We start from the raw sequence: 57,671 nt of genomic DNA, 5'->3' as shown, positions 1-57,671 counted from the left end.
GTCGAGCAGCACGGCATCGTGTTCATCGACGAAATCGACAAGGTGGCCAAGCGCGGCAATTCCGGCGGTGTCGATGTGTCCCGCGAAGGCGTACAGCGCGATTTGCTGCCGCTGATCGAAGGCTGCACCGTCAATACCAAGCTGGGCATGGTCAAGACCGACCACATCCTGTTCATTGCCTCCGGTGCGTTCCACCTGAGCAAGCCGAGCGACCTGGTGCCAGAGCTGCAAGGCCGCCTGCCGATTCGTGTCGAGCTCAAGGCGCTGACGCCTGAAGACTTCGAGCGCATTCTCAGCGAGCCGCATGCCTCGCTCACCGAGCAATATTGTGCGCTGCTGAAGACTGAAGGCCTGGGCATCGAGTTCCAGCCGAGCGGCATCAAGCGCATTGCCGAGATCGCCTGGCAGGTTAACGAGAAGACCGAGAACATCGGTGCCCGTCGCCTGCACACCTTGCTTGAGCGACTGCTTGAAGAGGTGTCGTTCAGCGCCGGTGATCTGGCCAGTGCCCATGACGACAAGGTGATCCTGATCGACGCCGACTACGTCAACAGCCACCTGGGTGAATTGGCGCAGAACGAAGACCTGTCCCGTTATATCCTGTAAGCCATGTGACCTCCTGTAGGAGCACAGCTTGCTGGCGATGGCGCACTTGAAATCGCCATCGCCGGCAAGCCGTGCTCCTACAGGGGGCTGACCACACGCCTACAGACGGATACCCGGTCATGATCCCCACCGACATCAAACTGCACAAAGCCTCGAAAACCCTGTCGCTGAAATACGCGTCGGGCGAGGAATACACCCTGCCCGCCGAATTTCTTCGCGTGCACTCTCCCTCCGCCGAGGTCCAGGGCCACGGCAAACCTGTCCTGCAATTTGGCAAGATCAACGTAGGCCTGAGCAAGGTAGAACCGGCCGGTCAGTACGCACTGAAATTGACCTTCGATGACGGCCACGACAGCGGCCTGTTCACCTGGGAATACCTCTATGAATTGGCGCGACGTTATGACGCACTTTGGGAGGATTATCTTGCCGAGCTCAAAGCGGCCGGAAAAACCCGCGACCCGAATGAATCCGTCGTCAAGCTGATGCTCTAAGTCAGGCCTCTTGCTCTTTAGAGGGCATTTTCTAATTTCATCTGTTTGAATGCTCCGCTTCTGGGTCAATGATTGGCCTGCTTGCGAAAAAAATTAAACTCGGGTAACCAATGGAGCTGGCAAGTTCCCTGCAGTGCTCTCTGAACTAAAAAGCAGCGATGCAGTATTAACGGTCACCCGAGCAGTAGTACCTGGCATTGGCTGTGTGACTACACCGCTGGTATCAGGTACTCGTCTCAGGACAATGGAGCGTCGTAGATGAGTAACAAAAATAACGATGACTTGAAGACTCAAGCCTCGGAAAACACCTTGGGGCTGAATCCTGTCGTTGGGCTGCGTGGAAAAGATCTATTGGCTTCTGCTCGCATGGTGCTCAGGCAGGCCATCAAACAACCGATTCACAGTGCCAGGCATGTCGCCCATTTCGGCCTTGAACTGAAGAACGTGTTGTTCGGCAAATCCGAACTTCAACCGTCCACCGATGACCGTCGTTTTGCCGATCCGGCCTGGAGCCAAAACCCGCTCTACAAACGTTATTTGCAAACTTACCTGGCGTGGCGCAGGGAGCTCCACGACTGGATCGACGACAGTAACCTTTCACCCAAAGATGTCGCTCGCGGGCATTTCGTGATCAACCTCATGACCGAAGCCATGGCCCCGACCAACACGGCGGCCAACCCGGCGGCGGTCAAACGTTTCTTCGAAACCGGTGGCAAGAGCCTGCTCGACGGCCTCTCGCACCTGGCCAAGGACATGGTGAACAACGGCGGCATGCCGAGCCAGGTCAACATGGGCGCATTCGAAGTCGGCAAGACCCTGGGAGTGACCGAAGGCGCGGTGGTGTTCCGCAATGACGTGCTGGAACTGATCCAGTACAAGCCCACCACCGAGCAAGTGTACGAACGCCCGTTGCTGGTGGTGCCACCCCAGATCAACAAGTTCTACGTGTTCGACTTGAGCCCGGAGAAGAGCCTGGCGCGCTACTGCCTGCGCAGCAATGTGCAGACCTTTATCGTCAGTTGGCGCAACCCGACCAAGGAACAGCGCGAGTGGGGTCTGTCGACCTACATCGAGGCGCTCAAGGAAGCGGTCGACGTAGTCAGCGCTATCACCGGCAGTAAAGACATCAACATGCTCGGCGCCTGCTCCGGTGGCATTACCTGCACCGCGCTGCTGGGCCATTACGCGGCAATCGGCGAGAAAAAGGTCAACGCCCTGACGCTGCTGGTCAGCGTGCTGGACACCACCCTGGACAGCGACGTCGCCCTGTTCGTCGACGAGCAAACCCTGGAATCCGCCAAGCGCCAGTCCTATCAGGCCGGGGTTCTGGAAGGCCGCGACATGGCGAAAGTCTTCGCCTGGATGCGCCCCAACGATTTGATCTGGAACTACTGGGTCAACAACTACCTGCTGGGCAACGAGCCGCCGGTGTTCGACATCCTGTTCTGGAACAACGACACCACACGATTGCCGGCCGCGTTCCACGGCGACCTGATCGAGATGTTCAAAAGTAATCCACTGATCCGCTCCAATGCACTGGAAGTGTGCGGTACGCCGATTGACCTCAAGCAAGTCACCGCCGACATCTATTGCCTGGCTGGCACCAGCGACCACATCACCCCGTGGAAGTCCTGCTACAAGTCAGCGCAACTGTTCGGTGGCAAGGTCGAGTTCGTGCTGTCGAGCAGCGGGCATATCCAGAGCATTCTGAACCCGCCAGGCAACCCGAAATCGCGCTACATGACCAGCACCGAAATGCCGGTCAAGGCCGAAGACTGGCAAGAAAACTCCACCAAGCACACCGATTCCTGGTGGCTGCACTGGCAGGCATGGCAAGCCGAACGATCGGGCAAGCTGAAAAAATCCCCGACGGTTCTGGGCAACAAAACCTATGTCGCGGCCGAGGCGGCACCGGGCACTTATGTGCATGAGCGGTAACTGACACACCTCGCGCCCCTGTAGGAGCCGAGCTTGCTCGCGAAGGCGGCAGCACAGTCAATATTGCTGAGCCTGCCCCACCGCTATCGTGAGCAAGCTCAACGCCTACAGAGGATCGGGGATGAATTAACCCACAGGGCTTGAAGCATGCCGCAACCGTTCATCTTTCGTACTGTCGACCTGGATGGCCAGACCCTCCGCACGGCAGTACGCCCCGGCAAGCCTCACTTGACGCCCTTGCTGATTTTCAACGGCATCGGCGCCAACCTGGAGCTGGTGTTTCCGTTCGTCGCGGCACTGGACCCAGACCTGGAAGTCATTGCTTTTGACGTACCCGGTGTCGGTGGTTCATCCACGCCGAACCGGCCTTATCGTTTCCCGGGCCTGGCGAAACTCACGGCACGCATGCTCGACTATCTTGACTACGGACAAGTCAACGTCATCGGTGTGTCCTGGGGTGGCGCCCTCGCCCAGCAGTTCGCGTATGACTACCCCGAGCGCTGCAAGAAACTCGTGTTGGCGGCCACGGCGGCCGGCGCGGTGATGGTGCCGGGCAAACCGAAAGTACTGTGGATGATGGCCAGCCCACGGCGCTACATCCAGCCGTCTCATGTCATCCGCATTGCTCCGATGATCTATGGCGGCTCGTTCCGTCGCGATCCCACCCTGGCGGCCAGCCACGCGGCGAAAGTCCGTTCGGCAGGCAAGCTCGGGTATTACTGGCAGCTGTTTGCCGGTCTTGGCTGGACCAGCATTCACTGGCTGCACAAGATCAACCAGCCGACCCTGGTATTGGCCGGCGACGACGACCCACTGATCCCGTTGATCAACATGCGCATGCTCGCCTGGCGTATTCCCAACGCCCAGTTGCACATCATCGATGACGGGCATTTGTTCCTGATTACCCGCGCCGAGGCGGTGGCACCGATCATCATGAAATTCCTCGAAGAGGAACGTCAGCGCGCCGTCATGCACCCACATCCGTCGCCATTGAGCGGTTAATTCGGGAATTTGTTTACCCAAACAGGCAGGCAGGACGCCACGCCGCGCAACAACCCACAACAGCGACTATGGTGATCTGGTTCTGTTTGTTTGTTTTTGGCTTGAAGACGAAGGAGTGTTGAGACATGCGCGAAAAACCAGCGAGAGACGCTTTGCCCACTCCCGCCGCGTTCATCAACGCACAGAGTGCGATTACCGGCCTGCGCGGCCGGGATCTGATTTCGACCCTGCGCAGTGTCGCGGCCCATGGCTTGCGCAACCCGGTGCACAGCGCCCGCCACGCCTTGAAGCTGGGCGGCCAGCTAGGTCGCGTATTGCTGGGTGAAACCTTGCACCCGACCAACCCGAAGGACAGTCGTTTCAACGACCCTGCGTGGAGCCTCAACCCTTTTTACCGACGCAGCCTGCAGGCCTACCTGAGCTGGCAGAAACAGGTGAAAAGCTGGATCGACGACAGCGCGATGTCGGCCGACGATCGTGCCCGCGCGCACTTTGCGTTTGCCTTGCTCAATGACGCGGTGTCGCCAACCAACACGTTGCTCAATCCATTGGCGATCAAGGAGATCTTCAATTCCGGCGGCAACAGCCTGGTGCGCGGTATCAGCCATCTGGTCGACGACCTCTTGCACAATGACGGCCTGCCTCGGCAAGTCACCAAGCAAGCGTTCGAAGTGGGTAAAACCGTGGCCACCACGACTGGCGCCGTGGTGTTTCGCAACGAGCTGCTGGAACTGATCCAGTACAAGCCGATGAGTGAAAAACAGTATTCCAAACCACTGCTGGTGGTGCCGCCGCAGATCAACAAGTACTACATTTTCGACCTCAGCCCGCATAACAGTTTCGTCCAGTACGCCCTGAAGAATGGCTTGCAAACCTTCATGATCAGTTGGCGCAATCCGGATGTGCGTCATCGCGAATGGGGGCTGTCGACGTACGTTGAAGCCGTGGAAGAAGCGATGAATGTCTGCCGGGCGATCACCGGCGCCCGCGAGGTGAACCTGATGGGTGCCTGCGCCGGCGGGCTGACCATCGCCGCGCTGCAAGGCCACTTGCAGGCCAAGCGACAGCTGCGGCGAGTGTCCAGCGCGACCTATCTGGTGAGCTTGCTCGACAGTCAAATGGACTCCCCGGCAACGCTTTTTGCCGACGAACAGACCCTTGAGGCGGCCAAGCGCAAGTCGTATCAAAAAGGCGTGCTGGAAGGTCGCGACATGGCGAAGGTGTTCGCCTGGATGCGTCCCAACGATTTGATCTGGAGCTACTTCGTCAATAACTACCTGCTCGGCAAAGAACCGCCAGCGTTCGACATCCTCTACTGGAACAACGACAACACTCGGCTGCCGGCAGCCTTTCATGGTGATCTGCTGGACTTCTTCAAGCACAACCCGCTGAGTCATCCGGGCGGCCTTGAAGTGTGCGGCACCCCATCGACTTGCAGAAAGTCACCGTCGACAGCTTCAGCGTCGCGGGCATCAACGACCACATCACGCCGTGGGATGCGGTGTATCGCTCGACCCTGCTGCTGGGTGGCGAACGACGCTTCGTCTTGTCCAACAGCGGTCACGTACAAAGCATTCTCAACCCGCCAAGCAATCCGAAAGCCAACTACGTCGAGAGCGCAAAACTGAGCAGCGATCCGCGGGCCTGGTACTACGACGCCAAGCAAGTCGACGGCAGTTGGTGGTCGCAGTGGCTGGAGTGGATTCAGCAACGTTCCGGGGCACAAAAAGAAACTCACATGACCCTCGGCAATCAGAACTACCCCCCGCAGGAGGCAGCACCCGGTACCTACGTGCGTGTGCGCTGACGTTCAACCCACCACGGCCGACGCCGGCCGTGGCCTGACTCGACCATTAAGAAGACTGGATGAAAACCCGCGACCGGATTCTCGAATGTGCCTTGCAGTTGTTCAATCACAAAGGCGAACCGAACGTCTCCACCATGGAAGTTGCCAACGAGATGGGCATCAGCCCCGGCAATCTCTACTACCACTTTCACGGCAAGGAACCGCTGATTCTCGGGTTGTTCGAGCGTTTCCAGACCGAGCTGGCGCCGCTGCTCGACCCACCCGCCGATGTGGAACTGGGACCAGACGATTACTGGCTGTTCCTGCACTTGATTGTCGAACGGCTGGCGCACTACCGGTTTCTGTTCCAGGACCTGTCGAACCTCGCCGGGCGCCTGCCGAAACTGGCCAAGGGCATACGCAATTTGCTCAATGCGCTGAAGCGCACACTGGCTTCATTGCTGGCGCGGTTGAAGGCTCAAGGGCAGTTGGTCAGTGACACCCAGGCGTTAGGGCAGTTGGTGGAACAGATCACCATGACGCTGCTGTTCTCGCTGGATTACCAACGGATTCTGGAGGGTGAAGGTGAAGTGCGGCTGGTGGTGTACCAGATCATGATGCTGGTGGCGCCGCACTTGCTGCCGCCGATCAAGGTCGCGACGGAGCAGATGGCCCTGCAATATCTCGAAGTCCACGACTAACCTTGTAGGAGCCGAGCGTGCTCGCGATGGCGTCGTGTCAGTCGATATTAAATTGGGCTGACACACCGCCATCGCGAGCAAGCTCGGCTCCTACCAAGGGCTGCGTCGCTCATTGAACCGTGCACAAACAAAAACGCCCGACCTTGGCAGGTCGGGCGTTTTTTTGAGCCCCGGGTTATCAGGACTGACTGGTTGGCGTCGATGGAGCTGGCGCGACAGTCGGGGTAACAGCAGGGGTTGGCGCAGTCGCGGAGTTCGATGCGCTGACCGGTGCTGTCGGGGTTGCCGGTTTGGCAGCCGCAACGGCTGGTTTTGCAACGGCTTTCGGTGCGGCCGGTTTTTTCACTGCCGGCTTCTTCGCTGCAGCAGGTTTTGCTGCCGGTTTGGCGGCTGCGGTTTTGACAGCCGGTTTAGCCGCTGGCTTAGCGGCCGCTTTGGCGGCGACCGGCTTGGCCGCTGGCTTGGCTGCTGCAGGTTTGGCGGCGGCAGTCTTGGCAGCTGGCTTGGCCGCTGCTTTCGCGGCTGGTTTGGCAGCCGGTTTAGCGGCAGCTTTGGCCAGTGGCTTGGCAGCCGATTTAGCAGCCGGTTTGGCCGCCGCGGTTTTCGCCGCAACAGGCGCAACCTTGGCACCGGTGAGTTTTTCGATTTGCTTGGTCAGGGTGTCGACCTTGCTGTGCAGTGCTTTGACTTCGTTGCGGCTCGGGACACCGAGGCGCGAAATGGCGCTGTTCAGACGCTTGTCGAAAGCCCCTTCCAGTTCATCCCACTTGCCCAGCGCACGATCTTTCACGCCGCTGATGCGCGACTTGGCCGACGAAGCAGAATCCTTGGCGGCGTCGACTTTCTTGCCAACAGCGCTCTTGGTGAGCTTCTCGGCTTTCTCGCCGTCTTTGACCAATGTATCGAAGAGCTTGCTGCCGTCAGTGTCGATCTTCGAGTACACGCCTAAACCAGCCAGCCAGATTTTGCGGGAGTAGTCTTCGACTTTCCCGATCCACGAGCTGCCTTCTTTTTCGGTGTTCTTTTTAACAGCCATCCCGTTCTCCTTAAGATTTACGCGCGACGTTTTCGAGCAATGCCGTCAGCTCATCGAGCTTAGCAGAGAGTGTCTCAACGTCATGTTTAGACGGAATGCCGATACGATTCAAGGCACTTGCGACACGCGAGTCAAAAGCCTTCTCGACCTTGTCGAGTTGAACTTCGACCTTGCCTTTGAAAGTGCTCACTTCACTCTTGGCTTCATCGATCTCGGCATTAGCGGCTTCAAGTTTCTCAGCCACTACTTTTTTGCCTTTCTTTTCAACAGTTTGACCAGCCTTGATCAACTCTTGAAAGTAATCGCTGCCCTCTTGGCCGACCTTGGCGTAGGCACCCAGGCCTGCCAGCCAGATCTTGCGGGCATAGGATTTGACGTCGCCCAGAGCAGTGGTCGATGCGTCGATTTTTTTCTTCAGAATAACTTTGGCCATGGTGCACCTCACGCGCAGAAGGTTTGAGGAACTGCCCGGATAAGTGTCGGGCTCAGGCACAAAGTAGGGAGAAAAATTAGAAACGGCACCCTAACAACTGACATAAACCAGTGGTGCCACACACCTCGACCTGTAGGAGCCGAGCTTGCTCGCGATAGCCCCTCATCATTCAAAATGGATGTGGACTGACACACCGCCATCGCGAGCAAGCTCGGCTCCTACAGGGACTGCCTTCAAAAATCGATGCAGGTCACACCAACGCTTTATCCAGCGCCTTCTCGATTTCCGATTTAATCATGCCGCTCATGGCCGACATCATCAGGCCCAGCTCGACATCGACGCGGATCGAATCTTCGCTGACATGCACCGCGCCTTTCACGCCGGAGCGCTTGAGGTTCAAGGTGTCACCCGACCACTGCGGCTCCAGGCCATATTGATCGGACAATTTCTGCGCCAGCTTGTCGGCCTTCTCGCGAGCCGCTTCCTTACCCAGGCCGTGGGCGCGTTCAACACTAATACGGGCCATCAAATGACTCCTGCTTTATGAATGCTTGGTCGGTAAATCCTGACCGCGGGTGCGGCAAAACGTCCCGAGGGTGATCCATCTTACCTTCAGCCTTGCCAAGACAAAGCATCCCTTGGGGATTAGAATGTCCCGCATTCTCTTCTGGTGACAGCGATATGACTGATCAGCGCAAAGGCAGCGATGCCGAACCCACCACGCACTTCGGTTTCAAAAACGTTCCGGAAAGCCAAAAAGCGGAAAAAGTCGCTGAGGTTTTCCATTCGGTAGCCGCCAAGTACGACTTGATGAACGACCTCCTGTCGGGCGGCATGCACCGCTTGTGGAAGCGTTTCGCAATCGAGCTTTCGGGCGTGCGCACCGGTAATCGCGTGTTGGACATCGCCGGCGGCACAGGCGACCTGACCAAAAAATTCTCGCACCTCGTTGGCCCGACGGGCCAGGTCGTGCTGGCCGACATCAACGAATCGATGCTCAAGGTCGGACGTGATCGCCTGCTGGACCTCGGTGTCGCCGGCAACGTCGAATTCGTTCAGGCCGACGCTGAAAAACTGCCGTTCCCGGACAATCACTTCGACTGCGTGACCATCGCCTTCGGCCTGCGCAACGTGACGCACAAAGAAGACGCCCTGCGTTCGATGCTGCGCGTACTCAAGCCTGGCGGTCGCCTGTTGGTGCTGGAGTTCTCCAAACCGACCAACGCGCTGATGTCCAAAGCCTACGATGCTTACTCGTTCGCCTTCATGCCGTTGATGGGCAAGCTGATCACCAACGACTCGGAAAGCTATCGCTACCTGGCCGAATCGATCCGCATGCACCCGAATCAGGAAACCCTGAAATCGATGATGGTCGAGGCCGGTTTCGACCGCGTGACCTACCACAACATGACCGCAGGCATCGTCGCCCTGCACCGCGGCATCAAACCCTGATGTTGCTGGCCGGCCTGCTCGCCAGCGTTGAACTCGGCCTGAACCGGGTGCTGCGTCTCGACAGCACGGCGCTGCCACGGCTGGCGCATTTGAGCGGCCGGGTGATAGCCATCGATTGCCGCAGCCCGGCATTGCAGCTGTTCATCCTGCCCAGCGACGAAGGCCTGATGCTCGCTTCCCACTGGGAAACCGGCGTTGATTGCACCTTGCGTGCACCGGCCTCAAGCCTGCTGAAACTGGCGATGAGCAAGGACAAGACCTCGGTCCTGCATGGCCCTGAAGTCGAACTCGACGGAGACAGCGGCGTGCTGCTGGAACTGGCGGCGATCCTTCAGGACCTCGAGCTGGATTGGGAGTATGAACTCTCGCGCTGGCTCGGCCCGGTGGCGACGCAACTGATCGGTGGTCACCTGCGCAGTCGCGCTCGCTGGTATCAGCAAGGGTTCATCAGCCTGGGGCAAAACCTGGGCGAATACCTGGCTGAAGAATCGCGAACCCTCGTCGGTCAGCGCGAAGCCGAAGCCCGTTTCAGTGAACTGGACCAGATCAAACTCGATCTGGAACGTCTCGAGGCGCGCTTCGAGCGCCTTTCCCGATCCCTCGACCCAAGCGATAACGCATGAAGCTGCTTGCCGTCCGCCGTTTGTTGCGCATCCAGCGCGTTGTGATTCGTTACCGTCTCGATGACCTGCTGTTCGCCCTGCCGCTGCCCTGGTTCCTGCTGGCGCTGCGTTACGCGTTGCCATGGCGCTGGTTCCCGCGCAAGACGCTGGACTTGAGCCGCGGCGCGCGATTGCGCCTGGCGCTGCAGGACCTCGGGCCGATTTTCATCAAGTTCGGGCAGATTCTGTCCACCCGCCGTGACCTGCTGCCGGAAGACATCGCCGATGAGCTGATGAAGCTGCAGGACCGCGTGCCGCCGTTCGACTCGCAAGTGTCGGTCAAACTGATCGAAGAACAGCTCGGCAAAAAGATCAGTGAAGTGTTCAGCCGCTTCGATGTCGAGCCACTGGCTTCCGCCTCGGTGGCGCAGGTGCATGCCGCGCAGTTGAAAACCGGCGAAGAAGTGGTGGTCAAGGTAATTCGCCCGGGCCTCAAACCGGTCATCGCCCAGGATCTGGCGTGGCTGTTCATTCTCGCCCGCGCCGCTGAAAAGCTCTCGGCCGACGCGCGTTTGCTGCACCCGGTGGACGTGGTCCAGGACTACGAAAAAACCATCTACGACGAACTCGATCTGCTGCGCGAGGCGGCGAACGCCAGCCAGTTGAAGCGCAACTTCGAAGGCTCGCCGCTGCTGTACGTGCCGCAAGTCTATTGGGACTGGTGCCGGCCGAAAGTGTTGGTGATGGAGCGCATCTACGGCATCCAGGTCACCGACCTGACGACCCTGGCCGACCAGCGTACCGACATGAAAATGCTCGCCGAACGCGGTGTGGAGATCTTCTTCACGCAAGTGTTCCGCGACAGTTTCTTCCATGCCGACATGCACCCCGGCAACATCTTCGTCAGCACCGTGAACCCGTGGAGCCCGCAATACATCGCGATCGACTGCGGCATCGTCGGCAGCCTGACCCCGGAAGACCAGGATTACCTGGCGCGCAACCTGTTCGCCTTCTTCAAGCGTGATTACCGGCGCGTGGCGCAGTTGCACATCGATTCGGGCTGGGTGCCGGCGGAAACCAAACTCAACGAATTCGAAGCGGCGATCCGTACGGTGTGCGAGCCGATTTTCGAAAAACCGTTAAAGGATATTTCCTTCGGTCAGGTGTTGATGCGCCTGTTCCAGACCGCCCGACGCTTCAACATGGAAGTGCAGCCGCAACTCGTTCTGCTGCAAAAGACCCTGTTGAACATCGAAGGCCTGGGCCGCCAGTTGTACCCGGACCTCGATCTGTGGAACACCGCGCAGCCGTTCCTCGAGCGCTGGATGCGCGAGCGCGTCAGCCCCAAAGCCTTGCTCGGCAACGTGCAGAGCCAGTTTGAACAGCTGCCGCACCTGGCCAATATGGCCCGCGACCTGCTGGAGCGCATGTCTCAACCCCACGCGTACGACCCGCCGCCACCGTGGCATCGACGCCGCGACGACTGGTTCCTGCGGTTGCTCGGTACGGCCCATCTGGCCGGTGGCGCGATACTCGCCGCTGGCGGGCCACTGAACCAGTTGGCCTACTGGCCGGCGGGAATCATGATGGCCGTCGGTTTGTATCTGGTCGTTCGCCGATAGCCAGTTGTGTTACGCACTGGCACACTGTTTCAACGCCTGGGCTTGACTATTGAAGTGTGGAGCCCGCTGTCGGAGTCGAAGATGAAAAACTGGCTGGACGAGATCAAGTGGGACGCCGACGGCCTGGTGCCCGCGATTGCCCAGGATCACAAGACCGGGCGCGTCCTGATGATGGCCTGGATGAACCGCGAAGCGCTGGAACTGACCGCTGCCGAGAACCGCGCCATCTACTGGTCGCGCTCGCGTGGCAAGCTGTGGCGCAAGGGCGAAGAGTCCGGCCACGTACAAACCCTGCACGAGATGCGTCTGGACTGTGACGCCGACGTGATCATCCTGATGGTCGAGCAGATCGGCGACATCGCGTGCCACACCGGTCGCCAGAGCTGCTTCTACCGCGTATACGAAAACGGCGACTGGACAACCGTCGACCCGGTTCTGAAAGATCCGCACGCCATCTATTCCGCAGGACACGCACATGAGTGACACTCTGACCCGTCTGGCCCAAGTGCTGGAAGAGCGCAAAGGCGCCGCCGCCGACAGCTCGTATGTCGCCAGCCTGTACCACAAGGGCTTGAACAAGATTCTGGAAAAAGTCGGCGAAGAGTCGGTCGAGACCATCATTGCCGCCAAGGATGCCGCCATCAGCGGTGACTGCAGCGATGTGATCTACGAGACCGCCGATTTGTGGTTCCACAGCATGGTCATGCTCGCCCAACTGGGGCAGCATCCACAGGCTGTACTCGATGAACTGGACCGTCGTTTCGGTCTCTCCGGACACGTCGAGAAAGCCTCGCGTCCGTCCGCCTGAATAACTATTAGAGAGGAGCTGCAACATGGGCATTTTTGACTGGAAACACTGGATCGTCATCCTGGTTGTTGTCGTGTTGGTATTCGGCACCAAGAAACTGAAGAACCTCGGCACGGACGTTGGCGAGTCGATCAAGGGCTTCAAGAAAGCCATGAACGACGACGAAAAACCGGCCGATCCGACCGCCACGCCGTCTCAACCAGTACCGCCGGTGCAGCCACAGGCCTCGGTAAACCAGCCGCACACCATCGATGTGCAGGCGCAAAAAGTCGAAGAGCCGATCCGCAAAGACGTGTGAGCACAGACTAATGTTTGGTATCAGCTTCTCTGAACTGCTGCTCGTCGGCCTCGTTGCCCTGCTCGTGCTGGGTCCTGAGCGCCTGCCGGGTGCTGCGCGCACCGCCGGCCTGTGGGTTGGGCGCTTGAAGCGCAGTTTCAATGCAATCAAACAGGAAGTTGAACGTGAAATCGGTGCCGACGAAATTCGTCGGCAACTGCACAACGAGCACATTCTGTCGCTGGAACAGGAGGCGCGGAAGATCTTCACGCCGACCCAGCAGGAGCCGACGCCGGTGGAGCACGTGGGAGAGCAGACGATTCATGCACCTGCCGCCGCCACTGAACCAACACCAGCACCTGCGCCTGCATCGGTAATAGCGACAGCTGAACCTGCGCCCGTTGTTCCAGCGACGCCGGTTGAGCCGGTTGCTCTTGCCGCCGCACCGACAGCGCCGGCCCCTCATGACCCCACACTGCCGCCGCGAGCCCCATGACAAGGGCCTGTCATCGGTCATTTCCTGTGTCGCGTTGTCGCCTGAAAGCGGGCCAGGCAAGGCGTAGGCCGCAGGGAATGGTTGTTCCCTTTCCAAGGCCTACAACGCAGCCTGGCCCGCTTTCAGGCACAACCCGGAGGGCCGGCCTGTATTTGCGCAGGGCTGCGTTACTCGTCGCTTATTTGAAACGCCAAACTACGCTTCTCGCGCCTTGCCCTGCGCAAATACAGGCTCGGCGCGACACAGGAAATGACCGATGACAGGCCCTACTCTCCCCGAAAACGACCAGCACATGCCGCTGGTTTCGCACCTCACCGAGTTGCGTACCCGCCTGCTGCGTTGCGTAGCGGCGATTTTCATCATCTTCGCCGGGTTGTTTGCCTTCACCCAGCAGATCTACACCTTCGTCTCCACGCCGCTGCGCGCGTACCTGCCTGCTGGCGCGACGATGATTGCCACCGACGTGTCGTCGCCGTTCCTGACGCCGCTGAAGCTGACCATGATGGTCTCGCTGTTCCTGGCGATCCCGGTGATCCTGCATCAGATCTGGGGCTTCATCGCACCGGGCCTGTACAAGCATGAAAAGCGCATTGCCGTGCCATTGCTGGTGTCCAGCATCCTGCTGTTCTACACCGGCATGGCGTTCGCCTATTACCTGGTCTTCCCGCTGATCTTCAAGTTCTTCGCTGCCGCCACCCCGGCCGGCGTGGAAATGATGACCGACATCACCAGTTACCTCGATTTCGTCATGACGCTGTTCTTCGCCTTTGGCGTGGCATTCGAAATCCCGGTGGCCGTGGTGCTGTTGGTGTGGATCGGCGTGGTCGACGTCAAATACCTGAAGAAAATCCGCCCATACGTGGTCATTGGCTGCTTCGTGGTCGGCATGATCCTGACGCCGCCGGACATCTTCTCGCAGACGCTGTTGGCAGTTCCGATGTGGCTGCTGTTCGAGATCGGCATCCTGTTTGGCAGCCTGGTCAGCAAGCGCGGCGAGCACCCGGACGATCAACCGGCTGACGACAACAACGACCAGCCGCCAGCAACCCAACCGTGAACCTGCTGCTGCTCGAAGAAGCCGATTTCATTGCGGCCGACCGGGTGATCCTGCGTGATCGCCGGTTGACGCACATGCAGGAAGTCCACCGCTGTGAAGTCGGTGACAACATGCGCGTCGGACGGATCGGCGGTTTGATGGGGGCAGCCGAAGTGCTGCGCCTGGACGCCAATGAAGCCGAGTTGCGTGTCACGCTGGACCAATCGCCCCCGACCAAGCTGCCGTTGACCCTGGTATTGGCCCTGCCACGCCCGAAAATGCTGCGCAGGGTGTTTCAGACCGTGGCCGCCATGGGTGTGCCGCGCATCGTCCTGGTGAACAGCTATCGCGTCGAGAAGAGCTTCTGGCAAACCCCGTTTCTGGAGCCCGAAGCGATTCGTGAGCAACTGATCCTCGGCCTCGAACAGGCCCGGGACAGTGTGCTGCCGGAAATCGTCATCGAAAAGCGCTTCAAGCCGTTCGTTGAGGACCGTTTGCCGGCAATCACCGAGGGCACCCTTGGCCTCGTTGGCCACCCCGGCAATTACCCGCCCTGCCCCCGTGGGCTAGACGAACCGGTGACGCTGGCCATCGGCCCCGAAGGTGGCTGGATCCCCTACGAGATCGACCTGCTGGGCAAGGCCGGCCTGCAACCGGTGCAACTCGGCGAGCGCATCCTGCGTGTCGAAACCGCCGTCACCGCGCTGCTCGCCCGCCTCTTCTAACCCCGACTACCTTGTAGCAGCTGGCGAAGCCTGCGTTCGGCTGCGAAGCAGTCGTCAATCCGGACAACTCGGACTACCTGAAACACCGCGGTGTCTGATTTCACGACTGCTTCGCAGCCGAACGCAGGCTTCGCCAGCTGCTACAGGGACTGTGATCGTCGCAAGTCCTTTTCCGCCCTACAGATTCTCTTTCGCCTGCCGATACAGTTCCCACAAAACCAAAATCAGTGGTCCAGGGAGTTGCAGCATGTACCAATGGCTAGCCGAGAATCTGGGAAACGTCAGCGTCAATCGCAAACTGGGAATCGGTTTCGGCCTGGTGCTGCTGCTTACCCTATCGATCACCGTCACCGGCTGGACCGGCCTGAGTGATGTGACGAGCCGCGGCGACAAGCTTGGGTTCATTGCCAGCCTCAATGACCTGACCAAAGACCTGCGCATCGCCCGCCTGGACTATGAGATGCGCCGCGGAGAACAAGGCCCGGGGGCGGTTAACGACAAGCTTGCGCAACTCGATACCGGCCTGCAAAGCGCCCGCAAAATGATCGAACAACCGGCTGATGCAGCGATGGTCGACCAGCAACTGGCCGCCGTCAGCCAGTACAAACAAGCGTTCGCCGCCATGACTCAGGCAGGCGCCAACCGCGAAGACGCCCGCAGCAAACTCGGCGCCACGGCCGATAATGCCGTGGCCCGCGTCGCTGAAGTCGAGAAGTCCCTGTTACAGGGCGATAGTGTTGCCGACTTCAATAGCGTGATTGATCTGAGCAAACTGATCCAGCAAGCGCGCTTCCAGGTCCGCGGCTACACCTATAGCGGCAAGGCCGAAGCTGAACAGCCAGCGCTGGATGCCATCGACAACGCCCTGAAAAACCTCGAAAGCCTGCCGTCCAAATTGCCGGAGCAGCACATCGCCAACCTGCAACAGGCCACCGACTCGCTCAAGGCCTACCGCGCCGCCGTCAGCCAGTACCGCGACTCACAGGTCGCCAGCGCTGCCGCGCTCAAAACCATGGCTGCGCAAGGTGACATCCTGCTCGACGTCAGCAAAAAACTCACCGTGTCGCAAACCATTGTTCGCGATACCGATGCCGCACACGCCAAGAACATGCTGCTGCTGGCCACGGCTCTGGCCCTGGTCTTTGGCATGATTGCCGCTTGGGCGATCACCCGTCAGATCGTTATCCCGCTGAGCCAGACCCTGAAAGTCGCTGAGCGCGTCGCAGCAGGCGACCTGACTCACAACCTGACCTCCAAACGTCGCGACGAACTCGGCCAGCTCCAGCGCGCCATGCAGAGCATGATTCTGGGCCTGCGCGAACTGATCGGCGGCATCAGCGACGGCGTCACGCAAATCGCCAGCGCCGCCGAAGAGTTGTCGGCCGTCACCGAGCAGACCAGTGCCGGGGTCAACAGCCAGAAGGTCGAAACCGACCAGGTGGCCACCGCCATGAACGAAATGACCGCGACCGTGCAAGAAGTGGCGCGCAACGCCGAGGAAGCCAGCGAAGCCGCTGTCGCCGCCGATCAGCAAGCCCGCGAAGGTGACAAAGTGGTCGGCGAAGCCATCGCCCAGATCGAACGCCTGGCCCTCGAAGTCGGCAACTCCACTGCCGCGATGGGCGACCTCAAGCGCGAAAGTGACAAGATCGGCAGCGTGCTCGACGTGATCAAATCCGTGGCCCAGCAAACCAACCTGCTGGCCCTCAACGCCGCCATCGAAGCTGCCCGTGCCGGTGAGGCCGGACGGGGTTTTGCGGTGGTGGCCGATGAAGTTCGCAGCCTGGCGCAACGCACCCAGAAGTCCACCGAAGAAATCGAAGAGCTGATCGTCGGCCTGCAAGCCGGCACCCAGCAAGTCGCGACCATCATGGACAACAGCCGCACCCTGACCGACAGCAGCGTCGAACTGACCCGCCGCGCCGGCGGCTCACTGGAAAGCATCACCCGCACCGTGTCGGCCATTCAGACGATGAACCAGCAGATTGCCGCCGCTGCCGAGCAGCAAACCGCCGTGGCCGAGGAGATCAACCGCAGCGTGCTTAACGTGCGCGACGTGTCCGAACAAACCTCGGCCGCCAGCGAAGAGACCGCGGCCTCCAGCATTGAGCTGGCACGGCTGGGGACGCATCTGCAGATGCTGGTGGGCAAGTTCAAGGTTTGAGGGGGTGTTTTGACCTCGGTTCACTCAGGACCGAGGTGATGCAATCGCGGGCAAGCCCGCTCCCACAGGGATAAGCGGTGTTACGCAAATAGCATGAACAGCGCAATCCATTGTGGGAGCGGGCTTGCCCGCGATGGCGATCGCAAGGTCGCCGCCGTCAGAGGACCTGACGCAAAAACGCCTGCGCCCGTGGATCCTTCGGCGCATCGAAGAATTCGGCCGGCGAAGCATCTTCCAGCAATTTGCCGTGATCGAAGAACAACACCCGATCCGCCACTTCCCGCGCAAAACCCATTTCATGGGTGACACAAACCATGGTCATGCCCTCCAAGGCCAGGGTCTTCATCACATCCAGCACTTCGCCGACCATTTCCGGGTCCAGGGCCGACGTCGGTTCATCGAACAGCATGACCTTGGGTTCCATGGCCAATGCGCGGGCAATCGCCACACGCTGCTGCTGGCCACCGGACAAGCGCGATGGAAACTCGTGGGCCTTCTGCGCGATCCCGACTTTTTCCAGCAGCGCCAAGGCCTTGGCCTCGCGCTCCTTCTTGCCGCGCTTGCGCACGACTTTTTGCGCCAGGCAGAGGTTTTCCAGCACGGTCATGTGCGGGAACAGGTTGAAATGCTGGAACACCATGCCGACTTCGCGGCGGTAGGCATTCACGTCGGTTTTCGGGTCGGCCAGTTGCAGGCCATCGATGCTCACCGAACCCGAATCGAATTCTTCCAGGCCGTTGAGGCAGCGCAAGAAGGTCGACTTGCCGGAACCGGACGGACCGATCACCACCAGCACTTCGCCCTTGGCCACTTGCGTGGTGACGTTATCCACCGCGCGAACCACTTGGCCACGGGTGTCGAAGACTTTTACCAGATCGCGGACTTCAATCACTTTGCGCGAGCCTCCGTTCAAGCCGACTGGCGATTTTCGACAGTGGCAGGTTGATCAACAGGTACAACCCGGCCACGCAGAACAGGATTTCGAACGGCGAAAACGAGGTGGTAATAACTTCACGACCACTTTTGAGCAGTTCGGTAATCGCAATCACCGAGACCAGCGACGTGTCCTTGACCAGGCTGATGAACTGCCCGGCCAAGGGCGGCAGTACGCGCTTCAAGGCTTGCGGCATCACCACGTGGCGCATCGACTGGCCAGCACTCAGCCCCAACGAGCGCGCCGCTTCGTTTTGCCCCCGGGCGATGGACTGCACGCCGGAACGGATGATTTCCGCGACGTAGGCCCCGGTAAACAACGACAGTGCAGCGATCCCGGCGAATTCACGGGACAGGTTCATCACGGTGCCGATGAAGAAGTAGAAAATGAAGATCTGCACCAGCAGCGGCGTACCACGGACCAGCTCGACATAGATCGTCGAGAGATCGCGCAGCGTCGGGTTGTTCGAGAGCCGGCACAGGCCCGTGGCGAGACCAATCAACAGCCCGAGCACACCGGACACTACCGACAACCACAAAGTTGTCCACAGCCCCCAAAGCAGCGGCCCGGCGGCCCAATGACGGGTCACGCCAATCACATCGCCTTCGGCCACATCATCGCCTTGGGCGACTTGCAGGCTGTTGTCGTCGACGGTCACGCGTTGCTCATCGCCTGCGTCGTTGCGCAGCGTGACTTCAGCTTTATCGCCTTTGCGCACCAGTTCGCTGACAGTGGAGATATCAGTGGCGCGCTGGGATTCTTCGGCGTGGTAGGCGAAGTATTGCGGCACGCGATTCCAGCGCCATTCGTAGGACATCAGCGAGGTGGCGTAGTACAACGCACCAGCCAGGCCGATCAGCACCAGCACGGTTAATACGTGCCAGGGCCATTGGGATTTTTTTGTTTCATTACGGGTTCCGGAATTTGATCGTTCCCACGCTCTGCGTGGGAATGCCGCCCGGGACGCTCCGCGTCCCTTCTCAAGCGTGACGCAGAGCGTCACAGGATGCGTTCCCACGCAGAGCGAGGGAACGATCAGCGGTAAGCCTTATTCCATGTCTTTCTGCCAAGCGGTGTCTTTGAACCACTTGTCATGGATGCGATCGTAGGTGCCGTCTTCGTGGATCTGGTGCAGGAAGTTGTTGATGAAGTTGATACTGTCGTAGTCACCCTTCTTCAGACCGAAGGCAAGCGGTTCGTAGGTGAACGGCTTATCGAGGAACACCAGCTTGCCGGCGCCGACCTTGTTCACCGCCACCACGTTGTAAGGCGCGTCGTAGATGAAGGCATCCGCCTTGCCGTTGACCACGTCGAGCACCGCTTCCTGCTCGTTGTCGTAGCCGTGGTATTTGGCTTTGGAGATCAGTTTTTTCGCGACCATTTCGCCGGTGGTGCCGAGCTTGGAGGTGATGCGGTACTCGTCGGTGTTCAAGTCTTTATAGGACTTGATAGTGCCTTCCAGCTCTTTGCGGATCAGCAGCGTCTGACCGACCACAATGAACGGTTCGCTGAAGTTCAGGCGCAGGTTGCGCTCTTGGGTCAGCGTCATGCCGCTGCCGATCAGGTCGAACTTGTCGGTCATCAGGGCCGGGATGATGCCGTCGTAGCCGGTGGACACCAGCTCCAGTTTCACGCCCATGGCCTTGGTCATGGCTTTGAGGATGTCGACTTCGAAACCGATGATCTCGCCGCGCTTGTTGGTCATCTCGAACGGCATGTAGGTCGGGTCCATGCCGACTTTCAGCGTGCCGCGCTTGACCGCGTCATCAATGGCGCCGGCCTGCGCCGTGCTGACTGCAACCAATGCCGTGACGCCGACCAGCAGCATCGAGAGATACTTCTTCATCATCATGTCCCCAAAACCATTGCGGTGTGAGGCGCGCAAACGGCCGTCTCCCTCAGGAAACGTAGCCATGTGGACAAAAATTATCCGGGCGCACCAATTCGGGGACGGATCCTAACGTACTCGTCCGTTTGCACAAGGGCTTGCAAACGATCAGGCAAAAAAAACCCCGCTTGATGAGCGGGGTTTTTTGTTATGCCAACTGAGGCTGTGCGCTCAGCGGCTTGAGCGGCAGCAGCGGCGCATGGGGATCGGATTTCACCGATGTACGCCAGGCTTGCAACCACTCTGCGTGACCTTCACTCCAGATCTGCTCATGCAGACGAGCCAATGCCACCGGGTCGCTCAGCAGTTGCACGCGCTCATTGTTGTTCAGGCCGTCAGGCCCGACTTTCAATGCATGACGCACCCGCTCGATCCGCAGCCACTCGATCGGCTCGGCCTGGCCGTGACGCGACGTCGCCAGCGAGCACGCCAGGGCGTTCTGCTGCGGGTCGACCACTGACCGGATGAAGCCGTCTTTGAGTGCGTGATAACGGTTTTCGTGGGTGTACTGGTCTGTGGCCAGCAGCGCCTGTGGCGGATTGTATTCCTCAGGGATCAGGAACAGGCTCTCGTCACGGGACTTCAGGCCCAGGCCAACACGGCTGGAGATCACGGACACCGGGATCGACAGCATCAACGAACCCACGATTGGCACCAGCCACCACAGGAAGCTCGGGTTCAGCCAGATCACCAGCAAGGCCCAGAAGAAGCCCAGCAAGGTTTGCGGACCATGGCGCTTGACCGCTTCGCTCCACGGCGTGGAGTCGTCGTCACGTTGTGGCGAGTTCCAGGTCGCCGCCCAGCCGAGGAACGCGGCGAGGACGAAACGGGTGTGGAAAATCATCCGCACCGGCGCCAGCAACATGGAGAACAACATCTCCAGCAACATCGACAGGGTCACCTTGAACTTGCCGCCGAACTCTTTCGCGCCTTTGGCCCAGATCAGGATGATGCTCAGCAGCTTCGGCAGGAACAGCAGCACGACGGTCGTGGAGAACAGCGCCACGGCCTTGTCCGGATGCCATTGCGGCCACAGCGGATACAGCTGTCGCGGCTCCATGAAGTACTGCGGTTCCATCAGCGTGTTGACCGCCAGCAATGCTGTCGACAGCACGAGGAAGAAGAACCACAACGGCGCCGACAGATAAGACATCACACCGGTCAGGAATACCGCCCGGTGAACCGGGTGCATGCCTTTGACCAGGAACAGACGGAAGTTCATCAGGTTACCGTGGCACCAGCGACGGTCACGCTTGAGTTCGTCCAGCAGGTTCGGCGGCAACTCTTCGTAGCTGCCCGGCAAATCGTAGGCAATCCACACGCCCCAGCCGGCACGGCGCATCAGCGCGGCTTCAACGAAGTCGTGGGACAGAATTGCACCGGCGAAAGCCCCTTTACCAGGCAACGGCGCCAAGGCGCAGTGCTCGATGAACGGCTTCATGCGGATGATCGCGTTGTGACCCCAGTAGTGGGATTCGCCCAACTGCCAGAAGTGCAGGCCAGCCGTGAACAACGGGCCATACACGCGAGTCGCAAACTGCTGCATGCGCGCATACAGGGTGTCCATGCCCGACGCACGCGGCGCGGTCTGGATGATCCCGGCATCCGGCGTGGCTTCCATCAAGCGCACCAGACTGGTCAGGCACTCGCCGCTCATGACGGAGTCAGCGTCGAGCACGACCATGTACTTGTAGTCACCGCCCCAGCGACGGCAGAAGTCGTCAAGGTTGCCGCTCTTGCGTTTGACGCGACGGCGACGGCGACGATAGAAGATCTTGCCGAAGCCTTTGGCTTCGCGACAAACGTCCAGCCAGGCTTGCTGCTCGGCGACGCAAATGTCGGCGTCGTTACTGTCGCTGAGGACGAAGAAGTCGAAGCGATCCAGGTCACCCGTGGCCGCAACCGACTCGAACGTCGCGCGCAAACCGGCAAACACCCGTGGCACGTCTTCGTTGCAGATCGGCATCACCAGTGCGGTGCGCGCATCCTTCGGAATCGGTTCATTGCCGGCGCTGGCGCCGGAAATGCGGTATTTGTCGTGACCGGTGAGCAGCTCGAGGAAACCCATCAGCGCGGTCCAGAAACCGGCCGATACCCAGCAGAACAGAATCCCGAACAGAATCAGGATGCTGGTTTGCAATGCATACGGCAGCACTTGCGTGGCCGTTTGCAGCAGCGGTTGATGCAACACTTCGTTGAGGTCGACGAACGACCAGCCCTGGTACGGCATGATGCCTTTCATGTACCAGCCGGCAACGATGGTCTGGCCGAGCATCAGCACCAGCAGAATGTAGCGACGGATCGAACCAACGGTCCGCCAGCGGGCAGCCGGCAACACGCGTTCATCTTTCGGCGGAGCCGGCGGATTGGTACGACCGGTCAGACGCCGCCAGCCACGCACCAGAATGTTGGTGCGCCAAGGCTCCGGCACAACTTTGGTCCTACGGATCGGCGGGGTGGCCTTGAGGCATACCCGGCCACTGGCGTCGACCGCCAGCATTTCCGCTTCTTCCAGCTCTTCAGCGGTGTTCAGAGTCAAGCGGCGGCCTACCGAAGCTTGAGCTGCTTCGGTCGGTGCGTCGAACGTGGAGGACGACAGACGCTGGTGCAACTCGCTGAAGGACTGGCAGCCCGCAAGTTCCGCGCGCTGCTCGTCGGTCATCGGTAAATGCGCCAGATACTCGGAAAGCGACTCTGGCTGTACTTGAGAATTACTCATCGGCAGGCAACTGGTAGCTCCAGGTCTCGGTCAGGACTTCTTCAGTCGGCGCCGATTCCGGTGTGGCTGGGGCCGCGTCGGCAGCAACAGGCTGCTTGGCGTCTTTGTTGGCCTTGTCCTTGGCATCTGCAACTGGCTTGGCATCAGCCTGCTTGGCTTCTGCTTGCTTGGCTTCCTTGTCCGCTTTCTCTTGTTGCTTGGCGGCAACCTTGTCGGCCTTGGCGACAGACGAATTCGACGCTGGAAGCGACGTTTTGGCCAGGTCAGCCGGCACGATGTTCTGGACCAGGGCCGCACGCATTTCGGTGGCCTTGCCCGGGTCCTTGATCTTCATGCGCAGCGTCAGGCGCCAGCCCTTGGTTTCAGGGTTGTAACGCACGCTGTTTTCGACCAGTTCGGCATTGTCGCCAACGCTGACCTGGCTGCGAACGTCCGCTTCCGGAGGCAATGCCGCCAGGGACGGGCCTTCGAAGTCCACCAGATAAGCCACGCTACCGTCCGGCTGACGAATCAGGTTGGACTGTTTAACGTCACCGGTGGAGCGCAGGGTCTGGCTGACCCAGGCGCTGTCGGGGGCGTGGATTGCGGATTCATCCATGGTCCAGTGCAGGCGATAGGCAACATCGAGCGGCTGGCCAGGTTCTGGCAGTTTTTCCGGGTTCCAGAAAGCAACGATATTGTCGTTGGTTTCGTCGGCGGTCGGAATCTCAACCAGATCCACGGTACCTTTGCCCCAGTCACCCTTCGGCTCGATCCAGGCGCTTGGGCGCTTGTCGTAGCGGTCGTCGAGGTCTTCGTAGTGACTGAAGTCGCGGCCACGCTGCAGCAGACCGAAGCCACGCGGGTTCTCGACCGAGAAGTTGCTCACCGACAGGTGCTTGGGGTTGTTCAATGGACGCCAGATCCATTCGCCGTTGCCGGCATGAATCGCCAGGCCGCTGGAATCGTGCAATTCGCGACGATAGTTCAGCACTTTCGATGGCTGGTTGGCGCCGAACAGATACATGCTGGTCAATGGAGCGATACCCAGCTTGCCGACCTTGTCACGCAGGAACATCTGCGCCTTGACGTCGACAATGGTGTCGCTGCCCGGACGCAGGGTCAGGCGATAGGCGCCGGTGGCACGCGGCGAATCCAGCAGGGCGAAAATCACCAGGTGCTTGTCGCCCGGCTTCGGCTGTTGAATCCAGAATTCGGTGAAACGCGGGAACTCTTCGCCCGATGGCAATGCGGTATCAATCGCCATGCCGCGCGCGGACAAGCCATAGACGTGACCCTTGCCGACGACGCGGAAGTAGCTCGCGCCGAGCATGGTCATGATTTCGTCTTGCTTGTCAGCCTTGTTGATCGGGTACAGCACCCGGAAACCGGCATAACCCAGTTGTTCGGTGGCTTTAGGATCGAATTTCACATCGCCAAAATCGAAACGAGTCGGGTCGTACTTGATCTCTTCGACGGAGTTAGCTGTGATTTCGTTGATTTTCACCGGCGTATCGAAATGCATACCCTGGTGATAGAACGACAGCTTGAACGGGGTTTTCTGATCCGCCCATTCGGCTTTTTCGGTCAGGAAACGAATTTTCTGATAGTCCGCGAATTTCATATCGCGGAACTCGTTCGGCAGGTTACTGCGCGGAGCTTCGTATTTTTGCGCGGCCAACTCTTTTGCCTTGACCGACACGTCATCCAGATTGAATGCCCAAAGCTGGCCGGCGCTGAACAGGCAGAGCAGTGCAGAGCCCGCTACCAGAGCGCTTCGGAACCGTTTGGCAGTCAATTTTGGTGCATTACAGGGACTAACAATCACGAGCAACCCTCGCCGAAAACAGATCAAAAAACCAACGGCCAGTTAAAGGATTTGCACGATCAACGGCCTGAAAAAACCGATCTTGCAAACCACTCTTGCCAAGTTGGCGAGCATTGTTCCGACTCCGATGGGGCTAAATGATTCCCCAAACGGTCCAGGACAAGTCTCTACCTAAGTCAAAATGGACCAACGAACGCCGATCCCCGTAGCGCGCGATTATCTAGTAGGCCGCGTTACAACGCATCAGGCGCAACAAAGTATTTCTCGCGTAAAACGCCTGTTTTCAGTCGAAAAGCCCTTAAAAAGTTGTTTCAAGCGCTTTCAGGTCTGTAACAGGAAGGTGACCGGGCCATCGTTGACCAGGTGCACCTGCATATCCGCGCCGAATCTACCTGATGCCACTGTGCCATGCACCTGTTTCGCTTTGCCTAATAGATAGTCGAAAAGCTCCTCGCCCAAGGCCGGAGGCGCCGCGGTCGAAAAACTCGGGCGCAACCCGCTTTTGGTGTCGGCAGCCAAGGTGAACTGTGAGACCAGCAGCAACCCGCCGCCGACATCCGCCAGGGAGAGATTCATCTTGCCCTCGGCGTCGCTGAACACCCGATAGTTAAGCAGCTTATTAAGAAGTTTGTCGGCGCTGGCCCGAGTGTCCTCGGGCTCAACCGCGACCAGCACCAGCAACCCCTGGTCGACCGCTCCCACCACCTCGCCCGCGACCTCGACTCGCGCACCCCGTACGCGCTGGAGCAAACCCTTCATGCTTCTTCAGGCGGCAGGTCGAGCAAGCGGCGCGCCATCTGGTTGGCGGCTCGCACCAGCGCATCAGTGATACCCGGTTCGGAGGCAGCATGGCCGGCGTCCCGGATGACCTGCAATTCACTGTTCGGCCAATTCTGGTGCAATTCCCAAGCGTTATCCAACGGACAGATCACATCGTAGCGACCGTGAACGATCACACCGGGCAAATGGGCAATCTTGCCCATGTCACGAATCAACTGGTTAGGCTCAAGGAACGCATTGTTGGTGAAGTAATGACATTCGATGCGAGCAATCGACAATGCACGCTGCGGCTCCGAGAAGCGATCGACCACCAGCGGGTTCGGACGCAGGGTGGCGGTCCGGCCTTCCCAGAGGGACCAGGCCTTGGCCGCGTGCATCTGGGCAATCTGGTCATTGCCAGTCAGGCGCTTGTGGAAAGCGCTGAGCAAATCATCGCGCTCGTCCATCGGGATCGGCGCAACGTAGTCCTGCCAGTAGTCCGGGAACAGACGGCTGGCGCCCGCCTGGTAGAACCACTCGATTTCCTGTGGGCGGCAGAGAAAAATCCCGCGCAGGATCAGACCGTGTACACGCTCTGGGTGGGTTTGCGCGTAGGCCAACGCCAGGGTCGACCCCCAGGAGCCGCCAAACAGCACCCACTTGTCGATGCCCAGATGCTGGCGAATTCGCTCAAGGTCGGCGACCAGATCCCAGGTGGTGTTGTTTTCGAGGCTGGCGTGGGGGGTGGAGCGACCGCAGCCGCGCTGGTCAAAGGTAACGATGCGATACAGGTTTGGATCGAAATACCGACGGCTTTGGGCATCACACCCGGCACCGGGGCCGCCGTGGATAAACACCACCGGCAAACCTTCCGGTGAACCGCTTTCGTCGACGTAGAGGGTGTGGGTGTCATCGACGGCCAGATCGTGCCGGGCGTGGGGTTTGATCTGCGGGTACAAAGTCTGCATTGCGCGCTCCGTAAGGGGTCGAGGTCATCCCTGGGGGGACTTCTATTATTCTGCCGTCCGGCATCATAAACCCGAATTACGTCAATGAGCATGCCCCGTGCAGCGTCACAACTTGTCAGCCAAAAACCCGAGCAGTGTTTCATAGAGCGCATCGACCTCGGCGACTTGAGCGCGCGCGCGCAAACAACCATGAACCAGCCCCTCGCCGTAGTACAGCGTGGTGTCCACACCGGCGGCTTCCAGTTGCTCGGCGTAGAGCACGCCGTCATCGCGCAGCGGATCGAACTGCGCAACGGCGATCAATGCCGGTGGTAGACCACTGAAGTGTCCGGCGAGCAGTGGCATGGCATAGGCCCCCGGATGTCGGGTGCCATGCAGGTACAGCGCGTGATAACAATCCACATCGCTGCTGCTGAGCAACGGCGCGTCGATGCATTCGCCGCGCGATGGCAACTGATCACCGCCACCCAGTCCCGGATAGACCAGAATCTGCGCAGCAGGCAATGGCTCGCGAGCATCCCGCAGCGCCAGACATAATGCAGCGGCCAGGTTGCCGCCCGCGCTGTCCCCCATCACCAGCGTCCGCGCAGGATCAAGCCGGAATGGCCCCGTACGCAACGCCCGCCAGACCTTGATGCAATCATCGAACGCCGCCGGAAACGGATGCTCCGGCGCCAGGCGGTAATCAACCGCGATGACCAATACACCGAGGGTTGATGCGAGCTCGGCGCAGATGAAGTCGTGGGAATCCAGATCCCCCACCACCCACCCACCACCGTGCAGATACACAATGCACGGGCAAGCCTCGGACGACGATGAGGCGTGCGGCTGGTAGGACCTGATCGCCACGCCCGCCAGCTCGACATCAAGCACATAAAGCCCTTCAGGACGTGGCGGAGTAAACGCCCGGCACATCTCGCTGTAGGCCCGACGCAAACCCTCGAGGCTGCTGTCGGTGCTGTTGAAGCTGACGGTTGTCTCGACGAATGCCGTCATCTGTTCGGAAAGCGGGTAAGGAGCCATGAGCCTGGTGCCAGTCCGTTCAGCGGTTTAAGGAGAGCAACATTTGAATTCAGTTTTTCAAACTGGCCTGAACGGTGGCAACGCCATCCTTACCATCAAAACTGCTGACACCCGCCAACCAACGCTGCATATCTTCCGGGTGATCGCGCAACCACTGCCTGGCGACATCCTGCGGCGTCTTGCGCTCCATGATCGGCACCATCAACTGACTTTCCTGCGAGGCGCTGAAAGTCAGGTTCTCCAGCAGGCGATTTACATTCGGGCAACGTTCAGCGTAATCCGGCGAAGTGACCGTAGAGACCGTCGCCGAACCTTCGTTCGGTCCGTAGACGTCTTCACTGCCGGTCAGGTAGTCGATCTTCATGTTGATGTTCATCGGGTGCGGGGTCCAGCCGACGAACACCACGAACTCCTTGCGATTCACTGCACGCTGTACGGCGGCGAGCATGCCGGCCTCGCCGGATTCAATCAGTTTGAAATCCTTCAAGCCAAAGTGATTGGTCTCGATCATGGTTTTGATCGTGGTGTTGGCGCCGCTGCCGGGCTCGATGCCGTAGATCTTGCCGCCGAGCTGGTCTTTGAATCGGGCGATGTCGGCAAAGGTTTTCAAACCGGCGGCGGCCACGTAGTCCGGAACCGCGAGGGTGGCCTGAGCATCGGCCAGGCTCGGTTTCTCCATGACTTTCACTTGGTTGGCCGCCACGAACGGCGCGATGTTTTTGTCCATCGCCGGTTTCCAGTAACCCAGGAAAATGTCCAGGCGCTTGTCGCGGATGCCGGCGAAGATGATTTGCTGCACAGCGCTGGTTTGCTTGCTTTCGTAGCCCAGGCCATTGAGTAACACATCGGCCATGCCACTGGTGGCGATCACATCGGTCCAGTTGACCACGCCCATGCGCACGGCTTTGCAGGAAGCATCGTCGCTGGCCAGGACGCTGGTGCTCAGAAGAGCCGTGCCGCAGAGGATTGAGAGACAGCGGGTGAACAGACCTTTGGGGCTTGTCATAGAGAGCATTCTCGTGCGGCAGCGGATTATTGTGAAGGCCGGTGTCTTTATGCACCGTGCCCGAAACATTACGCAGCGTCGAGAAGGTAAAAGTGAACTGTGGCGACTGTGTTTTGCACGGTGGCGACTTCCCACGCTCTGCGTGGGAATGCAGCAAGGCTTATCGGATGGCCGTAGCCAAGGCGGTGACATTCAGATAACGCACCCTAAGGCGCATATAGACAGTTCAATATAATCAATCAATATAAAAAACTGTCAAAAGTACCAGCAGACAAAAAACCCAGAAAAATATTAAATCAACAAGCAAACAGGAGCCGCCACCCGCAACGATAATATTTCAAACTGGAGAATTAATTATGAGCACACCTTCTGCATCACAAATCCCTATTGAAGAGTTCAAGGCGACCTTAAAACTTCAATCTGGAGACTTCGAATTCAAGGCAAACAAAATAAATATAGTAAAAAGCGTCGATTTATCAGGGAACAAATGCTGGACGATAAAAGCCTTCCAAGAAATTTTTAATGACAAAGGCCCCACAAGTGACTTGACGGGCATCAAAGAGGTTATTGCAATTCACCTAAATATCGCAAGAGAGCCAATCGCTGATAACCAACAGCTACTTCCCGCAGCCCTCCCGCCGGCTCTGAACAAAAACAGTGGTAGCGTATTCAAGATCGTCGACAACATACCTGACGAAAACAATCAGATAGATACGACCGAAAACTACCCGGGCGACGCTGGCGAAATAACCTATTTATGGGACGAACTTAGAACAAACATCACAGGCACTTTCAGCCTCCGGGGTAAATATGCCGACGACTACTTCCTAGTATTTGGAAGTTTCAATCTATTAAACAGGGGCCAACATATTATTTAATGCCAGCCCCCAACCTCACCTCAAGAATTTTTTAGATCCCCAATCCAGCAGACCTTTCAGCAACTCCTTGAGCACCACTTGCGTCGGCGCAGCCAGATCCGGGCGATAGCGGAACGGTTCGAACTCTTCCATATATGTGCACTGACCCAACTCCAGTTGCACCGCATGGATATTCTCGGCCGGATTGCCGTAATGCCGGGTGATGTGGCCGCCCTTGAAGCGGCCGTTCAGCACATGGCTGTAATCGCCGTGGCGCGCGCAAATGGCTTCCAGTTGAGTGGCCAACTCAGGATCGCAACTGGCGCCATTGAAGGTGCCGAGGTTGAAGTCCGGCAGCTTGCCGTCGAACAAGTGCGGGATGATCGAGCGGATCGAGTGCGCGTCGAACAGCAACGCAAAACCGAACTCGGCTTTCAGCCGTGCCAGCTCGTTTTGCAATGTCGTGTGATACGGCGTCCAGATCTGTTCCAGCCAGGTCGTGCGCTCTTCTTTCGACGGTTCCAGGCCTTCGCGGAACAAGGGAATGCCATCGAACAGCGTCGCCGGGTACAGGCCCGTGGTCGCGCCGACATACAAAGGCTTGTCGTCGGAGGGACGGTTCAGGTCGATGACAAACCGCGAGTACTCGGCGGCCAGGGTGCTGGCGCCCAGTTCCGTGGCAAATTCATAAAGCTTCGGAATGTGCCAGTCGGTATCCGGCAGACTGCGGGCGTCGGGAATCAACCCGGCTTCGACCGCCGGGGTCAGGCGCACGCCCGCGTGAGGCATGCTGATCAGCAGCGGCACACGGCCTTGTTTGAAGTTCAGAACTTTATCCACAGCTGTTCTCCTAAACACTTGTCTCGACGCCGTGACGCACGACGCGTTTTTCCAGGTCACCGCCGAGCCAGTACGACAGATCGGCCGGACGATCGATTTGCCAGGCGACAAAATCCGCGACTTTTCCGGCTTCCAGCGAGCCGTGGGTATCGGCCATGCCCAGCGCGGTGGCGGCATGAATCGTCGCGCCCGCCAGCGCCTCTTCCGGGGTCATGCGGAAACAGGTGCAGGCCATGTTCAGCATCAAGCGCAACGACAGCGCAGGCGAGGTGCCCGGGTTGAGGTCGCTGGCGATGGCTATTTTCACACCGTGCTTGCGCAGCGCGTCCATCGGCGGCAACTGAGTTTCCCGCAGGAAGTAGAACGCGCCCGGCAGCAGCACCGCGACGGTTCCGGACTTGGCCATGGCGATGGCATCGTCCTCGGTCATGAATTCCAGATGATCGGCCGACAGTGCGTGATAACGCGCCGCCAGGCTCGAACCGTGCAGCGACGACAGTTGTTCTGCGTGCAGCTTCACCGGCAAACCGAGTTCCTGTGCGGTGATGAACACCCGTTCAACCTGCGCCGGCGAGAACGCCAGGTATTCGCAGAATGCATCCACCGCATCCACCAACCCTTCGGCGGCCAGGGCCGGGAGCATTTCGGCGCAGATGTGATCGATGTAGTCGTCGGCGCGGTCGGCGTATTCCGGCGGCAACGCGTGAGCGGCCAGGCACGTGCTGCGCACGCTGATCGGCAATTCGGCGCCGAGGCGGCGAATGACTCGAAGGATCTTGCGCTCGCTGGCCAGGTCGAGGCCGTAGCCGGATTTCATTTCGACCGTGGTCACGCCATCACGCATCAGGCTTTTAAGACGCTTGGCGGCGCTGGCGAACAGCTCGTCTTCAGAGGCTGCGCGGGTCGCGCGTACGGTGCTGGCGATGCCACCACCGGCCGCTGCGATTTCTGCGTAGCTGACGCCTTGCAGGCGCTGTTCGAATTCGCCGCTACGATTACCGCCAAACACCGTGTGGGTGTGGCAGTCGATCAGACCCGGCGTTACCCAGGCCCCTTGCAAATCGTTGACGGCCGGGTACTCGCCCGCGGGCAGGTCAGCGCGCGGGCCGATCCACTCAATGAGCGCACCTGACGTCACGATGGCCGCGTCCTCGATGATCGAGTAGACGCCTTGTGCCATGGTTGCGACGTGGCAGTGTTGCCAGAGAGTTTTCATCCGTGGCCTCCGTTAGGTTATTGATGTGAAAAAGAAGGTTCCTGCTCTACCAGTGCCGCCTGGCCCGCCGCCGGTTTCACCCACGTCAGGTAGGCCAGCACCAGCAGCACGATCCAGACCACACCGACGATCAGCGCCGCCTGGGTGTCCGGGAAATAACCCAGCACGCCGAAAATGAACAGCATGAAGGCAATCGCCGCCATCGGCGCATAGGGCCAGAACGGTACAGGGAACTTCAGTTGTGCGACCTGCTCGGCACTCATGGAGCGACGCATGGCCACCTGGGTACACAGAATCATCAGCCAGACCCATACCGTGGCAAAGGTCGCGATGGAGGCGATCAACAGAAACACGTTTTCCGGAATCAGGTAGTTCAACAGCACACCCAGCAGCAGCGCGGCACTCATCACCACCACGGTCATCCATGGCACGCCATTACGCGACAAACGGGCGAAGCCCTTAGGTGCGTGCCCTTGCTGGGCCAGACCGTACATCATGCGGCCAGCGCCGAAGATGTCGCTGTTGATGGCCGAGATCGCCGCCGAGATCACCACAATATTGAGGATGGTCGCCGCCGAGCTGATGCCCAGATTGTCGAAAATCTGCACGAACGGACTGCCTTGGCTGCCGATCTGCTGCCATGGAAAGATCGACATCAGTACGAACATGGTCAGCACATAGAACAGCAAAATACGCAACGGTACGGCATTGATCGCTCTAGGCAGCACATGCTGCGGATCTTTGGCCTCACCGGCGGTCACGCCGATGATTTCAATCCCGCCGAATGCGAACATCACCACCGCGAACGAAGCGATCAGGCCACCCACGCCATTGGGCATGAAACCGCCATGGCTCCAGAGGTTGCTGATATCGGTCGCTTGGGCGCCGGGCGCCGTGCTGATGCCGAACAGCATGATGCCGAAGCCACCCAGAATCATCGCGACGATGGCTGCGACCTTGAGCAGTGACAGCCAGAACTCCATTTCACCGAAGACCTTGACGTTACACAGGTTCAAGCCGCCGACCACCGAAACGATGCCCAGCACCCAGATCCAGCGGGAGACTTCCGGGAACCAGAAGCCCATGTAAATACCGAACGCGGTGACGTCGGCCATGCCGACGATGACCATTTCGAACGCGTAGGTCCAACCGAGGATGAAGCCCGCCATCGGCCCCAGATAGGTGCTGGCGTACTGACCGAAAGAGCCGGCCACCGGGTTGTGCACTGCCATCTCACCGAGGGCGCGCATGACCATGAACACCGCTGCGCCACCGATCAGGTAGGCGAGCAATACCGCGGGGCCGGCCATTTGAATGGCCGAGGCAGAACCGTAAAACAGCCCGGTGCCGATCGCCGACCCCAGCGCCATGAAGCGAATATGTCGGGCAGAAAGCCCGCGTTTCAAACCTTTTGCTGGCTGTTGCATTTCTCGTCCTTAATTATTCTTATTCGACGCAAAATCGAATCGCGAGCAGGCTCGCTCCCACAGGGTTTACACAATCCACTGTGGGAGCGAGCCTGCTCGCGAATAGGCCATTACAGGCTCGGCAGCAACTTCGCCATTACCAGCTCGTTCAGGCAACGCGAGGCCAACAATTCAGTCGCAGCATTGATGTCCGGCGCAAAGAAACGGTCCTTCTCATAAAACGGCACTTCGTTACGCAGGATGGCACGGGCCTTTTCCAGTTTTGCCGAGCTCTTCAGGCCTTCGCGCAAGTCCAGGCCTTGAGCCGCCGCCAACCATTCCACGGCCAGAACACCGCGGGTGTTTTCCGCCATTTCCCACAGGCGCTTGCCTGCAGCCGGGGCCATGGACACGTGGTCTTCCTGGTTCGCCGACGTCGGCAGGCTGTCTACCGAATGCGGATGTGACAGGGCCTTGTTCTCGCTGGCCAATGCGGCAGCGGTCACTTGGGCGATCATGAAGCCAGAGTTCACGCCGCCGTTTGCCACCAGGAATGGCGGCAGTTGCGACATGTGCTTGTCCATCATCAGCGAGATGCGGCGTTCGCTCAGAGAACCGATTTCAGCGATGGCCAGCGCCATGTTGTCAGCGGCCATGGCCACGGGTTCGGCGTGGAAGTTACCGCCGGAAATCACATCGCCTTCAGCGGCGAATACCAGCGGGTTATCGGAGACGGCGTTGGCCTCGATAGCGAGCACTTCAGCGGCCTGACGGAACTGAGTCAGGCAGGCGCCCATGACTTGTGGCTGGCAGCGCAGGGAGTACGGGTCCTGGACCTTTTCGCAGTTTTCGTGCGAGTCGGACACTTCACTGCGCTCGCCCAGCAGGTCGCGGTAAGCGGCAGCGGCGTCGATCTGGCCTTTCTGGCCACGGGCGGCATGGATGCGAGCATCGAACGGCGAGCGCGAGCCCAATACCGCTTCAACGGTCAGCGCGCCCAGCGCGACAGCGCCAGCGAACAGGTCTTCGCCTTCGAACAAACCGCGCAGTGCGTAAGCGGTCGACACTTGAGTGCCGTTGAGCAGCGCCAGGCCTTCTTTCGCGGCCAGGGTCAGCGGCGTCAGGCCGGCGACTTTCAGCGCTTCGGTCGCCTCCATCCACTCGCCCTTGTAGCGCGCCTTGCCTTCACCCAGCAGCACCAGCGACATATGGGCCAACGGCGCCAAATCGCCGGAAGCACCGACCGAGCCTTTCAATGGAATGTGCGGGTAAACCTCAGCGTTGATCAGGGCGATCAGCGCGTCGATGACCACGCGACGGATACCGGAGAAACCACGGCTCAGGCTGTTGACCTTGAGCACCATGACCAGGCGCACCAAGGCGTCGCTGATCGGCTCGCCGACACCGGCGGCGTGAGACAGCACCAGCGAGCGCTGAAGGTTTTCCAGGTCTTCGCTGGCGATGCGGGTCGAGGCCAGCAGGCCGAAACCGGTGTTGATGCCATAGGCGGTGCGGTTCTCGGCGAGGATCTGTTCCACGCAGGCAACGCTGGCTTCAATTTGTGCCGAGGCGCTGTTGTCGAGGGTCAATTTCACCGGCTGCTGATAGACATCACGCAGTTGGGCGAGGCTCAGTTGGCCGGGAATCAGGTTTAGCGCAGTCATTTTGTGCTCCTTTTGAGAGTTGTAAATGCTCTCTATTTAGAGAGGCAGACCAGACGCTCCGGAAATGTCCGTTGTCCGTCGCGCCTGCCTCTTGGGGAGACGCGCCTTGGCACGCTGGTTTTATTGGGAAATCAGTTCAGATTCGGTAAAGCCTTTTGCAGCAAGTTCGGGTCTTTCAATACACCGGCAGCGGCGGCAATGTCCGGTGCCAGCCAGCGGTCCTGATCGTAGGCAGGAACGCGCTCACGCAGCAGACGCCAGGCAGCATCGGTACCGGCGCCGAAGCGTTGCTCTTTCAAGAATTCAAACGCCTGAGACGCCAGCAGGTACTCGATGGCGAGGATCTGCGTGCAGTTTTCCAGTGCGCGGTGCAGCTTCAGCGCGGCGTTGGTGCCCAGGCTCAGGTGGTCTTCCTGAAGGCCCGACGTGACGTAGTTGTCGAGCACCGCCGGTTGCGCCAATTGGCGGTTTTCCGCGCACAGGGACGCGGCGACGTACTGGACGATCATCATCCCGGAGTTCACCCCCGGGTTGGCCACCAGAAATGCCGGCAGACCACTGACGTGAGGGTTGATCAAGCGGTCCAGGCGACGCTCGGCGATGGAGCCGATTTCGGCCATGGCGATGGCCAGCAGGTCTGCTGCCAATGCCACGGACTGACCGTGCGGGTTGGCCTGGGACACCACGCGGTAGTTGTCCGGCGTGCCCAGCACCAGCGGGTTGTCGGTGGCGCTGTTGAGTTCGGTTTCGATCTGTCGGGTCGCGTGAACCAGTTGATCGCGCGCCGCGCCGTGAACCTGCGGGATCGAACGAATGCTCAAGGCATCCTGGGTGCGAATGCCCTTGCTGCTGGCGATCACTTCGCTACCGTCGAGCACCGCACGCAGATTGATCCCCACTTGCTGCATGCCCGGGTGCGGCTTGAGTGCAATGATCTCGGCATCGAACGCATCGATCTGACCGCGCTGGGCCTCGAAACTCATGGCACCGATCACGTCGGCCCATTGCAGCAGGCGCGTGGCATCGGCAATGGCCAGGCAGCTCAGGCCGGTCATGCACGGCGTGCCGTTGACCAGGCACAAACCGTCCTTGGCGCCGAGCTTGACCGGTTGCAGGCCTTCTTCGGCCAGGGCTTGCTGAGCGGAAACGACCTGCCCGCGATAGCTGACATTGCCGACACCCAGCAGCGCAATGCCGATGTGCGCCATGTGGGTCAGGTAACCCACGGAACCCTGGGAAGGCACTTGCGGGGTGATCCCACGGTTGAGCAACGCCAGCAAGGCTTCGACCACCTGGCGGTGCAGGCCGGATTTGCCATGGCTGTAGTTGACGACAGCAGCGCACATGATCGAGCGAGTCTGCTCGTCGGTCAGGGGCGCGCCAACGCCACAGGCATGGCTGAGCAAGGTATTGCGCGACAACTGGCTGAGTTGTTCATCCGCCAGCGAGACGTTGCACAACGCCCCCAGCCCGGTGTTGATGCCGTAAGCGCGCTCACCGCTGGTGACGATACGCTGGACGATGCCTTGCGCGTTTTCAATCCGTGCCCAGACCTGCGCCGACAGCTCAAGCTGCGCGCCATCACGGGCGACGGCCACCACATCCTGCCAACGCACGGGGGCATCGGCGATAACGATTTTTTCAGCCTGGGACATCTTCAACCTCGTGCGTACAACCTGAATTGATCGTTCCCACGCTCTGCGTGGGAATGCTGCCTGGGACGCTCCGCGTCCCGTTGCCAGTGCAAGGCTCAAGCCCTGCGCATGTGTGACGCGGAGCGTCACGGGATGCATTCCCACGCAGAGCGTGGGAACGATCGACCTTTAAACCACCGCCGCCCGCCGTTGCACAAACCGGTCGACATATTCATCCGCCGGCGAATGCAGGATCTCTCTCGGGGTGCCGACCTGGATCAGGCGGCCGTCCTTGAGGATCGCGATGCGGTTGCCGATGCGCACGGCCTCGTCGAGGTCGTGGGTGATGAAGACGATGGTCTTGTGCAGGGTCTTTTGCAGCTCCAGCAACTGGTCCTGCATCTCGGCGCGGATCAGCGGGTCGAGGGCGCTGAACGCTTCGTCCATCAGGATGATGTCGGTGTCCGCCGCCAGGGCACGGGCCAGGCCCACACGCTGACGCATGCCGCCCGAGAGCTGATGCGGGTATTTGTTTTCGTAGCCCTTGAGGCCCACGGTGTTGATCCAGTGCAGCGCACGCTCGGCGCACATGGCTTTGCTCTCGCCACGAATTTTCAAGCCGTAGGCGACGTTGTCCAGCACGCTCTTGTGCGGCAACAGGCCGAAGCTCTGGAACACCATGCTGATCTTGCGTCGACGAAATTCGCGCAGGGCTTCCATGTCGTATTGCAGGATGTCCACGCCATCCACCAGGATCGCGCCGCTGGTCGGGTCGATCAGGCGATTGAAGTGGCGTACCAAAGTCGACTTGCCGGAGCCCGACAGGCCCATGATCACGAAGATCTCGCCGCTGCCGATGCTCAGCGACAGATCGTTCACGCCGACCACGCAGCCGGTTTCGGCCAGCACCTGGTCCTTGGTTTTGCCCTGGCCAATCATCGCCAGTGCATCTTTGGAACGGTTGCCAAAAATCTTGAAGACGTTTTTGACTTCGATCTTGCTTACGGTCGCGTTGTTCATTTGCTCACCTCATGCCGGGCCCGACCGTACGCCTGAGTAATACGGTCGATCACCACAGCCAGAATCACGATCGCCAGACCGGCTTCCAGGCCACGTCCGACGTTGAGGGTCTGAATCCCCACCAGCACGTCTTCACCCAAGCCACGGGCACCGATCATCGAAGCAATGACCACCATCGACAGCGCCATCATGGTGGTCTGGTTGATCCCGGCCATGATGCTCGGCAGGGCCAGCGGCAGTTGCACGCCAAACAGTTGCTGCCAGCGGTTGGCACCGAAGGCGTTGATCGCTTCCATCACTTCACCGTCGACCTGGCGAATGCCCAGATCGGTCAAGCGGATCAGCGGTGGCGCGGCGTAAATCACGGTGGCGAAAATCGCCGGGACCTTGCCCAGGCCGAACAGCATCAGCACCGGGATCAGGTACACGAAACTCGGCATGGTCTGCATGATGTCCAGCAGCGGCATCAGTATCGAACGCAGGCGGTTGCTGCGCGCCGAGAGAATGCCCAGCGGAATGCCGATCAGCACCGAAATGATCGTCGCCACCATCATCAACGCCAGGGTTTGCATCAGCTTGTCCCAGAGGCCGACGGCACCCACCAGGAACAACAAGCCGACGATCACGGCCGTGGTCACGACTTTGCGGGTCGCGTGCCAGGCAACGCCTGCGACGATGGCCAACATCAGCCACCAGGGCGCCGCGCGCAGCAGCCCTTCAAGATTGACGATGGCCCACAGCAGGGTGTCAGAGATCTGCCGAAACACGTCGCCGTAGTTGGTGACCAACGAGTCGACCCAACCGTTGACCCAGTCGGCGATGGAAAAGGTAAAGCTTTCGGGAAACATAAGAGACTCTCAATCAAGGGGTTGCGATCAAGCGTCCGACTGCCGCTACCGGCAGTCGGAGAGGCCCAACCTACAAGGCCGCGTCGATTTTCTTGGCTGCGTCTTCGCTCACCCAGGCGTGCCAGACTTCAGGATGTTCCTTCAAGAAGATCTTGGCCAGTTTTGGCGACTCGATCCGCTCTTTGGTCATGCGCCCCAGGTTCTGGTTGAGGATGTCGATCGGCACATTGACTTTTTCCAGTACAGCCACCAGTTCCGGGGCTTGTTCGTGGAACGTCTTGGACAGGCCGACCTTGATATCCACGGTCTTGTTCACGCCTGGCTTCTCTTCGAGTTTCACCACATCGACCTGGCCCATCAGCGGGGTGGGCGACCAGTAGTAGAACAGGATCGGCTCGCCACGCTTGTAGCTCGACAGCACGGCGGCATCCAGCGCCGGGCCGGTGCCTGGGCGGAAGTTGGTGTAGGTGCTTTCCAGACCGTAGCTTTTCAGCATTTCGCTGTTGTCCAGCTCACAGGTCCAGCCGGCCGGGCAATTGTAGAAACGGCCTTTGGACGGCTCTTCAGCGTCTTTGAAGATCGCCGAGTATTTGCCCAGGTCAGCAATGTTTTTCAGGTCCGGGGCTTTAGGTTCCAGTTTGCGCTTGGCGTCGCCTTCGATCACGTAGCGCGGCACGTACCAGCCTTCAACCGCGCCAACAACCGGAGCGCCGACACCGACGACTTTGCCGGCCTTCTCGGCCTTGTTCCAGACTTCGCTGCGGCCGACCCACTCTTCGGCAAACACTTGAATGTCGTTGCTGCTCAGGGCGTTTTCCATGGTGATGGAGTTGCCCGGCAGGCTGTCGGTCTTGCAGTCGTAGCCTTTCTCCAACACGACTTGCAGCACGTCGGTCAGCAGCATGGCGCTTTCCCAGTTCAGGCCGGCAAATTTCACCGGTTTGCCCGACTCGCACCAACCGGCTGCCTGAGTGGCGCCGGCACTGGCCAGCAGGCCCATGGAAAGCAATGTGGTCAGCAGGGTCTTGTTCGATTTCATTGTTGTGACGCTCCTAATCATGAATTGGCTTACGGCAGTCAAGAGGCATCCAGCCCTGTCCACGTCCAATCAGGCCTGCGCCGCAGCGCGACCAACATTCAGCTTTTGTTCAGTGATCGCGTCCTGCTCGACCGGCAGGATCAAACGATCAGGCACTGTGCCGTGCCATTTTTTTGCGCACACGTAATACAGGGCGGCGGGAATCACCAGACCGATGATCCAGGAAATATCCACATCACCCAGGGCCGCCACCAGCGGACCGGTATAGAACTTGGTGGAGATGAACGGCAGTTGAACCAGCACACCGAAGACATAAATGCTGATACCGAGGACGTTCCAACGACCATAGCGACCGTTCGGATCGGCCAGCGCCGGCACGTCATAGCGCTCGCGGGTGATGCAGTAGTAGTCCACCAGGTTGATCGCGCTCCATGGCGTAAAGAACGCCAGCAGGAACAGGATGAAAGACTTGAACGCACCGAGGAACGAGTGCTGGCCGAGCAACGCCATCAGGGTCGCAGCCCCGACGATGACCAGCACGAACACCAGACGCTGCAAGCGCGATACCTTCAGGTCACCACGGAACCCGCTGATGATGGTCGCAATGCACATGAAGCTGCCGTAGGAGTTCAGCGTGGAGATGGTGACCTTGCCGAACGCAATGCTGAAATACAGCAGCGCAGCGGTGGCACCGGTACCGCCCAGACCCACGATGTAGGCCACTTCGTGGCCGGCGAATTGTCCGTTGGCCGAAGCGGCGGCGAACACGCCGAGGACCATCGCCACCTGTGCACCAATCACCGAACCGGCGCCTGCGGCGAAAAAGGTTTTCACCGAGGAAGTCTTGCTCGGCAGGTAGCGCGAATAGTCAGCCACGTACGGGCCGAAGGCGATCTGCCAGGACGCCGCGAGCGACACCGCGAGCAAGAAGCTGCTCCAGCTGAAGTGGCGGATTTGCAACAGCGCGCCGACGTCAGTCTGGCTCATCAGACGGCTGAACAGATAAACAAAGGCAATCACACCAATGACACTGGCGACACGGCCGATCCAATGGATCACCCGATAACCAAGCACCGTGACCAGCACGATGACGCTGGCGAAAATGAGGATACCGACGGTATCGCTGACACCAAACAACTGGCCCAGCGCCTGGCCGGACAGTACGGTTCCCGTTGCGGTGAAACCGAGATACATCAAGCAGACCAATACGATCGGGATGGCCGCGCCGTAAACACCGAACTGCACACGACTGGAGATCATCTGCGGCAGGCCAAGCTTGGGGCCTTGCGCGGCATGCAGCGCCATCACACCACCGCCGAGCAGTTGACCGATCAACAGACCGATCAACGACCAGAACACGTCACCGCCAAGGACCACGGCCAATGCGCCGGTGACAATCGCGGTGATTTGCAGGTTGGCACCCATCCACAGGGTGAACTGACTCAACAGACGACCGTGTCTTTCCGCTTCCGGGATGTAGTCGATCGAGCGTTTCTCGATCAACGGTTTGTTACCTGCACGCTCGCTGTTAACAGCCATGGTTCAACCTCTGTGGATTGTTATTCTGGTTTCACTCAATCTCTGTAGCAGCTGCCGAAGGCGGCGTCGGGTTGCGAAGCGACCCCGGCATTCCAACGCGGAACGAAGGTCCTTCGGCCCTTAACGCAGCCTGCGGCAGCTGCTACATGGCTTGTTTATTTGCCGGTGATCATCGGCAGGTTCAGCCCTTGTTCCTTCGCGCAGTCGATGGCGATCTGGTAGCCCGCATCGGCGTGACGCATGACGCCGGTAGCCGGGTCGTTGTGCAGGACGCGAGCAATACGCTCGGCCGCTTCGTCAGTACCGTCGCAGACAATCACCATGCCCGAGTGCTGGGAGAAGCCCATGCCGACGCCGCCGCCGTGGTGCAGGGAAACCCAGGTCGCGCCGCTCGCGGTGTTGAGCAGAGCGTTGAGCAGTGGCCAGTCGGACACGGCGTCGGAACCGTCCTGCATGGATTCGGTTTCGCGGTTCGGGCTGGCTACCGAGCCGGAGTCCAGGTGGTCGCGACCGATGACGATAGGCGCGGACAATTCACCGCTGCGTACCATTTCGTTGAACGCCAGACCCAGCTTGGCGCGCAGGCCCAGGCCAACCCAGCAGATACGGGCCGGCAGACCCTGGAAGCTGATGCGCTCGCGGGCCATGTCCAGCCAGTTGTGCAGGTGGGCGTCGTCCGGGATCAGCTCTTTGACCTTGGCGTCGGTCTTGTAGATGTCTTCAGCGTTGCCCGACAGTGCAGCCCAACGGAATGGGCCGATGCCGCGGCAGAACAGCGGACGGATGTAAGCCGGTACGAAGCCAGGGAAGTCGAATGCGTTTTCTACGCCTTCTTCCTGGGCCATCTGACGGATGTTGTTGCCGTAGTCGAAAGTCGGGATGCCCATTTTCTGGAAATCCAACATCGCTTTAACGTGCACGGCCATCGATTGCTTGGCGGCTTTGACCACGGCGGCAGGCTCGGTTTTGGCGCGAGCGCGGTACTCTTCCCAGGTCCAGCCGGCCGGCAGGTAACCGTTGAGCGGGTCGTGGGCGCTGGTCTGGTCGGTGACCATGTCCGGGCGTACGCCACGACGAACCAGTTCCGGCAGAATTTCAGCCGCGTTACCCAGCAGCGCGATGGAAATCGCCTTGCCTTCTTTGGTGTATTTGGCGATGCGGGCCAGCGCGTCGTCGAGGTCTTTGGCCTGCTCGTCGACGTAGCGGCTGTTCAAACGGAAATCGATGCTGACCTGCTGGCATTCGATGTTCAGCGAGCAGGCACCGGCCAGGGTCGCGGCCAGCGGTTGGGCGCCGCCCATGCCACCGAGGCCTGCGGTCAGGACCCAACGACCTTTCAGGTCATCGTTGTAGTGCTGACGACCGGCTTCGACGAAGGTTTCGTAGGTGCCTTGAACGATGCCCTGGCTACCGATGTAGATCCAGCTGCCGGCGGTCATCTGGCCGTACATGGCCAGGCCTTTGGCGTCCAGTTCGTTGAAGTGCTCCCAGCTTGCCCAGTGTGGAACCAGGTTGGAGTTGGCGATCAGAACACGCGGTGCGTTGCTGTGGGTCTTGAACACGCCGACCGGCTTGCCGGATTGCACCAGCAGGGTCTCGTCGTCGTTCAGATTGGTCAGGCTTTCAACGATCTTGTCGTAGCATTCCCAGTTACGTGCCGCACGACCGATACCACCGTAAACCACCAGTTCTTTAGGGTTCTCGGCGACTTCCGGGTCGAGGTTGTTCATCAGCATGCGCAGTGGCGCTTCGGTCAGCCAGCTCTTGGCGGTCAGCTTGTTACCGCGGGCAGCGCGGATTTCAACGTCACGAAATTTAGTCACGAAAAAAACTCCTCAGCAATCAATCCAAAACCAACCCAGGCAGTGGGCGAGCAAGCCGATGGGCATCAGTGCACACCGGCGAATCAGTGGACGACGGTTGAGTCTTCGTGACTCATACGCATACGTCTTTACTTGTACATACAAGCATATGCAATCAAGCGGCCAACTTGTTGGATGGATGTTCAAGAAAACCTTTTGGCATGGCTGGAGAGCGCCTGAATCAAGGGTTCTGGCGTAGATGAAATTTTTCGGGGGGATTTTTGGTAGCGCTGGGGTGCTGTTACTAAAGCGAGGTTTTGCGCCGCGCTGGGGCGTTCGGTAACAAGTTGGTGCGCTTAGGGGAACAGAAATGAAGTATCGGGCAACTTGCGATCTGTAGCAGCTGGCGAAGCCTGCGTTCGGCTGCGTAGCAGTCGCCTATCAGATGAGATGGCCCTGGAGACCGCAGTGGCTGATTTCACGACTGCTGCGCAGCCGAACGCAGGCTGCGCCAGCTGCTACAAAGTGAGCGTTGACTCAGTGAGCCGTCAGTTCGATCACACAGCAGGGGCCGTTGGTCGAGACTTCCAGCAGGCCGGTGTTACCGTCGAGTTGCAGGCAATCATGGCGACCAAGGTGCGAAGCGCTGTTACCTGTCTGCACGTCCAATGTGTCGCTGATGCTGAACACCAACACCGTACTCGCCGAGCTGAAAAACTGCTGCTCGCCGGAAAGCCACTGCAAGCGCGCATCAAAACGCTGCGGCGCATAAATCAGGTTGAAATCGCGAATCGGCCCGCCGAGCAATGTGCAGGACACGTCGCTCTCACCGCTAAAGGCAAACGGGGTCAGCGGTAACAACGGATGCGTATCTTGACCGTCCACCCGCAAGGTCATGCCATCACCTTGCAGCACGGTGATGACGCGCTCGTACCCGGTGAACGTCGAGAAGCCGCCCGACTCGCCGATGTCGGCAATCGACAGGCGCCAGCCAAAACCGTCAAGGCCCGTGCCTGCATCGCGGGTGATTTCTTCTGTGCTGCCACCGCCGTTTTTCCACGGCATGCGTGGGTAATCCTGGGCGCGCAAAACCTTCAAAGCATTCATTTATGAAAGCGTCCTTCCAGACGATGACGGGAACCGGGGTGGATCAAACGGGCGGCGGTCACTGGCTGACGGCCCGACCAGGTGCGGCGGCGAATCAGCAGGCACGGCTCGCCCTTTTCAATCTGCAGCAATTTGCATTCGCTGGCTTCGGCCAGAATCGCCTCGACCACATGCTCGCCCTCCGTCAGCGGCGCGACCTGGTTCAGGTAGGCGTAAGGCGTTTGCAGGGTGAAGTCCTGCTTGAGGTAGTCGGGGGCCACCAGCGCGTTGACGAAACGGTCTTCGATTTGCACCGGAATATCGTTTTCGAAATGCACGATCAGCGAGTGGAAAACCCGCTGCCCTTCGCGCATGTCCAACGCCAAAGCGCGTTCGGAGCCGGCGGCTTCTTCTTCGAGGGTAATCACTTTGCAGGTGTGACGATGACCACGGGAGGCGATTTCGTCGGCAATGTTGTGCACTTCAAACAGCGCGGACTGGCTTTTCGGCTCGGCGACGAACGTGCCGACGCCTTGCATGCGCACCAACAGACCGTCGGCAGTCATCTCCCGCAGCGCACGGTTGATGGTCATGCGGCTGAAACCCAGTTGGCTGACCAACTCGCTTTCCGACGGAACGCGATAGTGCGGCGGCCAGTTTCCACTGTCGATTTGCTGGGTAATCATCTGTTTGACGCGGGCGTACAAGGGCGCCGGACTGTCGCCCATGTTCGCGGCCAACGGTGACACTGGGGGCGGAGTCGGCACGGTTAATCCTTGGTCGTTTAGTGAATATCGCTAGCTTGCCGGAGTTTACCGGGCAGGCAAACGTCTGTATATGTATATACAAATAACACACGATGGGGTGCTGAACCATGTCCGCCTTCTTTGCCGAACGCGCGCTGCTGCCTAGTGGATGGGCCAACAATGTACGTCTTGAGGTCAATGCCGAGGGCGTTTTGACCCATATCCAGGCCGATTCCCATGCAGATGGCGCCGAACGGCTGAGCGGTCCACTGCTGCCGGGAATGCCGAATCTGCACTCCCATGCCTTCCAGCGAGCAATGGCCGGGCTGGCAGAAGTGGCGGGCAATCCGAACGACAGTTTCTGGACCTGGCGCGATTTGATGTATCGCCTCGTCGGAAAAATCAGCCCGGACCAACTCGGCGTCATCGCCCGTCAGTTGTACATCGAAATGCTCAAGGCCGGTTACACATCGGTGGCGGAATTTCATTACGTGCATCACGACACCAACGGCCAGCCTTATGCGGACCCGGCCGAGTTGGCGCTGCGCATCAGCCAGGCCGCCAGTTCCGCCGGTATTGGCCTGACCCTGCTGCCGGTGCTCTACAGCCACTCCGGTTTTGGTGGCCAGACCCCGAACGAAGGTCAGCGCCGCTTCATCAACAGCACCGAAAACTACCTCAAGCTTCAGTCGCGCTTGCAACCACTCCTGGCGCAGCAACCAGCGCAGTCGCTGGGTCTGTGTTTCCACTCATTGCGCGCAGTCACGCCGCAGCAAATCAGCGAAGTGCTGGCGGCCAGCGACAAGCAATGCCCGGTGCACATCCATATCGCCGAGCAGCAGAAAGAAGTCGATGACTGCCTGACCTGGAGTGGTCGCCGTCCGCTGCAATGGCTGTATGAAAACACCGAGGTCGATCAGCGCTGGTGCCTGGTTCACGCCACCCACGCCAACGCCGAAGAGGTCACGCTGATGGCCAAGAGTCGCGCCATCGCCGGCTTGTGCCTGACCACTGAAGCCAACCTGGGTGACGGGATCTTCCCGGCGGTGGATTTCCTCGCTCAGGGCGGACGCATGGGCATCGGCTCTGACAGCCATGTCTCGTTGAGCGTGGTGGAGGAATTGCGCTGGCTGGAATATGGCCAGCGTCTGCGCGATCAGCGGCGTAACCGCTTGTATGGCGCGGATCAGCCAATGGTGGGCCGCACGCTGTACGACGCCGCACTGGACGGCGGCGCACAGGCACTGGGGCAGCCGATTGGCGCGCTGGAAGTGGGCAAGCGGGCAGATTGGCTGGTGCTCGATGGCAATGATCCGTACCTGGCGACGGCCAGTGGCGACGGGATTTTGAATCGCTGGCTGTTTGCCGGTGGTGATCGCCAGGTGCGCGATGTGCTGGTCAATGGCCAGTGGGTTGTGCGTGACGGGCGTCATGCCGATGAGGAAGAAAGCAACCGCGCTTTCACCCAGGTCCTGCGCGATCTTTTAGGCTGATAAAAAAACCTGTGGGAGATTCTATGTTGCAGGGGAACCCTGCAGCCTTAAATTTGGCTGGTATTCGCTCTGGTTTTTCATGAGAGCGAATGCCACCCGGCATAGCTTGCGGGCGAGGATCACCAGGGCTTGGGTTTTTGCCAAGCCTCTGACGAGATAGGACTCATAGTACGGTTTCCAGGTGGCAGACCGACAAGCCGCCATCGCCGCGTTGTGAGCCAGGCGCCGCAGCTCCGTATCGCCTTTTTTGGACAGGTGGCGAGGGCTGTTCTTCTTGCCTGAATCCTTTGCTCGCAAGTCCATCCCCAAAAAAGCAATGAATGCATCGCCGTTGGCGAAGTGACCGCGCATGAATGCGGTCGCCAAGCCCATAGCCGTAAGCTCACCGATCCCCTCAATGGCTTTGCAGCGCTTGATGTTTTCGGTGATGCCTGCCTTTTTGCTGACTTTGTGCAGTAATTTCTGGATGGCTTGCTCCGCTTGTTTGAAGGACTTCAATTGCCGGGCCAATTCATCCTTCAGAAGCGGTTCACCTGACCAACTCAGCGTCATGCCCACACGCACATTGATAAGCTCTGCGCGTCTATGAAGCAGACTTTTCAACACCTTGTAGGCCTGCGGAGGTGGACTCCAGAGGCGCAGTCGATCCTGCTCGCTAGACAGGTAACGCGCGAGCAGGCGCGCATCACAAGGGTCGGTTTTCGCCCGTTGGCCAATGCTTTCGCGGTAGTGGCTCAGACGATAAGCATCCACAACGTAAACCCGGTGTCCCATTTCATGGGCCAGTTCGACCGTGTCCAAGTGGTAAATGCTGGTGGCTTCCAAAGCAATTGAGCTTTGCGCAGGCAGAGCTTTGAGCCAACGCCCAAGAGTCTCTCGGTCGTTGTTGATGTGTTGAGTGGTTTGCATGTCTTCGCGGTAAGCGACGATTTCGGCCTTGGCTACATCGATACCGATTACCGTTGGCGAGGTAAGGATTGTCATGACGAATCCTCGGAGCTAGGGTTTAAGGGCTTGTCGGGGTTTACCCTTGCGCTGGCTTGCCTCTATCGTCGGTTTTACCGATGAATTCCTTATCGGCGCTTCGGGTAGAAGGGGCGGGACGAGAAGTCTCCCACGGTCCGTACTGGCTAGAGTCGGAATCGAGCTTTTAGTCCCGCCCACCCCTTCAAGTCTAAACATACAAGCGAGCTTGCTCGCGATGGCGGCCTGTCAGTCAACATTTCTGTTGAAGCTGATGGCCTCATCGCGAGCGAGCTCGCTCCCACAGGTATATGTGCAGTTAGTCCGAGGTCTTGGCCATCTGCTGCTCCGACGCACGCCAGATCAGCCGCGAGGTGTCGTAACCCTGCTGACGCGCCTTGCTCAGCAGCTCCTCGCGCACGACGCCATTGACGATCGGCGTGCGGGCCAGCAGCCACAGATACTTGCGACTCGGGTCGCCAACAATGGCTGTCTTGTAGTCGTCGCTGACGTACAGCACCCAGTATTCGCCCTTCGCCGTGCCGGGGATCAACCGAGAGAACCAGGTATCGAACTTGACCCACAATTTGTCGGTTTTGCCCGGCACCTGTGGATAAGCCGTGCCCTTGACCTCTTCCCACTGCCACTGCGGCGTCAGACAGCGGTTCAAGACCGCCAGGTTGCCGTCCGGCTTGAGCGTGTAATGGGCTTCGGATTGTGCGCAGTCACGCTGGAAATACATGGGCATGCGAGCCAACTCGTACCAGGTCCCTTGGTAGCGCTTGAGGTTGACGCTGTTGACGGTTTTTGGCGCCAACGGATCTTGGCCAGAAGTGGCGCAGCCAGCCAAAACCAGGCCGGCAAAAAGTACGAGTAATAACCGCTTCATTGTTTTTCTCCCGCGGGCGCAGCGCCCCGGTTTACTTCAGGCCTTGGCCGGAAAACATCAATACTTTGTCACCGGCGTACTGCACGCTGATAAAGCTGTTTTTGTCGCCCCAGGTGCAACTGGACATGCCGAGCGCGCCCGAGCAATCAGCAGGTGTACCCAGCAACGTCTCGACCTCGGCCTTGGGCATGCCGGTCGATAGTTTCGAGTAGTTTTCCTGATTGACCTTGCTGCATGCGGCCAACAACACGCAGAACGAGAGCAAGGCGATAGAACGCAGCGACATGGTGAGACTCCTGGAACGAAGGGGAATGGCATGGCTGCCAAGCTGAAGCTTAGAAGAGCAAACCCCCATCTGGTTCCCCGACTGTTGTGCTATTTATCGGGCCACTCGTCTGCCTTCTTTCGAAAAATCAGTAACTTTCTCGCGCCATTGAGTATTTCGTCGGTTTTTGCAAAAACGCGCCTAATCTTTGGCGCTGACCAGTCGACATAGAGGCAGCGCCAAGCCCTCGACTGTGACGATTTGACGCCCCTCGCCGACCAGCCCCTCCGCGGTAATGCATTTAATGACCAGAAACATGAAGTTCAGCCACAAGATCCTGTTGGCAGCCGCCCTCGTGGTCGCCGTTGCGTTCGCCTGCTTTATCCTGTTCAACGACTACCGCCAGCGCCAGACCCTGCGCAGCAGTACCGAATCGTCGATGCAGGAACTCGGCAGCCTGACCACCAGCAACATCCAGACATGGCTGGAAAGTCGCATCCAGTTGCTGCAATCGCTGTCCCAGCAGATCGCCGTGGATGGCAGCGCCCAGGCCAGCCTGAAACGCGCCATCGACCTGCCGGCCTACACCAGCAACTTCCAGCTGAGCTATTTCGGTGGCACTGACGGCGTGATGTTCTCGGTCCCGGCCGGCAATCGCGCCGCCGACTACGATCCTCGTTCCCGCGGCTGGTACAAGGCGGCCAACAGCGCACAACAGACCATCGTCACCGAACCATACATTGCCGCATCCTCCGGCAAACTGGTGATCACCGTCGCCACGCCAGTGAAGTATCAGGGCCAGATGATCGGCGTTGCCGGCGCGGACATTGACCTGTCCAGCGTCAGCGCGATCATCAACTCGCTGAACTTCGGCGGCCACGGCCACGCGTTCATCGTCAGTGCCGACGGCAAGATCCTGATTCACCCGGACAACAAACTGGTGCTCAAAGGCCTCGCCGACGCCTACCCGAACGGCGCGCCGAACGTCAGCCCGGGCATGAAAGAAGTCGAGATCGACGGCAAGAAACAGTTCATGTCCTTCACCCACGTCAACGGTGTGCCGTCGGCAGACTGGTACGTGGCACTGGTGCTGGATCAGGACACCGCGTTCTCGATGCTCAGCGAATTCCGCACCTCGGCGATCATCGCCATGGTGATTGCCGTGGTGATCATCATCGCGTTGCTGGGCGTGTTGATCAGCGTCCTGATGCAGCCGCTGCTGACCATGGGCCGCGCGATGCATGACATCGCCGAAGGTGAAGGTGACCTGACCAAGCGCCTGACCATTCATGGCCAGGACGAATTTGGTGCACTGGGCACGTCCTTCAACCGCTTTGTAGAGCGTATTCACACCTCGATTCGTGAAGTGTCGTCGGCCACCGGCCAAGTCAACGAAGTCGCCCTGCGTGTGGTGGCCGCTTCCAACTCGTCGATGTTCAACTCCGATCAACAGGCCTCGCGTACCAGCAGCGTGGCCGCGGCGATCAACGAGTTGGGTGCCGCCGCCCAGGAAATCGCCCAGAACGCCGCCCTCGCTTCCCAGCATTCGAGCGATGCCCGCGCCATGGCAGAAGATGGCCAGCAAGTCGTCGACAAGACCATCGCGGCGATGCAGCAGCTGTCGGCGAAGATCAGTGATTCGTGCGGCAACATTGAAACGCTCAACAGCAACACCGTGAACATCGGGCAGATTCTGGAAGTGATCACCAGCATCTCCCAGCAGACCAACTTGCTGGCCCTGAACGCGGCCATCGAAGCGGCTCGCGCCGGTGAAGCCGGTCGTGGTTTTGCCGTGGTGGCGGACGAGGTGCGCAACCTGGCGCACCGCACGCAGGATTCGGCGCAGCAAGTGCAGAAGATGATCGAGGAATTGCAAGTCGGCGCCCGCGAAGCGGTGAGCACCATGACCGACAGCCAGCGCCAGAGCGAAAGCAGCGTCGGCATCGCCAACCAGGCTGGCGAACGCCTGGGCAGCGTGACGCAGCGCATTGGCGAAATCGACGGGATGAATCAGTCGGTGGCGACAGCGACTGAGGAACAGACTGCCGTGGTGGAATCGATCAACGTCGACATCACCGAGATCAACACGTTGAACCAGGAAGGCGTGGAAAACTTGCAGTCAACCTTGCGCGCCTGCGCTGACCTGGAACAGCAGGCGGCGCGGTTGAAGCAGTTGGTCGGCAGCTTCCGGATCTAAGGCGCTCTCTCGGGCCCCATCGCGGGCAAGCCCGCTCCCACATGGATCACTGTGGGAGCGGGCTTGCCCGCGATGGGGTCATCAACCGCATTGAAGATTTAGAACCTGGACCCAGGCTTCGACAGAAACGCCAACTCCTCAGCCGTCGACTCCCGCCCCAACACCGCATTGCGATGCGGAAACCGCCCAAACTGCGCAATCACCCTCTGATGTTTCTCGGCATAGTCCAGATAGTCGGTAAACAGTGTTCGATCCGCCTCCGGCTGTTGCGCCAGCAAATCGATGTAACGCGAGATGCACTCGTTCTGCACCACCAGGTGTTCGCAGTGCTCCAGCACCAGATAGATGAACACCCGCTGAATCGGCCGCAACTGCCGGTCGAAATCCGCAGCAATGCCTTGCGCCACCAGTGCCTGAGCCCTGAGATCGCCGGAATAGGATTTGGGAGTGTCGCGGTAGATCATTCGCGGGAGTTGATCGAGCAACAGCACCAGAGCCAGCCAACCTTCGGGGCGTTGCGCCCAGTCAGTCAAACCGCCGGTCAGTGCCTGCTCGACCCAGTCCCCGAAACGCGTGTGCGCTTCGAGGTCCTGGCTGTCGCGCTTGCCGAACCACAACTTGCCCTTGTCAGCCGCTATTTCGCTGGCGGATTGGAAAGAACCAAACCACCAATCGAGCAACGGCTGCCAGGGCGCGGTCATGAATCAGGCCTTGTGGTAAGCCGTAACGCGTTCGACTTCTTCTTTCGAGCCGAGGAACACTGCCACGCGCTGGTGCAGGCCATCAGGCTTGATGTCGAGAATGCGCTGGTGACCGTCGGTGGAAGCACCGCCGGCTTGCTCGACCAGGAACGACATCGGGTTGGCTTCGTACATCAGGCGCAGTTTGCCCGGCTTGGACGGCTCGCGGCTGTCGCGTGGGTACATGAACAGACCGCCACGGGTCAGGATACGGTGCACGTCGGCCACCATCGCGGCGACCCAGCGCATGTTGTAGTTCTTTTTCAGCGGACCTTCATCGCCTGCCAGCAATTCGCCGACGTAACGCTGTACCGGTGCTTCCCAGTGACGCTGGTTGGACGCGTTGATGGCGAATTCCTGGGTGGACTCAGGAATGGTGATGTTTTCGTGGGTCAGTACGAAACTACCCATTTCACGGTCCAGGGTGAAACCTTTCACGCCGTCGCCCAGGGTCAGGATCAGCATGGTCTGTGGACCGTAGATCGCGTAACCGGCGGCTACTTGCTGGGTGCCTGGCTGCAGGAAGGCCTTTTCATTCAAGGGCTCGTTCTGGCTCAGGTATTCGTTCGGGCAGCGCAGTACCGAGAAGATGGTGCCGACCGGGGCGTTGATGTCGATGTTCGACGAACCGTCCAGCGGGTCGAATACCAGCAGGTACGCGCCTTTCGGGTATTTGCCCGGGATCTGGTAGGCATTGTCCATTTCTTCGGACGCCATGCCGGCCAGGTGACCGCCCCATTCGTTGGCTTCGAGCAGGATCTCGTTGGAGATCACGTCGAGCTTCTTCTGCACTTCGCCCTGGACGTTTTCAGTGCCCATGCTGCCCAGAACACCACCCAGGGCGCCTTTGGACACGGCGTGGTTGATTTCTTTGCAAGCACGCGCCACCACTTCGATCAGGAAACGCAGATCGGCAGGAGTGTTGTTGCTACGGGTCTGCTCAATCAAATAGCGACTCAGGGTAACGCGGGACATGGAAGGCTCCGGTGGAATGGGGGGGCTAAAAACCCGCGCAGTTTAACGCGAGTCGAGGCGCATTTCCTCCTATCAGACGTGATACGCCCAAGAGAGTTCATGCGCGGGGATGAGCGTAGTTCGAAACGGGCCGGATGTGGACCGGTGGCAGGGGGCAGATTCGAGATTTTCTTTGCCAGGCAGTCCGCCTTCGCGGGCAAGCCCGCTCCCACATTCGACCGCGTATCTCTAATGAAACCCGGTCACCTGTGGGAGCGGGCTTGCCCGCGATTTGGCGCGCAGCGCCAGCCGTTCTCAGGGTTTGACCGGTGGTTTGCGCAGCAAACTGAACGCCATCGCCGCCAGGAACACCACACTGAGCAACAACACGGCCCACAGGCCGAGCTTCTTCCAGCTCGTGTCACCCGTCGCCGGGGCCGCCGATGTAGACACCGGCGTTACCACCGCTCCGCCGTCCACCGTCGCCTTACCCAACGTCGCCACCTTCTGCGCGCTGTAATCGGGAATCAGCGTCGACAATGGCAAGCTCACCGCTTTCGCCGTCGCACTGCCCAGCGCCAGCGTGTAGGGGCCGGGGCCGCGCGCCAGGAATACCAGTTGCGTCGAGCGCACGGCAAATTTCAGCGTCGGCGCGGCGCTGCCCAGGCCACCGCCGCGCTCATCCACCACCAGCTTCAGCTGCTGCACGGTTTGCCCCGGCAACTGCAATTCGTTCTGCACCACGTCCTGGCCATTCTGGGTCAGGCGATACAGCAAACCGCTGCCCAGTGGCTGCCACGGCAAGCTGCTCTCCCGGCGACCCGACAAGGTGACCGGCGCCAGGCTATTGGGTTGGCTCAGGTCGATCTGCACCCGTTCGACATTCAGCCCCATCGGCAACTGCCAGGTGTATTCACCCGCCTTCGAGCTGCTGCCGGCCAAGGCCTGTGACCAGACCAACGGCAGTGGCAGGCTGCGGCTGCTCGCGCTTTCCAGTTGCGCGGACGTCAGCACTGGCGCCGATTGTGGTGAAGTCCACAGCAAGCGCAGATAACGCGCCGATTGCCCCGGCAAGCCGACCTCATGCTGCTCGACCCGTTCGTCGGCAAACGCCAACCGCGCCACCTGCCCGTCGCCCCATGACTGCCAATGCTGCAAGTCGTCACTGGCTTCAATGCTGAATCGCTGGAAGCCGTCGTGCTCGGTGGTCCAGTCGAGGACCAATTGCTGTAACGGCGCCTTGATGCCACTGGCATCGAGCAACCAGCCGCGCAGTTCTTCTTCGCCCGCCTCCAACTGGCTGGACGGCTGCACCTCGACCAACGTGCCGTTGGCGCTTGATTGCACCCGCACGCTGGGCGCGCGCTCGGTGGAATCCGCCGAGCTGTACAACGGGAACCACTTCACATCGGTCAGCGCGCGACTTTCGCGGGTCTGGGCCGATTCTCGGGCCAAGGCATACGCCTGAACCTGGCCAGCAGCGTTGAACACGCGTACATCGCTCAGGTCGGTTTGGCGCGCATTCAACTGCACGCTCAACGGCAAATCGAGGCGATACCACGGGCCTTCGCCGCTCACGGACAACGGCACTTGAGTGGTGAAATCCGCGGGTTGTTCCTGTGCGCCAACCGACAGCGTCACACCCAGCGCAACCACGCTCAACCAGCCCAGACTCAGCTTCTGACTCAAGACGACACTCCTTCGGTTTCCGGGGCCGGTTTTTCTGATTCCGGCACAGCCTCGGCGCGCTTGGGCGGCAGCGGTGCGAAATAACCGACGACCAACAGCAACACGCCAACGCCGATAAACGAGACGATCCGCGCCAGTCCGCCGCGGTTACTCAATTCAACAAAGAACAACTTGGCCACCACCACACCGATCAACGCCGCACCGATCAGCCAGACTTCGCGGCGATGACGCAAATGACCGCCGATCATCAGGCTCAGCGCCATCAGGGTCCAGACGATGGACAGCCCGGCCTGCACCAGCATCGATTCAAGCAACGCGTCGAACTCGAACGGCACGCCACCCCAATGATGAGCCGTGCGCATGACCAGCGCGGTGAAGAACACGAACAGCGAAACCCCGGCGATCAGTTGCGTGGCGTGTGCGGCGTAGTCCTTGCGGATCGCCAGTTGCGTCACGGCGCTGCGCGACCAGAGGTAGACGCCGAACAGTGCAAACAGCAGGCCCAACTCCAAGGGATTGATCAGCGGCACATACGGCAGCGGTTCGGCGGTGCCGTCACTGACGACGTTTGCCAGCCAGAACCAGCCGAGCATCAGCAACGCCAGCGGCGCCGCCGCATACAGGCGATATTCGCGAGGATAAGCCGACACCGGCCACGGCCAGTTGCGCGGTGCCGCCATCAGCACCAGGTACAGGCTCGGCAGAATCGCCCAACCCAACCAGCGCCAGGCGTTGTATTGCTCGGACAACAGCAGCAAGCCGTAACGCAGCTCCAGCGCCAACACACCGATCAACAGCCAGCAGCCGAGCACATGCGCGGTGCTCAGGGCGCGGGCGGGCAACATCGGCGCCAGACGCTTCAGTGAAACGAAATGCACCCCAAACACCGCGGCCCAGGCCAGCCAGCCGAAACTGGCCGCCGGGTGATAACGCGACTGCCAGGCCGCGAGCAGCACGACGCCGGCAGCAGGCATCAGCAATGTGCAGAGCAAGCCCAGCGCCGACCAGTTCAGACGTAGCGCCAACACGCTCCACAGCACCACGCTGACCGCCGCGACCGCCAACAGCAACGTTGCTTGCAGACTCTGCGGCGCAAAACGCAGCACTTCGCTGATCCACGCCAGCGCCCACCACCCCGCGCCCCACACCAGCAACACTTCAGACAAACGCCGCAAACTCAGGACATCGAACGCGGAGCCATGGTTACCCAGTTGCAAGCGCCAGGCACCGACCAGCGCGGCCAGGCCCAGCACCAGCGGCGTCCAGAAACCGCTGTGCGCCAGCGGCTTCAGCCCTTCGCTGGCCAACGGGCCGAGCAATTGCGGCCCGGCGAACAGAAACGCCGCGCCACCGATCACCTGCAACAACAGACCGAAGACAAAACTCACGCGCTGCTTCAGGTACAGGCTCAGCCAGATGATCAACAGACCGCTGGCCGCCCACACCGCACTCGCGGTTTGCCATGGCAAGACGAACAACACCGCCAGATTGATCAGCACCAGACCGGCCAGCAACACCACCGACAAACCGCGCAGCAATCTCACGTCGCTGCGCACCATGTCATCGCGCGCCGCCAGCAACATGCCGGCGATCAACGCCAGGCCGATCAACGATGCGCTGAGCAATCCGCTCCAGCCGGCGCTGAACACCGCAGCCGACTCGCCGCTCGCCCCTTGCAGCCGCAGCAGAAACAACGCGCCACCGAGCAACTGCACAGCAAACGCGGTGAACAGGAACGTGCGCGATTGCAGGCGCAGACCGACAAACAACGTCGCCAACCCCGCCAACGCCCAACTGATCGCCGTGCCGTGGGTGAGGAAGAACAACGGCGCCAGCAGATAGAGGAAGGTCAGGCCGAGACATGCCAGTACGGGCAGCCCTTGGCGTTCCCACTGCGAGGTATGCTCGGGCAAGGCCTTGCGTAATTGATAGAAGCTGAACAGCAATGCGATGCCGAGCATCATCGCGCCCAGCGGCGAGCCGTCGAGCAGGCTGCCTTCACCGATACGCAGTTCACTGAGGAACGCCAGCGCCGAACCCAGTTGCAACAGCAAGGCAAAGGCTCGGGCCAATGGGCGTTGCTGGCGCAGGCCGAGCCAGAAGATTCCGGCGCCTTCGACGGCCCAGGCAGCGGCGGTCCAACGGGCATCGAGCCCCAAAGGAATCGCGAGGCTGGCGAAGATCACGCCCAGTGCCAGGCAGGTTTCCGCCAACAGCAGCGCCCGTCCGCCCATCAGCAAACGGGCAAGGCCCATGTAGATCATGCCCAGCGCCAACGCACTGAACGCAGCGGCGAATTCCAGATGCTGGACCAGCGCGAACTGCAAGCCGAAGCCCACCAGCGGTGGCCCAAACAGCATCGTGCCGTCGACGTAATCACCCTTGCGCGCCGACCAGCGCAGTAGCGCCTCGCGGCTGTCGTCGTCAGGGGCGTCGCTCATTTCCAGCAACTTGCGCCGGGCAAACAGCAGGCCGATGGCCAGGTACATCAGGAAGAACAGGATCAGAAACGGCTCGGTACTCCACAGCAATTCTGGCGCGTAGGAACGCAGTCCCCAGGCGAAACCGATGCCGAAGGTGCCGGCAAAGCCAATCAGGTTGAGCAGCCGCCAGGCCTTGAACCAGGCGATGGCGAGGATGCCGGCATTGAGCAAGGCGAAGTAGCTGAACAGCGCGACGTGGTTGCCGGCGCCGGTAGACGTGAGGATCGGCGCGGCAAAACCGCCCAGCGCGGCGGCGCACGCCAGCGCCAGTGAGTCCTGGGTGATGGCCAGAATGGCCGAGAACACCGTCACCGCCACCAACAGGCCAAGGGCCGCCGTCGGATCCAGCAATGGATGCAAACGCATCGCCGCGAACACCGTCAGGTACAGCACGGCAATCCCGGTGCCTTGCAGCATCAGCGCATAATTGGTATTGCGATGGCGCAGCCACCAGCCCAAACCGAGCAGCCCCAATGCCGCCGCTGCGACGCCGGCGTAACGCAATTCGATCGGCACCACCATGCCTTCGGTGGCGTAGCGCAGCAGAAAGGCCAGACCGAGAAACAGCAGCACCACACCGACCCGCAGCACGGTGTTGCCGCCGAACAGCCAAGCGCGGGCGCCACTGATGGCGCGGTCGATGAAGTTGGGCCCGCGCGGGGTGACGGGTTCTTGCGGTTCGTGGGCGACCGGTTCGGGTTTCCAGGCATCGGCAGGCAGTGCCCGACTGGTTTCAGTGGCCGCCGCCGTAATGGGTTCGAGCTCGGGAGGCAGGTCCCAGATCAGCTCCGGGGTATGGAGCGCAATTTCGTCGAGTGAGAACCCGGCAGTCGGGGCCGGCTCACTAGCAATCGATTCATTGGCAACCGACTCGCTGGTATCAGGCACCTGGACGCCAGACACCTCCAGCAACGCCAGACGTTGCTGCACCGCCTCAAGCGCCACCTGCGCCTGGGCCAGTAATTGGCGTTGCGCGGTGGCTTGCGAATCCAGACGGCCGATGCGAATGGCCTGGCCAATCCCCAACCCGAGCAAGCCGCCCAAGAGTGCATCACTGAACGACTCGTCGAGTATCCAGCCGAGCACCAGCCCTATCAGCATGAAAATCCATTGCATGGTCGATATCCCTAAGCGGCCCATTGCCTTGTGGCGTCTGCACTGACGTCATCGCGGGCAAGCCATGCTCCCACAGTCCGTGTGATCCTGTGGGAGCATGGCTTGCCCGCGATTGAGCGCGCAGCGCTCACTGAAACTGGCGCTTAGTATATCGATCAGGCCCAACAATCGCCGGGCCTTGCACGCAATTATTGCTAAAAGTTACTCCAGCGCCTTCCAGATATCCGTGGCGTACTCGCGAATGGTCCGGTCCGAGGAGAACCAGCCCATCCGCGCCGTGTTCAGCACCGCCGAGCGCCACCATTCCTTGGAGTCGTGCCAATGGGCTTCGACGCGCATCTGCGCATTCCAGTAAGAATCGAAATCGGCGCACACCAGGAAGCGGTCGTAATCCACCAGCGAATCGATCAGCCCGGCGTAACGGGACGGATCATCCGGCGAAAACACCCCGCCACGAATCGCTTGCAACACGTCATTGAGTCGATGAGACGCGGCGATATCCGGCGTCGCATTGAATTCATGGTTCTGCTTGCGCGCTTCAACCTGCTGCGCACTGAGGCCAAAGATGAACATGTGCTCAGAGCCGATGCGCTCGCACATTTCCACGTTGGCCCCGTCAAGGGTGCCGATGGTCAATGCACCGTTGAGGCCGAACTTCATGTTGCTGGTGCCGGAGGCTTCGAAGCCGGCGGTGGAAATCTGCTCCGACAAATCCGCCGCCGGAATAATGCTCTCCGCCAGGCTGACGTTGTAGTTGGGCAGGAACACCACTTTGAGCAAGCCGCGCACCGTCGGGTCGTTGTTCACCACCCGGGCGATGTCATTGGTCAGTTTGATGATCAGCTTGGCCTGGTGATAACTGGCCGCCGCCTTGCCGGCGAAGATCTTCACCCGCGGTACCCAGTC

General features: G+C 59.9%; 50 protein-coding genes and 3 pseudogenes (2 of these 53 running past the window's edge). 21 read left to right on the top strand and 32 right to left on the bottom strand.

All coding sequences use genetic code 11. The annotated features are described in order from the left end of the window. From hslU to LOY55_RS01850, 6 genes and pseudogenes are all read left to right on the top strand, one after another. On the top strand, window positions 1-606 hold the 3' end of the coding sequence (hslU, locus tag LOY55_RS01875) for an HslU--HslV peptidase ATPase subunit (protein WP_046031181.1). 732 nt of this gene lie to the left of the window's left edge; only the last 606 of its 1,338 coding nucleotides appear in the window; its start codon lies beyond the left edge, outside the window; its stop codon occupies window positions 604-606. A gap of 119 nt (window positions 607-725) precedes the next feature. After that, window positions 726-1,097: a gamma-butyrobetaine hydroxylase-like domain-containing protein gene (locus LOY55_RS01870; RefSeq protein WP_223525457.1), complete on the top strand. Its 372-nt coding sequence runs from the start codon at window positions 726-728 to the stop codon at window positions 1,095-1,097. A gap of 258 nt (window positions 1,098-1,355) precedes the next feature. Further along, a complete protein-coding gene (phaC, locus tag LOY55_RS01865) occupies window positions 1,356-3,035 on the top strand; it encodes a class II poly(R)-hydroxyalkanoic acid synthase (RefSeq protein WP_223525458.1) in 1,680 nt (559 codons plus the stop codon). 147 nt (window positions 3,036-3,182) lie between these two features. Continuing rightward, window positions 3,183-4,037: a poly(3-hydroxyalkanoate) depolymerase gene (gene phaZ / locus LOY55_RS01860; RefSeq protein ID WP_046031184.1), complete on the top strand. Its 855-nt coding sequence runs from the start codon at window positions 3,183-3,185 to the stop codon at window positions 4,035-4,037. A 125-nt stretch (window positions 4,038-4,162) separates the two neighbouring features. Continuing rightward, window positions 4,163-5,844 (top strand): annotated as a pseudogene (gene phaC, locus LOY55_RS01855) (class II poly(R)-hydroxyalkanoic acid synthase). A gap of 59 nt (window positions 5,845-5,903) precedes the next feature. Continuing rightward, complete coding sequence (locus LOY55_RS01850) at window positions 5,904-6,524, top strand: TetR/AcrR family transcriptional regulator (protein WP_046031186.1); 621 nt, start codon at window positions 5,904-5,906, stop codon at window positions 6,522-6,524. 178 nt (window positions 6,525-6,702) lie between these two features. Here LOY55_RS01850 and LOY55_RS01845 read toward each other — a convergent pair whose 3' ends face one another. The 3 genes from LOY55_RS01845 to LOY55_RS01835 form a co-directional block, all read right to left on the bottom strand. Beyond that, entirely contained in the window at window positions 6,703-7,560 is an 858-nt protein-coding gene (locus LOY55_RS01845) for a phasin family protein (RefSeq protein WP_223525460.1), read from the bottom strand. A 10-nt stretch (window positions 7,561-7,570) separates the two neighbouring features. Further along, the gene (locus tag LOY55_RS01840) at window positions 7,571-7,993 is read right to left on the bottom strand and encodes a phasin family protein (RefSeq protein WP_046031188.1); all 423 of its coding nucleotides are present in this window, start codon (window positions 7,991-7,993) and stop codon (window positions 7,571-7,573) included. 250 nt (window positions 7,994-8,243) lie between these two features. Further along, a complete protein-coding gene (locus LOY55_RS01835) occupies window positions 8,244-8,519 on the bottom strand; it encodes a polyhydroxyalkanoic acid system family protein (RefSeq protein ID WP_027922116.1) in 276 nt (91 codons plus the stop codon). 155 nt (window positions 8,520-8,674) lie between these two features. On the opposite strand from LOY55_RS01835, the gene ubiE reads away from it, so the two are divergent. From ubiE to LOY55_RS31080, 11 genes and pseudogenes are all read left to right on the top strand, one after another. Continuing rightward, window positions 8,675-9,445: a bifunctional demethylmenaquinone methyltransferase/2-methoxy-6-polyprenyl-1,4-benzoquinol methylase UbiE gene (gene ubiE, locus LOY55_RS01830; RefSeq protein ID WP_007948968.1), complete on the top strand. Its 771-nt coding sequence runs from the start codon at window positions 8,675-8,677 to the stop codon at window positions 9,443-9,445. Next, a complete protein-coding gene (locus LOY55_RS01825) occupies window positions 9,445-10,068 on the top strand; it encodes an SCP2 domain-containing protein (protein WP_046031189.1) in 624 nt (207 codons plus the stop codon). Before ubiE ends, LOY55_RS01825 begins: the two co-directional genes overlap by 1 nt. Next, window positions 10,065-11,669 (top strand): ubiquinone biosynthesis regulatory protein kinase UbiB, encoded by a 1,605-nt coding sequence (ubiB, locus tag LOY55_RS01820; RefSeq protein WP_046031190.1) that lies wholly within the window; start codon window positions 10,065-10,067, stop codon window positions 11,667-11,669. Before LOY55_RS01825 ends, ubiB begins: the two co-directional genes overlap by 4 nt. A gap of 81 nt (window positions 11,670-11,750) precedes the next feature. Further along, window positions 11,751-12,152 carry a phosphoribosyl-AMP cyclohydrolase gene (hisI, locus tag LOY55_RS01815; protein WP_109785365.1) on the top strand — a complete coding sequence of 134 codons (402 nt, stop codon included), beginning with the start codon at window positions 11,751-11,753 and terminating at the stop codon, window positions 12,150-12,152. Next, window positions 12,145-12,477, top strand: coding sequence for a phosphoribosyl-ATP diphosphatase (locus LOY55_RS01810; protein WP_003220849.1), 333 nt, complete (start codon window positions 12,145-12,147; stop codon window positions 12,475-12,477). Before hisI ends, LOY55_RS01810 begins: the two co-directional genes overlap by 8 nt. A gap of 25 nt (window positions 12,478-12,502) precedes the next feature. Continuing rightward, a complete protein-coding gene (locus tag LOY55_RS01805; protein ID WP_008005062.1) occupies window positions 12,503-12,775 on the top strand; it encodes a twin-arginine translocase TatA/TatE family subunit in 273 nt (90 codons plus the stop codon). A 10-nt stretch (window positions 12,776-12,785) separates the two neighbouring features. Next, window positions 12,786-13,250 carry a Sec-independent protein translocase protein TatB gene (tatB, locus tag LOY55_RS01800; RefSeq protein ID WP_223525461.1) on the top strand — a complete coding sequence of 155 codons (465 nt, stop codon included), beginning with the start codon at window positions 12,786-12,788 and terminating at the stop codon, window positions 13,248-13,250. A 256-nt stretch (window positions 13,251-13,506) separates the two neighbouring features. Beyond that, window positions 13,507-14,307 carry a twin-arginine translocase subunit TatC gene (gene tatC, locus LOY55_RS01795; protein ID WP_223525462.1) on the top strand — a complete coding sequence of 267 codons (801 nt, stop codon included), beginning with the start codon at window positions 13,507-13,509 and terminating at the stop codon, window positions 14,305-14,307. Beyond that, window positions 14,304-15,011 (top strand): 16S rRNA (uracil(1498)-N(3))-methyltransferase, encoded by a 708-nt coding sequence (locus LOY55_RS01790; RefSeq protein ID WP_109785362.1) that lies wholly within the window; start codon window positions 14,304-14,306, stop codon window positions 15,009-15,011. The genes tatC and LOY55_RS01790 overlap by 4 nt, the downstream gene beginning before the upstream one ends. A 247-nt stretch (window positions 15,012-15,258) precedes the next feature. After that, window positions 15,259-16,317 (top strand): annotated as a pseudogene (locus LOY55_RS31085) (methyl-accepting chemotaxis protein); the annotation flags it as partial. Then, the gene (locus LOY55_RS31080; RefSeq protein ID WP_371916745.1) at window positions 16,303-17,175 is read left to right on the top strand and encodes a methyl-accepting chemotaxis protein; all 873 of its coding nucleotides are present in this window, start codon (window positions 16,303-16,305) and stop codon (window positions 17,173-17,175) included. The pseudogene LOY55_RS31085 and the gene LOY55_RS31080, both read left to right, overlap by 15 nt. Before the next feature lie 157 nt (window positions 17,176-17,332). On the opposite strand, the gene LOY55_RS01780 is transcribed toward LOY55_RS31080, so the two are convergent. From LOY55_RS01780 to LOY55_RS01740, 9 genes are all read right to left on the bottom strand, one after another. Then, window positions 17,333-18,067, bottom strand: coding sequence for an amino acid ABC transporter ATP-binding protein (locus LOY55_RS01780; RefSeq protein ID WP_046031197.1), 735 nt, complete (start codon window positions 18,065-18,067; stop codon window positions 17,333-17,335). Continuing rightward, complete coding sequence (locus tag LOY55_RS01775) at window positions 18,060-18,977, bottom strand: amino acid ABC transporter permease (protein ID WP_258667525.1); 918 nt, start codon at window positions 18,975-18,977, stop codon at window positions 18,060-18,062. Before LOY55_RS01775 ends, LOY55_RS01780 begins: the two co-directional genes overlap by 8 nt. Before the next feature lie 180 nt (window positions 18,978-19,157). Then, entirely contained in the window at window positions 19,158-19,955 is a 798-nt protein-coding gene (locus LOY55_RS01770; protein WP_109785528.1) for a transporter substrate-binding domain-containing protein, read from the bottom strand. 190 nt (window positions 19,956-20,145) lie between these two features. Beyond that, the gene (mdoH, locus tag LOY55_RS01765; RefSeq protein ID WP_077432305.1) at window positions 20,146-22,716 is read right to left on the bottom strand and encodes a glucans biosynthesis glucosyltransferase MdoH; all 2,571 of its coding nucleotides are present in this window, start codon (window positions 22,714-22,716) and stop codon (window positions 20,146-20,148) included. After that, window positions 22,709-24,523, bottom strand: coding sequence for a glucan biosynthesis protein G (locus tag LOY55_RS01760; RefSeq protein WP_077432304.1), 1,815 nt, complete (start codon window positions 24,521-24,523; stop codon window positions 22,709-22,711). Before LOY55_RS01760 ends, mdoH begins: the two co-directional genes overlap by 8 nt. Window positions 24,524-24,844: 321 nt before the next feature. After that, window positions 24,845-25,282, bottom strand: coding sequence for a D-aminoacyl-tRNA deacylase (dtd, locus tag LOY55_RS01755; protein WP_034148582.1), 438 nt, complete (start codon window positions 25,280-25,282; stop codon window positions 24,845-24,847). Then, window positions 25,279-26,250 (bottom strand): prolyl aminopeptidase, encoded by a 972-nt coding sequence (gene pip, locus LOY55_RS01750; protein WP_046031201.1) that lies wholly within the window; start codon window positions 26,248-26,250, stop codon window positions 25,279-25,281. Before pip ends, dtd begins: the two co-directional genes overlap by 4 nt. A 105-nt stretch (window positions 26,251-26,355) precedes the next feature. Then, a complete protein-coding gene (locus tag LOY55_RS01745) occupies window positions 26,356-27,273 on the bottom strand; it encodes an alpha/beta hydrolase (RefSeq protein WP_109785360.1) in 918 nt (305 codons plus the stop codon). Window positions 27,274-27,322: 49 nt separating this feature from the next. Continuing rightward, window positions 27,323-28,279 carry a choline ABC transporter substrate-binding protein gene (locus tag LOY55_RS01740; RefSeq protein ID WP_223525463.1) on the bottom strand — a complete coding sequence of 319 codons (957 nt, stop codon included), beginning with the start codon at window positions 28,277-28,279 and terminating at the stop codon, window positions 27,323-27,325. 356 nt (window positions 28,280-28,635) lie between these two features. Between LOY55_RS01740 and LOY55_RS01735 the strand changes: the two genes are divergently transcribed. Next, entirely contained in the window at window positions 28,636-29,157 is a 522-nt protein-coding gene (locus tag LOY55_RS01735) for a hypothetical protein (RefSeq protein ID WP_223525464.1), read from the top strand. A 15-nt stretch (window positions 29,158-29,172) separates the two neighbouring features. On the opposite strand, the gene hutG is transcribed toward LOY55_RS01735, so the two are convergent. The 12 genes from hutG to hutC form a co-directional block, all read right to left on the bottom strand. After that, window positions 29,173-29,976, bottom strand: coding sequence for an N-formylglutamate deformylase (gene hutG, locus LOY55_RS01730; RefSeq protein ID WP_223525465.1), 804 nt, complete (start codon window positions 29,974-29,976; stop codon window positions 29,173-29,175). 10 nt (window positions 29,977-29,986) lie between these two features. After that, entirely contained in the window at window positions 29,987-31,192 is a 1,206-nt protein-coding gene (gene hutI, locus LOY55_RS01725) for an imidazolonepropionase (protein ID WP_109785357.1), read from the bottom strand. Window positions 31,193-31,209: 17 nt separating this feature from the next. Further along, window positions 31,210-32,619 carry an amino acid permease gene (locus LOY55_RS01720; RefSeq protein WP_077432302.1) on the bottom strand — a complete coding sequence of 470 codons (1,410 nt, stop codon included), beginning with the start codon at window positions 32,617-32,619 and terminating at the stop codon, window positions 31,210-31,212. 110 nt (window positions 32,620-32,729) lie between these two features. Continuing rightward, window positions 32,730-34,262, bottom strand: coding sequence for a histidine ammonia-lyase (gene hutH / locus LOY55_RS01715; protein WP_223525466.1), 1,533 nt, complete (start codon window positions 34,260-34,262; stop codon window positions 32,730-32,732). A gap of 131 nt (window positions 34,263-34,393) precedes the next feature. Beyond that, complete coding sequence (gene hutH / locus LOY55_RS01710; RefSeq protein ID WP_109785356.1) at window positions 34,394-35,917, bottom strand: histidine ammonia-lyase; 1,524 nt, start codon at window positions 35,915-35,917, stop codon at window positions 34,394-34,396. A gap of 168 nt (window positions 35,918-36,085) precedes the next feature. Next, window positions 36,086-36,916: a glycine betaine/L-proline ABC transporter ATP-binding protein gene (locus LOY55_RS01705; protein WP_052961897.1), complete on the bottom strand. Its 831-nt coding sequence runs from the start codon at window positions 36,914-36,916 to the stop codon at window positions 36,086-36,088. After that, on the bottom strand, window positions 36,913-37,764 hold the full coding sequence (locus LOY55_RS01700; RefSeq protein WP_109785355.1) for a proline/glycine betaine ABC transporter permease: 852 nt from the start codon (window positions 37,762-37,764) through the stop codon (window positions 36,913-36,915). Before LOY55_RS01700 ends, LOY55_RS01705 begins: the two co-directional genes overlap by 4 nt. 70 nt (window positions 37,765-37,834) lie before the next feature. Beyond that, a complete protein-coding gene (locus LOY55_RS01695) occupies window positions 37,835-38,803 on the bottom strand; it encodes an ABC transporter substrate-binding protein (protein ID WP_046031211.1) in 969 nt (322 codons plus the stop codon). A gap of 69 nt (window positions 38,804-38,872) precedes the next feature. Further along, on the bottom strand, window positions 38,873-40,342 hold the full coding sequence (locus tag LOY55_RS01690; protein ID WP_223525467.1) for a cytosine permease: 1,470 nt from the start codon (window positions 40,340-40,342) through the stop codon (window positions 38,873-38,875). A gap of 155 nt (window positions 40,343-40,497) precedes the next feature. Next, on the bottom strand, window positions 40,498-42,165 hold the full coding sequence (gene hutU / locus LOY55_RS01685) for a urocanate hydratase (RefSeq protein WP_223525468.1): 1,668 nt from the start codon (window positions 42,163-42,165) through the stop codon (window positions 40,498-40,500). Between the two features lie 516 nt (window positions 42,166-42,681). Next, window positions 42,682-43,251, bottom strand: coding sequence for a HutD family protein (locus tag LOY55_RS01680; protein WP_223525469.1), 570 nt, complete (start codon window positions 43,249-43,251; stop codon window positions 42,682-42,684). Beyond that, window positions 43,248-43,958, bottom strand: a complete 711-nt coding sequence (gene hutC, locus LOY55_RS01675; RefSeq protein ID WP_154505298.1) for a histidine utilization repressor — start codon at window positions 43,956-43,958, stop codon at window positions 43,248-43,250. The genes LOY55_RS01680 and hutC overlap by 4 nt, the downstream gene beginning before the upstream one ends. A gap of 146 nt (window positions 43,959-44,104) precedes the next feature. Between hutC and LOY55_RS01670 the strand changes: the two genes are divergently transcribed. Continuing rightward, on the top strand, window positions 44,105-45,469 hold the full coding sequence (locus tag LOY55_RS01670; protein ID WP_223525470.1) for a formimidoylglutamate deiminase: 1,365 nt from the start codon (window positions 44,105-44,107) through the stop codon (window positions 45,467-45,469). A 21-nt stretch (window positions 45,470-45,490) separates the two neighbouring features. Here the strand turns inward: LOY55_RS01670 and LOY55_RS01665 are convergent, their stop codons facing one another. The 3 genes from LOY55_RS01665 to LOY55_RS01655 all read right to left on the bottom strand — a co-directional run bounded on the left by LOY55_RS01665 (window position 45,491) and on the right by LOY55_RS01655 (window position 47,607). Further along, the gene (locus LOY55_RS01665; protein ID WP_046031124.1) at window positions 45,491-46,453 is read right to left on the bottom strand and encodes an IS110 family transposase; all 963 of its coding nucleotides are present in this window, start codon (window positions 46,451-46,453) and stop codon (window positions 45,491-45,493) included. 298 nt (window positions 46,454-46,751) lie between these two features. Then, the gene (locus LOY55_RS01660) at window positions 46,752-47,321 is read right to left on the bottom strand and encodes a lipocalin family protein (RefSeq protein WP_223524466.1); all 570 of its coding nucleotides are present in this window, start codon (window positions 47,319-47,321) and stop codon (window positions 46,752-46,754) included. Between the two features lie 31 nt (window positions 47,322-47,352). Beyond that, a complete protein-coding gene (locus tag LOY55_RS01655; RefSeq protein ID WP_046031217.1) occupies window positions 47,353-47,607 on the bottom strand; it encodes a lipoprotein in 255 nt (84 codons plus the stop codon). 274 nt (window positions 47,608-47,881) lie between these two features. On the opposite strand from LOY55_RS01655, the pseudogene LOY55_RS31075 reads away from it, so the two are divergent. Together LOY55_RS31075 and LOY55_RS31070 are read left to right on the top strand one after the other, a co-directional pair. Next, window positions 47,882-48,925: pseudogene (locus tag LOY55_RS31075) on the top strand (cache domain-containing protein); the annotation flags it as partial. Window positions 48,926-49,018: 93 nt separating this feature from the next. After that, window positions 49,019-49,783, top strand: coding sequence for a methyl-accepting chemotaxis protein (locus LOY55_RS31070; RefSeq protein ID WP_371916744.1), 765 nt, complete (start codon window positions 49,019-49,021; stop codon window positions 49,781-49,783). Between the two features lie 98 nt (window positions 49,784-49,881). Here the strand turns inward: LOY55_RS31070 and LOY55_RS01645 are convergent, their stop codons facing one another. The 5 genes from LOY55_RS01645 to LOY55_RS01625 all read right to left on the bottom strand — a co-directional run. Further along, on the bottom strand, window positions 49,882-50,484 hold the full coding sequence (locus tag LOY55_RS01645; RefSeq protein ID WP_223524464.1) for a DUF924 family protein: 603 nt from the start codon (window positions 50,482-50,484) through the stop codon (window positions 49,882-49,884). Between the two features lie 3 nt (window positions 50,485-50,487). Next, complete coding sequence (locus LOY55_RS01640) at window positions 50,488-51,498, bottom strand: class 1 fructose-bisphosphatase (protein WP_046031220.1); 1,011 nt, start codon at window positions 51,496-51,498, stop codon at window positions 50,488-50,490. Window positions 51,499-51,792: 294 nt separating this feature from the next. Next, window positions 51,793-53,166: a DUF3999 domain-containing protein gene (locus tag LOY55_RS01635; RefSeq protein WP_223524462.1), complete on the bottom strand. Its 1,374-nt coding sequence runs from the start codon at window positions 53,164-53,166 to the stop codon at window positions 51,793-51,795. Further along, complete coding sequence (locus tag LOY55_RS01630; RefSeq protein ID WP_223524460.1) at window positions 53,163-56,765, bottom strand: DUF2339 domain-containing protein; 3,603 nt, start codon at window positions 56,763-56,765, stop codon at window positions 53,163-53,165. Before LOY55_RS01630 ends, LOY55_RS01635 begins: the two co-directional genes overlap by 4 nt. A gap of 201 nt (window positions 56,766-56,966) precedes the next feature. Then, window positions 56,967-57,671, bottom strand: the final stretch of a protein-coding gene (locus LOY55_RS01625) for a glycogen/starch/alpha-glucan phosphorylase (RefSeq protein ID WP_046031223.1). It continues 1,746 nt past the right edge of the window; 705 of the gene's 2,451 nt are visible here — the last part of the coding sequence; the start codon falls outside the window, past its right edge; the stop codon is at window positions 56,967-56,969.

Origin of the sequence: Pseudomonas sp. B21-040, from assembly GCF_024748695.1 — a bacterium.
GTDB lineage: Bacteria > Pseudomonadota > Gammaproteobacteria > Pseudomonadales > Pseudomonadaceae > Aquipseudomonas.
The sequence above is the reverse complement of the archived record's forward strand: the minus strand, read 5'-3'. Positions and strand labels throughout refer to the sequence as shown.

What these genes read in the sequence shown, in the direction of transcription:
- LOY55_RS01850 (WP_046031186.1), top strand. Translation starts at nt 5,904, where the DNA reads ATGAAAACCCGCGACCGGATTCTCGAATGTGCCTTGCAGTTGTTCAAT.
- LOY55_RS01840 (WP_046031188.1), bottom strand. Translation starts at nt 7,993, where the DNA reads ATGGCCAAAGTTATTCTGAAGAAAAAAATCGACGCATCGACCACTGCT.
- LOY55_RS01680 (WP_223525469.1), bottom strand. Translation starts at nt 43,251, where the DNA reads ATGAATGCTTTGAAGGTTTTGCGCGCCCAGGATTACCCACGCATGCCG.
- LOY55_RS31070 (WP_371916744.1), top strand. Translation starts at nt 49,019, where the DNA reads ATGTTCAACTCCGATCAACAGGCCTCGCGTACCAGCAGCGTGGCCGCG.
- LOY55_RS01640 (WP_046031220.1), bottom strand. Translation starts at nt 51,498, where the DNA reads ATGTCCCGCGTTACCCTGAGTCGCTATTTGATTGAGCAGACCCGTAGC.
- LOY55_RS01805 (WP_008005062.1), top strand. Translation starts at nt 12,503, where the DNA reads ATGGGCATTTTTGACTGGAAACACTGGATCGTCATCCTGGTTGTTGTC.
- LOY55_RS01645 (WP_223524464.1), bottom strand. Translation starts at nt 50,484, where the DNA reads ATGACCGCGCCCTGGCAGCCGTTGCTCGATTGGTGGTTTGGTTCTTTC.
- dtd (WP_034148582.1), bottom strand. Translation starts at nt 25,282, where the DNA reads ATGAAGGGTTTGCTCCAGCGCGTACGGGGTGCGCGAGTCGAGGTCGCG.
- hutI (WP_109785357.1), bottom strand. Translation starts at nt 31,192, where the DNA reads ATGAAAACTCTCTGGCAACACTGCCACGTCGCAACCATGGCACAAGGC.
- LOY55_RS01770 (WP_109785528.1), bottom strand. Translation starts at nt 19,955, where the DNA reads ATGAAGAAGTATCTCTCGATGCTGCTGGTCGGCGTCACGGCATTGGTT.
- LOY55_RS31080 (WP_371916745.1), top strand. Translation starts at nt 16,303, where the DNA reads ATGCAGAGCATGATTCTGGGCCTGCGCGAACTGATCGGCGGCATCAGC.
- LOY55_RS01630 (WP_223524460.1), bottom strand. Translation starts at nt 56,765, where the DNA reads ATGCAATGGATTTTCATGCTGATAGGGCTGGTGCTCGGCTGGATACTC.
- LOY55_RS01670 (WP_223525470.1), top strand. Translation starts at nt 44,105, where the DNA reads ATGTCCGCCTTCTTTGCCGAACGCGCGCTGCTGCCTAGTGGATGGGCC.
- tatC (WP_223525462.1), top strand. Translation starts at nt 13,507, where the DNA reads ATGACAGGCCCTACTCTCCCCGAAAACGACCAGCACATGCCGCTGGTT.
- ubiE (WP_007948968.1), top strand. Translation starts at nt 8,675, where the DNA reads ATGACTGATCAGCGCAAAGGCAGCGATGCCGAACCCACCACGCACTTC.
- LOY55_RS01720 (WP_077432302.1), bottom strand. Translation starts at nt 32,619, where the DNA reads ATGCAACAGCCAGCAAAAGGTTTGAAACGCGGGCTTTCTGCCCGACAT.
- mdoH (WP_077432305.1), bottom strand. Translation starts at nt 22,716, where the DNA reads ATGAGTAATTCTCAAGTACAGCCAGAGTCGCTTTCCGAGTATCTGGCG.
- LOY55_RS01810 (WP_003220849.1), top strand. Translation starts at nt 12,145, where the DNA reads ATGAGTGACACTCTGACCCGTCTGGCCCAAGTGCTGGAAGAGCGCAAA.
- LOY55_RS01695 (WP_046031211.1), bottom strand. Translation starts at nt 38,803, where the DNA reads ATGAAATCGAACAAGACCCTGCTGACCACATTGCTTTCCATGGGCCTG.
- LOY55_RS01690 (WP_223525467.1), bottom strand. Translation starts at nt 40,342, where the DNA reads ATGGCTGTTAACAGCGAGCGTGCAGGTAACAAACCGTTGATCGAGAAA.
- LOY55_RS01870 (WP_223525457.1), top strand. Translation starts at nt 726, where the DNA reads ATGATCCCCACCGACATCAAACTGCACAAAGCCTCGAAAACCCTGTCG.
- hisI (WP_109785365.1), top strand. Translation starts at nt 11,751, where the DNA reads ATGAAAAACTGGCTGGACGAGATCAAGTGGGACGCCGACGGCCTGGTG.
- ubiB (WP_046031190.1), top strand. Translation starts at nt 10,065, where the DNA reads ATGAAGCTGCTTGCCGTCCGCCGTTTGTTGCGCATCCAGCGCGTTGTG.
- hutC (WP_154505298.1), bottom strand. Translation starts at nt 43,958, where the DNA reads ATGGGCGACAGTCCGGCGCCCTTGTACGCCCGCGTCAAACAGATGATT.
- LOY55_RS01835 (WP_027922116.1), bottom strand. Translation starts at nt 8,519, where the DNA reads ATGGCCCGTATTAGTGTTGAACGCGCCCACGGCCTGGGTAAGGAAGCG.
- LOY55_RS01705 (WP_052961897.1), bottom strand. Translation starts at nt 36,916, where the DNA reads ATGAACAACGCGACCGTAAGCAAGATCGAAGTCAAAAACGTCTTCAAG.
- LOY55_RS01825 (WP_046031189.1), top strand. Translation starts at nt 9,445, where the DNA reads ATGTTGCTGGCCGGCCTGCTCGCCAGCGTTGAACTCGGCCTGAACCGG.
- LOY55_RS01700 (WP_109785355.1), bottom strand. Translation starts at nt 37,764, where the DNA reads ATGTTTCCCGAAAGCTTTACCTTTTCCATCGCCGACTGGGTCAACGGT.
- LOY55_RS01845 (WP_223525460.1), bottom strand. Translation starts at nt 7,560, where the DNA reads ATGGCTGTTAAAAAGAACACCGAAAAAGAAGGCAGCTCGTGGATCGGG.
- pip (WP_046031201.1), bottom strand. Translation starts at nt 26,250, where the DNA reads ATGCAGACTTTGTACCCGCAGATCAAACCCCACGCCCGGCACGATCTG.
- LOY55_RS01745 (WP_109785360.1), bottom strand. Translation starts at nt 27,273, where the DNA reads ATGGCTCCTTACCCGCTTTCCGAACAGATGACGGCATTCGTCGAGACA.
- LOY55_RS01665 (WP_046031124.1), bottom strand. Translation starts at nt 46,453, where the DNA reads ATGACAATCCTTACCTCGCCAACGGTAATCGGTATCGATGTAGCCAAG.
- hutH (WP_223525466.1), bottom strand. Translation starts at nt 34,262, where the DNA reads ATGACTGCGCTAAACCTGATTCCCGGCCAACTGAGCCTCGCCCAACTG.
- tatB (WP_223525461.1), top strand. Translation starts at nt 12,786, where the DNA reads ATGTTTGGTATCAGCTTCTCTGAACTGCTGCTCGTCGGCCTCGTTGCC.
- LOY55_RS01735 (WP_223525464.1), top strand. Translation starts at nt 28,636, where the DNA reads ATGAGCACACCTTCTGCATCACAAATCCCTATTGAAGAGTTCAAGGCG.
- LOY55_RS01655 (WP_046031217.1), bottom strand. Translation starts at nt 47,607, where the DNA reads ATGTCGCTGCGTTCTATCGCCTTGCTCTCGTTCTGCGTGTTGTTGGCC.
- hutH (WP_109785356.1), bottom strand. Translation starts at nt 35,917, where the DNA reads ATGTCCCAGGCTGAAAAAATCGTTATCGCCGATGCCCCCGTGCGTTGG.
- phaZ (WP_046031184.1), top strand. Translation starts at nt 3,183, where the DNA reads ATGCCGCAACCGTTCATCTTTCGTACTGTCGACCTGGATGGCCAGACC.
- phaC (WP_223525458.1), top strand. Translation starts at nt 1,356, where the DNA reads ATGAGTAACAAAAATAACGATGACTTGAAGACTCAAGCCTCGGAAAAC.
- LOY55_RS01660 (WP_223524466.1), bottom strand. Translation starts at nt 47,321, where the DNA reads ATGAAGCGGTTATTACTCGTACTTTTTGCCGGCCTGGTTTTGGCTGGC.
- LOY55_RS01740 (WP_223525463.1), bottom strand. Translation starts at nt 28,279, where the DNA reads ATGACAAGCCCCAAAGGTCTGTTCACCCGCTGTCTCTCAATCCTCTGC.